This window comes from Frigidibacter sp. MR17.24, assembly GCF_037095655.1.
In the GTDB taxonomy this organism is placed as follows: Bacteria; Pseudomonadota; Alphaproteobacteria; order Rhodobacterales; family Rhodobacteraceae; genus Frigidibacter.
In genome coordinates this window covers 56,066-111,990 of the sequence record NZ_JBAWKE010000008.1, presented here as the reverse complement: position 1 = coordinate 111,990, position 55,925 = coordinate 56,066, and the positions used below count along the sequence as shown (strand labels likewise).

The 55,925-nt window shown below is 71.2% G+C and carries 53 protein-coding genes (2 of these 53 running past the window's edge); 18 read left to right on the top strand and 35 right to left on the bottom strand.

The features are described 5' to 3' along the window. The 3 genes in view from V8J39_RS19550 to V8J39_RS19540 are tightly spaced (at most 7 nt apart) and all read left to right on the top strand, a layout consistent with a single transcriptional unit that may run on beyond the window. Positions 1-601 carry the 3' portion of a TatD family hydrolase gene (locus V8J39_RS19550; protein WP_336462645.1) on the top strand. The gene continues 272 nt to the left of window position 1, outside the view, so only the last 601 of its 873 coding nucleotides appear in the window; its start codon lies beyond the left edge, outside the window; the stop codon is at positions 599-601. Beyond that, positions 601-1,398 (top strand): MBL fold metallo-hydrolase, encoded by a 798-nt coding sequence (locus tag V8J39_RS19545; RefSeq protein ID WP_336462644.1) that lies wholly within the window; start codon positions 601-603, stop codon positions 1,396-1,398. The genes V8J39_RS19550 and V8J39_RS19545 overlap by 1 nt, the downstream gene beginning before the upstream one ends. Positions 1,399-1,405: 7 nt before the next feature. Then, positions 1,406-2,341, top strand: coding sequence for an AEC family transporter (locus tag V8J39_RS19540; protein ID WP_336462643.1), 936 nt, complete (start codon positions 1,406-1,408; stop codon positions 2,339-2,341). A gap of 27 nt (positions 2,342-2,368) precedes the next feature. Here V8J39_RS19540 and V8J39_RS19535 read toward each other — a convergent pair whose 3' ends face one another. The 7 genes from V8J39_RS19535 to motA form a co-directional block, all read right to left on the bottom strand. Continuing rightward, a complete protein-coding gene (locus tag V8J39_RS19535; protein ID WP_336462642.1) occupies positions 2,369-3,289 on the bottom strand; it encodes an ABC transporter permease in 921 nt (306 codons plus the stop codon). Positions 3,290-3,375: 86 nt separating this feature from the next. Continuing rightward, a complete protein-coding gene (locus V8J39_RS19530) occupies positions 3,376-4,650 on the bottom strand; it encodes an ABC transporter permease (RefSeq protein ID WP_336462641.1) in 1,275 nt (424 codons plus the stop codon). 98 nt (positions 4,651-4,748) lie between these two features. Next, a complete protein-coding gene (locus V8J39_RS19525; RefSeq protein WP_336462640.1) occupies positions 4,749-5,816 on the bottom strand; it encodes an ABC transporter substrate-binding protein in 1,068 nt (355 codons plus the stop codon). 120 nt (positions 5,817-5,936) lie between these two features. Next, positions 5,937-7,043 carry an ABC transporter ATP-binding protein gene (locus tag V8J39_RS19520; RefSeq protein WP_336462639.1) on the bottom strand — a complete coding sequence of 369 codons (1,107 nt, stop codon included), beginning with the start codon at positions 7,041-7,043 and terminating at the stop codon, positions 5,937-5,939. Between the two features lie 388 nt (positions 7,044-7,431). Next, complete coding sequence (locus V8J39_RS19515) at positions 7,432-9,879, bottom strand: Hint domain-containing protein (RefSeq protein WP_336462638.1); 2,448 nt, start codon at positions 9,877-9,879, stop codon at positions 7,432-7,434. A gap of 119 nt (positions 9,880-9,998) precedes the next feature. Next, on the bottom strand, positions 9,999-10,418 hold the full coding sequence (locus V8J39_RS19510) for a hypothetical protein (RefSeq protein ID WP_336462637.1): 420 nt from the start codon (positions 10,416-10,418) through the stop codon (positions 9,999-10,001). A 4-nt stretch (positions 10,419-10,422) separates the two neighbouring features. After that, positions 10,423-11,292 carry a flagellar motor stator protein MotA gene (gene motA, locus V8J39_RS19505; RefSeq protein WP_336462636.1) on the bottom strand — a complete coding sequence of 290 codons (870 nt, stop codon included), beginning with the start codon at positions 11,290-11,292 and terminating at the stop codon, positions 10,423-10,425. 206 nt (positions 11,293-11,498) lie between these two features. On the opposite strand from motA, the gene V8J39_RS19500 reads away from it, so the two are divergent. After that, the gene (locus tag V8J39_RS19500) at positions 11,499-12,563 is read left to right on the top strand and encodes a hypothetical protein (RefSeq protein ID WP_336462635.1); all 1,065 of its coding nucleotides are present in this window, start codon (positions 11,499-11,501) and stop codon (positions 12,561-12,563) included. 45 nt (positions 12,564-12,608) lie between these two features. On the opposite strand, the gene V8J39_RS19495 is transcribed toward V8J39_RS19500, so the two are convergent. From V8J39_RS19495 to V8J39_RS19465, 7 genes are all read right to left on the bottom strand, one after another. Then, a complete protein-coding gene (locus V8J39_RS19495; protein ID WP_336462634.1) occupies positions 12,609-13,649 on the bottom strand; it encodes a flagellar motor protein MotB in 1,041 nt (346 codons plus the stop codon). A gap of 120 nt (positions 13,650-13,769) precedes the next feature. Continuing rightward, the gene (locus tag V8J39_RS19490) at positions 13,770-14,276 is read right to left on the bottom strand and encodes a MucR family transcriptional regulator (protein WP_336462633.1); all 507 of its coding nucleotides are present in this window, start codon (positions 14,274-14,276) and stop codon (positions 13,770-13,772) included. Then, positions 14,273-14,410, bottom strand: a complete 138-nt coding sequence (locus tag V8J39_RS19485; protein WP_336462632.1) for a hypothetical protein — start codon at positions 14,408-14,410, stop codon at positions 14,273-14,275. The genes V8J39_RS19490 and V8J39_RS19485 overlap by 4 nt, the downstream gene beginning before the upstream one ends. Beyond that, positions 14,407-14,703: a MucR family transcriptional regulator gene (locus tag V8J39_RS19480; RefSeq protein WP_336462631.1), complete on the bottom strand. Its 297-nt coding sequence runs from the start codon at positions 14,701-14,703 to the stop codon at positions 14,407-14,409. The genes V8J39_RS19485 and V8J39_RS19480 overlap by 4 nt, the downstream gene beginning before the upstream one ends. A 129-nt stretch (positions 14,704-14,832) precedes the next feature. Beyond that, a complete protein-coding gene (locus V8J39_RS19475) occupies positions 14,833-15,567 on the bottom strand; it encodes an SDR family NAD(P)-dependent oxidoreductase (RefSeq protein WP_336462630.1) in 735 nt (244 codons plus the stop codon). Then, positions 15,564-16,337, bottom strand: a complete 774-nt coding sequence (locus tag V8J39_RS19470) for a DUF1365 domain-containing protein (protein WP_336462629.1) — start codon at positions 16,335-16,337, stop codon at positions 15,564-15,566. The genes V8J39_RS19475 and V8J39_RS19470 overlap by 4 nt, the downstream gene beginning before the upstream one ends. Beyond that, complete coding sequence (locus tag V8J39_RS19465; protein WP_336462628.1) at positions 16,334-17,629, bottom strand: NAD(P)/FAD-dependent oxidoreductase; 1,296 nt, start codon at positions 17,627-17,629, stop codon at positions 16,334-16,336. Before V8J39_RS19465 ends, V8J39_RS19470 begins: the two co-directional genes overlap by 4 nt. Positions 17,630-17,886: 257 nt before the next feature. On the opposite strand from V8J39_RS19465, the gene V8J39_RS19460 reads away from it, so the two are divergent. Together V8J39_RS19460 and V8J39_RS19455 are read left to right on the top strand one after the other, a co-directional pair. After that, entirely contained in the window at positions 17,887-18,531 is a 645-nt protein-coding gene (locus V8J39_RS19460; protein WP_442902619.1) for a sigma-70 family RNA polymerase sigma factor, read from the top strand. Positions 18,532-18,553: 22 nt separating this feature from the next. Next, positions 18,554-19,201 carry a ChrR family anti-sigma-E factor gene (locus V8J39_RS19455; RefSeq protein WP_336462627.1) on the top strand — a complete coding sequence of 216 codons (648 nt, stop codon included), beginning with the start codon at positions 18,554-18,556 and terminating at the stop codon, positions 19,199-19,201. A 7-nt stretch (positions 19,202-19,208) separates the two neighbouring features. Here V8J39_RS19455 and mutL read toward each other — a convergent pair whose 3' ends face one another. From mutL to V8J39_RS19415, 8 genes are all read right to left on the bottom strand, one after another. After that, the gene (mutL, locus tag V8J39_RS19450; protein WP_336462626.1) at positions 19,209-21,164 is read right to left on the bottom strand and encodes a DNA mismatch repair endonuclease MutL; all 1,956 of its coding nucleotides are present in this window, start codon (positions 21,162-21,164) and stop codon (positions 19,209-19,211) included. A gap of 42 nt (positions 21,165-21,206) precedes the next feature. Further along, a complete protein-coding gene (locus V8J39_RS19445) occupies positions 21,207-22,532 on the bottom strand; it encodes a M16 family metallopeptidase (protein ID WP_336462625.1) in 1,326 nt (441 codons plus the stop codon). After that, a complete protein-coding gene (locus tag V8J39_RS19440; protein WP_336462624.1) occupies positions 22,529-23,932 on the bottom strand; it encodes a M16 family metallopeptidase in 1,404 nt (467 codons plus the stop codon). Before V8J39_RS19440 ends, V8J39_RS19445 begins: the two co-directional genes overlap by 4 nt. 144 nt (positions 23,933-24,076) lie before the next feature. Then, complete coding sequence (locus tag V8J39_RS19435; protein WP_336462623.1) at positions 24,077-24,640, bottom strand: DUF3035 domain-containing protein; 564 nt, start codon at positions 24,638-24,640, stop codon at positions 24,077-24,079. Positions 24,641-24,733: 93 nt separating this feature from the next. Continuing rightward, positions 24,734-25,258, bottom strand: coding sequence for a signal peptidase II (gene lspA, locus V8J39_RS19430; protein WP_442902618.1), 525 nt, complete (start codon positions 25,256-25,258; stop codon positions 24,734-24,736). A gap of 7 nt (positions 25,259-25,265) precedes the next feature. Continuing rightward, positions 25,266-26,852 carry a bifunctional phosphoribosylaminoimidazolecarboxamide formyltransferase/IMP cyclohydrolase gene (gene purH / locus V8J39_RS19425; protein WP_336462622.1) on the bottom strand — a complete coding sequence of 529 codons (1,587 nt, stop codon included), beginning with the start codon at positions 26,850-26,852 and terminating at the stop codon, positions 25,266-25,268. 15 nt (positions 26,853-26,867) lie between these two features. Further along, positions 26,868-28,619, bottom strand: coding sequence for a heparinase II/III family protein (locus V8J39_RS19420; RefSeq protein ID WP_336462621.1), 1,752 nt, complete (start codon positions 28,617-28,619; stop codon positions 26,868-26,870). 108 nt (positions 28,620-28,727) lie between these two features. Continuing rightward, positions 28,728-30,068 carry an RsmB/NOP family class I SAM-dependent RNA methyltransferase gene (locus V8J39_RS19415; RefSeq protein ID WP_336462620.1) on the bottom strand — a complete coding sequence of 447 codons (1,341 nt, stop codon included), beginning with the start codon at positions 30,066-30,068 and terminating at the stop codon, positions 28,728-28,730. A gap of 82 nt (positions 30,069-30,150) precedes the next feature. On the opposite strand from V8J39_RS19415, the gene V8J39_RS19410 reads away from it, so the two are divergent. Further along, entirely contained in the window at positions 30,151-30,318 is a 168-nt protein-coding gene (locus V8J39_RS19410; protein WP_336462619.1) for a DUF1674 domain-containing protein, read from the top strand. Between the two features lie 18 nt (positions 30,319-30,336). Here the strand turns inward: V8J39_RS19410 and dapB are convergent, their stop codons facing one another. Next, positions 30,337-31,146, bottom strand: coding sequence for a 4-hydroxy-tetrahydrodipicolinate reductase (gene dapB, locus V8J39_RS19405; protein WP_336462618.1), 810 nt, complete (start codon positions 31,144-31,146; stop codon positions 30,337-30,339). A 125-nt stretch (positions 31,147-31,271) separates the two neighbouring features. Between dapB and rbfA the strand changes: the two genes are divergently transcribed. The 7 genes from rbfA (at position 31,272) to pnp (ending at position 38,438) form a co-directional block, all read left to right on the top strand. Further along, positions 31,272-31,733, top strand: coding sequence for a 30S ribosome-binding factor RbfA (gene rbfA / locus V8J39_RS19400; RefSeq protein ID WP_336462617.1), 462 nt, complete (start codon positions 31,272-31,274; stop codon positions 31,731-31,733). Next, positions 31,733-32,476: a phosphodiester glycosidase family protein gene (locus tag V8J39_RS19395; RefSeq protein WP_442902622.1), complete on the top strand. Its 744-nt coding sequence runs from the start codon at positions 31,733-31,735 to the stop codon at positions 32,474-32,476. The genes rbfA and V8J39_RS19395 overlap by 1 nt, the downstream gene beginning before the upstream one ends. 104 nt (positions 32,477-32,580) lie before the next feature. Beyond that, a complete protein-coding gene (truB, locus tag V8J39_RS19390) occupies positions 32,581-33,480 on the top strand; it encodes a tRNA pseudouridine(55) synthase TruB (RefSeq protein WP_336462615.1) in 900 nt (299 codons plus the stop codon). Further along, on the top strand, positions 33,477-34,037 hold the full coding sequence (locus V8J39_RS19385; RefSeq protein WP_336462614.1) for a DUF1643 domain-containing protein: 561 nt from the start codon (positions 33,477-33,479) through the stop codon (positions 34,035-34,037). The genes truB and V8J39_RS19385 overlap by 4 nt, the downstream gene beginning before the upstream one ends. Positions 34,038-34,097: 60 nt before the next feature. Continuing rightward, positions 34,098-35,522 carry a calcium-binding protein gene (locus tag V8J39_RS19380; protein ID WP_336462613.1) on the top strand — a complete coding sequence of 475 codons (1,425 nt, stop codon included), beginning with the start codon at positions 34,098-34,100 and terminating at the stop codon, positions 35,520-35,522. A gap of 198 nt (positions 35,523-35,720) precedes the next feature. Continuing rightward, positions 35,721-35,990, top strand: coding sequence for a 30S ribosomal protein S15 (gene rpsO / locus V8J39_RS19375; RefSeq protein WP_336462612.1), 270 nt, complete (start codon positions 35,721-35,723; stop codon positions 35,988-35,990). A 306-nt stretch (positions 35,991-36,296) separates the two neighbouring features. Next, positions 36,297-38,438, top strand: coding sequence for a polyribonucleotide nucleotidyltransferase (gene pnp / locus V8J39_RS19370; RefSeq protein ID WP_336462611.1), 2,142 nt, complete (start codon positions 36,297-36,299; stop codon positions 38,436-38,438). 95 nt (positions 38,439-38,533) lie between these two features. Here the strand turns inward: pnp and V8J39_RS19365 are convergent, their stop codons facing one another. Then, positions 38,534-39,727, bottom strand: a complete 1,194-nt coding sequence (locus tag V8J39_RS19365) for an MFS transporter (protein ID WP_336462610.1) — start codon at positions 39,725-39,727, stop codon at positions 38,534-38,536. Between the two features lie 41 nt (positions 39,728-39,768). Next, a complete protein-coding gene (locus V8J39_RS19360; RefSeq protein ID WP_336462609.1) occupies positions 39,769-40,851 on the bottom strand; it encodes an aspartate-semialdehyde dehydrogenase in 1,083 nt (360 codons plus the stop codon). A gap of 319 nt (positions 40,852-41,170) precedes the next feature. Here V8J39_RS19360 and V8J39_RS19355 point away from each other — a divergent pair, with 319 nt between their 5' ends. After that, complete coding sequence (locus V8J39_RS19355) at positions 41,171-42,469, top strand: Nramp family divalent metal transporter (protein WP_336462608.1); 1,299 nt, start codon at positions 41,171-41,173, stop codon at positions 42,467-42,469. A gap of 6 nt (positions 42,470-42,475) precedes the next feature. On the opposite strand, the gene V8J39_RS19350 is transcribed toward V8J39_RS19355, so the two are convergent. The 9 genes from V8J39_RS19350 to V8J39_RS19310 all read right to left on the bottom strand — a co-directional run bounded on the left by V8J39_RS19350 (position 42,476) and on the right by V8J39_RS19310 (position 47,176). After that, entirely contained in the window at positions 42,476-43,009 is a 534-nt protein-coding gene (locus V8J39_RS19350) for a flagellar basal body-associated protein FliL (RefSeq protein ID WP_336462607.1), read from the bottom strand. A 6-nt stretch (positions 43,010-43,015) separates the two neighbouring features. Next, positions 43,016-43,759 carry a flagellar basal body L-ring protein FlgH gene (gene flgH / locus V8J39_RS19345; protein WP_336462606.1) on the bottom strand — a complete coding sequence of 248 codons (744 nt, stop codon included), beginning with the start codon at positions 43,757-43,759 and terminating at the stop codon, positions 43,016-43,018. Then, positions 43,756-44,196, bottom strand: coding sequence for a flagellar basal body P-ring formation chaperone FlgA (gene flgA / locus V8J39_RS19340; RefSeq protein WP_336462605.1), 441 nt, complete (start codon positions 44,194-44,196; stop codon positions 43,756-43,758). The genes flgH and flgA overlap by 4 nt, the downstream gene beginning before the upstream one ends. After that, positions 44,196-44,981 carry a flagellar basal-body rod protein FlgG gene (gene flgG / locus V8J39_RS19335; protein WP_336462604.1) on the bottom strand — a complete coding sequence of 262 codons (786 nt, stop codon included), beginning with the start codon at positions 44,979-44,981 and terminating at the stop codon, positions 44,196-44,198. Before flgG ends, flgA begins: the two co-directional genes overlap by 1 nt. A 112-nt stretch (positions 44,982-45,093) precedes the next feature. After that, positions 45,094-45,810, bottom strand: a complete 717-nt coding sequence (locus tag V8J39_RS19330) for a flagellar hook-basal body complex protein (RefSeq protein WP_336462603.1) — start codon at positions 45,808-45,810, stop codon at positions 45,094-45,096. Between the two features lie 24 nt (positions 45,811-45,834). Beyond that, positions 45,835-46,107, bottom strand: a complete 273-nt coding sequence (locus tag V8J39_RS19325) for a flagellar biosynthetic protein FliQ (RefSeq protein ID WP_442902617.1) — start codon at positions 46,105-46,107, stop codon at positions 45,835-45,837. Next, positions 46,107-46,397 carry a flagellar hook-basal body complex protein FliE gene (gene fliE, locus V8J39_RS19320; RefSeq protein WP_336462602.1) on the bottom strand — a complete coding sequence of 97 codons (291 nt, stop codon included), beginning with the start codon at positions 46,395-46,397 and terminating at the stop codon, positions 46,107-46,109. Before fliE ends, V8J39_RS19325 begins: the two co-directional genes overlap by 1 nt. 11 nt (positions 46,398-46,408) lie before the next feature. Then, on the bottom strand, positions 46,409-46,795 hold the full coding sequence (gene flgC, locus V8J39_RS19315) for a flagellar basal body rod protein FlgC (protein WP_336462601.1): 387 nt from the start codon (positions 46,793-46,795) through the stop codon (positions 46,409-46,411). Positions 46,796-46,798: 3 nt separating this feature from the next. Further along, positions 46,799-47,176, bottom strand: coding sequence for a FlgB family protein (locus V8J39_RS19310; RefSeq protein WP_336462600.1), 378 nt, complete (start codon positions 47,174-47,176; stop codon positions 46,799-46,801). Between the two features lie 174 nt (positions 47,177-47,350). Between V8J39_RS19310 and V8J39_RS19305 the strand changes: the two genes are divergently transcribed. The 3 genes from V8J39_RS19305 to V8J39_RS19295 all read left to right on the top strand — a co-directional run bounded on the left by V8J39_RS19305 (position 47,351) and on the right by V8J39_RS19295 (position 52,406). Further along, positions 47,351-48,673 (top strand): FliI/YscN family ATPase, encoded by a 1,323-nt coding sequence (locus tag V8J39_RS19305; RefSeq protein ID WP_336462599.1) that lies wholly within the window; start codon positions 47,351-47,353, stop codon positions 48,671-48,673. A gap of 154 nt (positions 48,674-48,827) precedes the next feature. Then, complete coding sequence (locus V8J39_RS19300; RefSeq protein ID WP_336462598.1) at positions 48,828-49,859, top strand: cysteine synthase A; 1,032 nt, start codon at positions 48,828-48,830, stop codon at positions 49,857-49,859. A gap of 39 nt (positions 49,860-49,898) precedes the next feature. Further along, the gene (locus V8J39_RS19295; protein WP_336462597.1) at positions 49,899-52,406 is read left to right on the top strand and encodes a DUF3772 domain-containing protein; all 2,508 of its coding nucleotides are present in this window, start codon (positions 49,899-49,901) and stop codon (positions 52,404-52,406) included. A gap of 107 nt (positions 52,407-52,513) precedes the next feature. Here V8J39_RS19295 and metH read toward each other — a convergent pair whose 3' ends face one another. Further along, positions 52,514-55,925, bottom strand: partial view of a methionine synthase gene (gene metH, locus V8J39_RS19290; RefSeq protein WP_336462596.1) — the 3' portion only. 332 nt of this gene lie beyond the right edge of the window; 3,412 of the gene's 3,744 nt are visible here — the last part of the coding sequence; its start codon lies beyond the right edge, outside the window; it ends in the stop codon at positions 52,514-52,516.

Below are 55,925 nucleotides of genomic sequence, written 5' to 3'. Positions count from 1 at the left end.
CGAGGTCGAGACGCTGGTCGCGCTGGCCGCGCATCCGAAATTCGTCGCGATCGGCGAGACCGGGCTCGACTATCACTACACCGCCGAGAGCAAGGACGTGCAGCAGGAAAGCCTGCGCCGCCACATCGAGGCCTGCCGCCGGACCGGCCTGCCGCTGATCATCCACTCGCGCGATGCCGACGACGACATGGCCCGGATCCTGACCGAGGAATTCCGCGCCGGCGCCTACAGCTGCGTCATGCACTGCTTCTCGTCCTCGGCCGCGCTCGCCGCCGCGGTGCTGGAGCTGGGCTTCTACCTGTCGATGTCGGGGATCGCGGCTTTCCCGCGCTCGACCGAGCTGCGCGAGATCTTCGCCGCCGCGCCGCGCGACCGGATCCTGGTCGAGACCGACAGCCCCTATCTCGCGCCGCCGCCGCATCGCGGCAAACGCAACGAGCCCGCCTTCACCGCCCTGACCGCGAAGGTCGGCGCCGAGGCCTTCGGCATGGACTATGCCGAGTTCGCGCGGGTCACCTCGGAGAATTTCGACCGGCTGTTCTCGCGCGCGCGGGTGCCGGGCCGGGTGCCGGGTCAAGTGCCGGGCCGGGTGCCGACCTGATGGCAGTGCTGCGCTTCACCGTGCTTGGCTGCGGCTCCTCGGGCGGGGTGCCGCGACTGGGCAATCTGTGGGGCGCCTGCGATCCGTCGAACCCGCGCAACGCGCGGCTGCGCTGCGCGCTGCTGGTCGAGCGCGTGACCGGGGCCGGCATCACGCGGGTCCTGATCGACACCGGGCCGGACATGCGCCAGCAGCTGCTGACCGCAGGCATCGGCACGCTGGACGCGGTGGTGATGACCCACGCGCATGCCGACCACCTGCACGGCATCGACGACCTGCGCCAGATCGTTTTCAACACCGGCAACCGCCTGCCGGTCTGGGCCGACGGGGCGACGCAGGACGCGCTGACCTCGCGCTTCGGCTATGCCTTCGTGCAGCCGAAGGGATCGAGCTATCCGCCGATCTGCGACCTGATGACGATCGAGGGGCCCTTCACCATCGACGGCGCCGGCGGCCCGATCGGGTTCACCCCGATCCGGGTCAATCACGGCTCGATCGACGCGCTGGGCTTCCGCATCGGCGGCCTCGCCTACCTGCCGGACGTGAAGGAGATCTACGATGCCGCCTGGCCCCTGCTGCAGGGGCTGAAGGTCTTCGTGATAGACGCGCTGCGCTACAGCCCGCATCCGACCCACGCCCATCTCTCGCTCGCGCTCGACTGGATCGGGAGGGTCCAGCCCGAGCGCGCCATCCTCACAAACATGCACATCGACATCGACCATGACCGGGTGATGGCGGAAACGCCGGATCACGTGATCCCCGCCTTCGACGGCATGGTCATCGACCTCCAGGACTGATCCCACCATGCAGGCACTTACCGACGCGATCCTCCCGGTCTTCGTTCTGATCGGGTTCGGCTGGATCGCGGCCTGGCGCGGCCTGTTCGGCGAGACCGCCGTCGACGGCTGCATGAAATTCGCCCAAAGCTTCGGCATCCCGGCGCTGCTGTTCATCCAGCTGTCGCGCCTGGACCTCGGGCAGACCTTCAGTCTGGGGCTGCTGGTCAGCTTCTACGCCGGCGCCTTCGCGGGCTTCGCCCTGGGCTTCGGCGCCGCCCGCGCCGTCGGCCGGCCGCCGGTCGACTCGGTCGCGGTCGGCTTCTGCTGCCTGTTCTCGAACTCGATGCTGCTGGGGGTGCCGATCACCGAGCGCGCCTTCGGCGCCGATGCCGTGCCGGGCGCGCTGTCGATCGTCGCGGTGCATTCGCCGATCCTGTACAGCTTCGGCATCCTCGCGATGGAACTGGCCAAGAGCCGCGGCCAGAACGTGCCGGGGCCGCGGCTGGCGATGCAGGTGGTGGGCGGCATCCTGCGCACCCCGATCGTGCTGGGGGTGGCGCTGGGGATGGCGGTGAACGTGACCGGCCTGCCGATGCCCGACCCGCTGGTGCAGGGGATCGAGCTTCTGGCCCGCGCCGCGATCCCGGTCGCGCTGTTCGGCCTGGGCGGCGTGCTGTGGCGCTATCGCCCCGAGGGCGACATGCGGCTGATCGGGGTCGTGGTCTTCGCCAGCCTCGTGGTGCACCCGGTGATCGCCTATGGGCTGGGCCACTTCGTGTTCGGGCTGGCGCCGAACCACCTGCGCCCGGGGGTGCTGCTGGCCTCGATGGCGCCGGGGGCGAACGCCTATCTCTACGCCAACATGTACGGGGTGGGCCGGCGCATCGCGGCCTCGTCGGTGCTGGTGGCGACGGCGCTCTCGATCCTGACGAGCTGGGCGTGGATCGGGCTGCTGCCCTGATCCACGCAGGCCGCCGCGCCTTGCGCGTCACTGCGGGCTGAGACCGCGCAGCTTCTCGCCGCGCCGGCGCAGCAACTCGACCGTCGCCAGAAGCAGGATCGACACCACCACGAGGATCGTCGCGACGGCGAGGATCGCCGGGCTGATCTGTTCGCGGATGCCGTTCCACATCTGGCGCGGGATCGTCTGCTCGTCGGGGGCGGCGATGAACATCACCACCACCACCTCGTCGAACGAGGTGACGAAGGCGAAGAGCGCGCCGGAAATCATGCCCGGCAGGATCAGCGGCATCGTCACCTTGCGGAAGATGGTCGAGGGCGAGGCCCCGAGCGAGGCGGCGGCGCGGGTCAGCGAATGGTCGAAGCCGACGAGAGTCGCGGTGACGGTGATGATCACGAAGGGGATGCCCAGCGTGGCATGGGCAAGGACCACGCCGAGGTAGGGAATGCCCCAGTTGCGGATCTGCACCGAGGAATAGAAGAAGAAGAGCCCGGTCGCGGTGATGATGATCGGCACGATCATCGGCGAGATCAGCACCGCCATCACCGTGCGGCGGAACGGCATCTCGGGGCGCGACAGGCCGAGGGCGGCGAGCGTCCCCAGCACCGTGGCGAGCACCGTCGCGAAGAAGCCGACGATGACCGAGTTCTTGGCGACCTGCACCCAGGTCGCGTGCTGCCAGACATCCATCCACCAGCTGGCGCCGCGCTCGGCATCCGGGGCCTGCATGCCGAAGGTCAGAAGCAGGTCGTACCAGCGCATCGAATAGCCGGTCGGGTCGAACGACAGCATCTTCTCGGTGAAGGTGAAATAGGGCTCGGCGTTGAAGCTGAGCGGGATCACGATCAGGATCGGCGCGATCAGGAACAGGAAGATCGCCGCGCAGAGGATCTTGTAGGTCCAGTGCCAGGCGCGTTCGAGCGGCGAGGCGTAGATCGGAAGGGCCATGGGTCTGTCCTTGGGGGCAGGGCCGAGGCCGGGGGCGCTGCCCCCGGACCCCCGGGATATTTGGGCCAATGCGAAAGCGGGGGCGGTCAGCCCAGCTTCATGTTGTCGATGCCGATCAGGCGGTCGTAGAGCCAGTAGAGGAGCAGCACCGCGGCCAACAGGATCGCGGCGAGCGCGGCGGCCATCGACCAGTTCAGGCTGTCCTGCATGTGGTAGGCGATCAGGTTCGAGATCAGCTGGCCCGAGGCGCCGCCGACGAGGGCGGGGGTGATGTAGTAGCCGACCGCGAGGATGAAGACGAGCAGCGCGCCCGCGCCGATCCCCGGCAGGGTCTGGGGCAGGTAGACGCGGCGGAAGGCCGTCCAGCTGGTCGCGCCGAGCGAGCGCGCGGCGCGGACATAGGCCGGCTTGATCGTGCGCATGACCGAGTAGAGCGGCAGGATCATGAACGGCAGCAGGATGTGGACCATGGCGATGATCGTGCCGGCCTGATTGTACATCATCCGCAGCCGGTTGCCGTCGTCGAGCACGCCGGTCGCGACCAGCATGTTGTTCACCACGCCCTGCTCTTGCAGCAGGACCATCCAGCTGGTCGTCCGCACGAGCAGCGAGGTCCAGAACGGCAGCAGCACGAGGATCATCAGCAGGTTCGATTTCGCCAGCGGCAGCGTCGCCAGCAGGTGCGCGACCGGATAGGCCAGCAGCAGGCAGATCGCGGTGATCAGGGCCGACATCACGAAGGTCTTGATGAACAGCTGGACGTAGACGCGCCGGCCCTCCTCGACGCGCACGATGTTGCCGCCGGGATCGCGCGTGAGGTCGAGCGCCGCAAGGTAGAAGCTGGCCGTGAAGGCCGAGGAGGCGCCACGCATCACCTGCCACAGCTGCGGATCGCGCCAGTCCTCGTCCAGCGCCGGGACGCTGTCGGCATAGGGCGGCGCGAGGTCGTCGGCCTTGCGCGCCGAAGAGGTGAAGAGCGAGCGGGTGCCGCCGAGTTCGTAGTTCACCCGGGTCCCGACCTCGCCGGCGCTGCGGTTCTCGCGCGCGAGCTTGAGGTCGGCGGCGAGCGCCGCCCAGGCGGCCTCGTCGGGCGCGGTTCCCGCCGGGTGGTCGGCGAACCACAGGCCGATGTTGGGCATGTTGCGGGCGAAGGCGTCATTGTGGACGGAGCGGTAGAGCATCTGCCCGATCGGGAAGACGAAGGTCACCACGATGAACAGCAGCAGCGGCGCCACCAGGATCGCGGCGCGCCGCTTGGCGCGCGACTGCGCGCGGGCCAGCGCCTGCTTGAGCGGCACGCCCTCGGCCGTGGTCAGCCGTCCGGGGGACTGCGCCCCGATATCCGCAGAAAGTTCCGCCATCTTTTGTCCCGCCGTGGTCAAGGAGGGCCCGCACGGGCCCGGATGGGCGCCGGCGGCGGGCCGGGAAGGGCGCGCGCCCGAAGGCGCGCGCCTGCGGCTCAGCTGGCGAGCCAGGCGTTGAAGCGCTCGTTCAGCTCGGTGTCGTGGTCGACCCAGAACTCGTAGGACGAGGCCAGCGCATTGCCGAGGTTGGCTTCAGCGGTCGGCAGGTGCGGCGCCATCTCGGTCTTGCCGTCGTTGTAGAGCGGGTACATCGTGCCCGACGACTTGCGCGCCGCGCCATAGCTGATCCAGGCGGCCTGGTCGGCGAGCGCCTTCGAGCTGGTCGAGAACTTGATGTACTCGATCGCCTCTTCGAGGTTCGGCGCGCCCTTCGGGATCACGAACATGTCGTATTCGTAGACCTGACCGTCCCAGATCACTTCGAAGGGTTTGCCCTCGGACACGGCGGCGGCGAAGATGCGGCCGTTGTAGGCAGTGGTCATCGCCACCTCGCCGTCGGCCAGCAGCTGCGGCGGCTGCGCGCCGGCTTCCCACCAGACGACGTCCGACTTGATCTTGTCGAGCATCGCGAAGGCACGGTCCACGCCCTCGGGCGTCTCGAGCACCTCGTAGACCTCGGCGGCGGGCACGCCATCGGCCATCAGCGCCATTTCGAGGTTCGCCTTGGCGCCCTTGCGCATGCCGCGCTTGCCCGGGAACTTCTCGAGATCGAAGAAGTCGGCGATCGAGGTCGGGGCCGTCGACATCTTCGAGCTGTCGTAGGCATAGACCGTCGAGAACACGATGTTGGCCACGCCGCAGTCGGTCAGCGCGCCCGGCAGGAAGTCGTCGGTGGCGGCGGTGCCATCGGCGCCGGCCGGCAGGACCGAGTCGTCGAACTCTTCCAGCAGACCCTCGTCGCACAGGCGCACGGCGTCGGCATATTCGACGTCGGCGACGTCGACGGTGACGTTGTTGGCCTCGACCTGCGCCTTGATCGGCGTCGCCGGGTTGTCGGCGGCCGTCATGTTCACGGCAATGCCGCTCTCGGCGGTGAAGGGCTTGTTGTAAGCCTCAACCTGGCTCTTTTCATACGCACCGCCCCAGGACAGCACGGTGACATCCGCCTGCGCGGCGAAGGCCACTGCCGTCAGGGCGGTGGAGAGGATGAGAACTTTCTTCATTCGGTGGTCTCCCGTTGGATCAGTCTGTGTCGGTCCGCCCGGCCCGTTCCGGGCTTCTTCGGCGGAGTTTGGCTGCGGCCCCGTTGCGGAGCCGTCATTCCTCGTGCGGCGGACGCGCGATCACGCCGGATCGAGCGCGCGGGCGTCGGCCGGGTGCCAGCCGATGCGCACGCTCTGGCCGGGCTCGAGCCGGGTCTGGCCGAGCGTGTTGCGCATCTTCATGACGAAATCGTCGCTGCCGGCGACCTTGAGCCGCGCCCGCAGGATGTCGCCCATGTAGATGACCTCGAGCACTTCGGCCCCGATCATGTGGGCGCCGGGCGGCATCATCTCGGGCTTGAACTCGACGCGCTCGGGGCGGATCGAGACCAGCGTCTGCTGGCCCTTGGTGCGGATGTTGACCGGGGTCGCGTCGATGATCTCGCCGGTCGCGAGCCGCACGACGGCCTTGTCGTCATCAAAGCTCTCGATCGTGCCGGGCAGCTTGTTGTTCTCGCCGATGAACTGCGCGACGAAGCTGTTCTTCGGGCGCTCGTAAAGCTCGGCGGGCGGGGCCAGCTGCTGGATGCGGCCGTCGTTGAACACCGCGACGCGGTCCGACATCGTCAGCGCCTCGCCCTGGTCGTGGGTGACGTAGACCACGGTGATGCCAAGCTGATCGTGCAGGCGCTTGATCTCGAACTGCATGTGCTCGCGCAGCTGCTTGTCGAGCGCGCCCAGCGGTTCGTCCATCAGCACCAGCTCGGGGTCGAAGACCAGCGCGCGGGCCAGCGCGATCCGCTGCTGCTGGCCGCCCGAAAGCTGCGCCGGGCGGCGGTTCACGAACTTCTCCATCTGCACCATGCCCAGCGCGCGCATGATCTTGGTCTCGCGCTCGGCCTTGCCCATGCCGCGCACCTCGAGCGGGAAGGCGAGGTTCTCGCCGACGGTCATGTGCGGGAACAGCGCGTAGTTCTGGAACACCATGCCGATGCCGCGCTTGTGCGGCGGGACCGAGTTGATCGGCCGGCCGGCCAGCTTGATCTCGCCGTTGGTCGCGGTCTCGAAGCCCGCCAGCATCATCAGGCACGTCGTCTTGCCCGATCCCGAGGGGCCCAGCATCGTCAGGAACTCGCCCTTCGCGATCTGGAGGTTGAGATCCTTCACGACGAGGCTCTCACCGTCGTAGCTCTTCTGGACCCTGTCGAATTCGACGAAGGCCGCGTCGGCGGCGCTGGCTGCGGTCAAGTGATGCTCCCCATGTCGGACGCTTTGGTCGCGATTATTCTTCTGCCCGGAACTGAAGCAAAACGCCGTCGTCATTTCAACAGCACGTTGCGGCGTCCCGATGCCCGCCGATTGGGCCGGATGGGGGGATTACAGCCCGTACGAAAGCGACATTCAGCGGCCAGCCTGCGACCTGCCCCGGTGCGCTGGCACGGCGGGGGCGCAGCGGGGGGCGTGGCGGTGGGCGCGGCGCGCAACCGGCGGGGAGGCCGACCGCGGGCAGGCCCGGGGCGACAGTTTTCCGGGCGCCCAAGCCTTGGTCGCGAAGAGCCGCGTCGCGCCGCCAGAACCGGCGCGCGCAGGATGGATGTGATGACAGCGAATCGGCCGGGAGCCGATTCGCGATTCGTCAGGCGGCGATCGCGGCACGGCACAGCGCGTCCACCTCGCGCCGTCCCATCGCCGGTGCGGCCCGGCCGCCATAGAGCCGCTCGGGCGGCTCGAGCCCCAGCACGATCGGCGCGAGGGTCGGACAGGCGAGCAGCAGGCCGCGCCGCATCTCGGCCCCCAGCCCGGCAAGCGCGTTCGGCCCGGGCCAGAAGCTTTCCACTGCCAGCCCGCCGGCCCGCAGCAGGGTATGGCCCGGCATCAGCAGGTGGTAATAGACGACGGGCGCGTGATCCTCGATCACCTGCACGCCGGGCCAGCCAAGCTCTGCCAGCAGGCCCGCGCGCACCAGCCGCCAGCCGGCATCGCTGTTCACCGCCACCGAATGCAGCCGCGACATCCGGATCGGCATCGCGTTGTCCAGCGCCCCTGCCCCGATCTCGACCGGGCGCATGCGCGGATCGGCGGCCACCTCCGCGGCCCCGACCGGGCGCTGCCCGACCCACAGCAGCGGCTGCGGCCCGGCCTCGACCGTCTCGACCATGTCGCCGGGGCGCAGATCTTCGACCCGGCGCGGCCCGTCGGGCGTGTCGATCGGCGTGCCGGCGACCAGGCAGGGGATGCCCATCGCCTGCAGCTGTCCCGGCATCCGCACCGTCGCGGCCGACACGCCGGTCAGCGTGACCGACCCGCCGTCCGGGAAGATGATCAGCGCATTGCCAAAGCCGTCGTCGATCACGGTCACGTCGCGCGCCTTCACCGGGCCGCCGCTGCCGTTCGTCAGCCCCGAGACATCGAGCTGGTCGGTGGTCTTGGCCCCGTTCGCGGTCATGTCGAAATCGGTGATCCGGTCCTGGCCGCCCGAGGGCGAGAAGACGTAATGGTCGATGCCGGTGCCACCCGTCATCACGTCGTCGCCGGTGCCGCCGGTCAGCGTGTCGTTGCCGGTGCCGCCCGAAAGCGTGTCGTTGCCGGTGCCGCCAAGGATGACGTCATCCCCCGCCCCGCCCGACAGCATCATGTTCGCCATGCCGCCCGAGCCGTCGATCGTGTCGTTGCCAGCGCCACCCTGGACCGATTCGATCTCCCAGAACTGGCCGGTGGCCGTGCCGCCGTTGACAGTGTAGGTGCCCATCTCGAACCCGGTCATGTTCAGGTTCAGGCTGTCCGAGCTGCCCATGTAGGAGAAGTCGAGCCGGTCGATCGCGCTGTCGTTGTCGCCGGCATAGATCGTGTCGTTGCCGTCGCCCGAGATGACGTAGAACGTGTCCGCGCCGGTGTCGCCCCAGAGCGTGTCATTGCCGGTGCCGCCGGCGATGCTGTCGTCGCCCGCACCGCCGAAGATCGCGTCGTTGCCGGCCTCGCCCAGAAGGATGTCGTTGCCGGTGCCGCCGAAGATCGTGTCGTCGCCCGATCCGGCCTGCACCCAGTCGTTGCCGTCGCCGCCGTCGATCAGGTCGTTGCCGCCCTCGGCATAGATGTAGTCGTTGCCCGCATCGCCGAACACCGTGTCGTTGCCGTTGCCCGAATAGATCGTGTCGTGGCCGTCGCCGCCGTGGAACTCGTTCGGGCCGGGATCGCCGACCACGCCCTTGATGTCGTCGATCCGGTCGTTGCCGGCGCCACCGTAGACGGTGTTCGCCCCGGCGCCGGCCTGGATGTCGTCATCGCCGGCGCCGCCGTCGATATAGTCGTTGCCGCCTTCGCCCAGGATGCTGTCGTTGCCGTCGCCGCCATAGATCGTGTCGTTGCCGTCGCCCGAGATCAGCGTGTCGGCGCCGCCGCCACCGTCGATGTAGTTCGGCCCGACCAGCCGCGGCCCGACGGCGTCGTCGACATAGTCGTTGCCCTCGCCGCCATAGACGGTGTTCTGGCCCGACCCCATCAGGATCGAATCGTCGCCGTCCCCGCCGAGGATCGAGTCGTTGCCCGCCCCGCCCGAGATGGTGTCGCTGCCGGCACCGCCCGACAGCGTCTCGTTGCCGGAGCCGCCGCTGATCGAGTTCGCCGCGGCCTGGTTGTAGGACAGGCTGTCGAGCGCCGAGTAGAGCGGCGCGTTCGACGAGGTGACGTCGTTCACCGCGGTGATCGTGTACTGAACGCCGGGGGTGACGGCGCCGTCGATGACGATGCCCTTGTAAACCCCCGCGATCTCGATCCGGTAGAGGCGGATGGTGCTGCCGTCGGGCGCCGTCGCGATGATGACGTCCTCGACATAGCCCTTGCCGGACCCGAGGGTCGAGCCGCCGCTGTCCGTCACGACCAGCGTCTGGTCCGCGTCCGACCCGACCTCGTCCGCGCCCGAGTCGCCGTCGAGGTTGGCATCGCCGTCGGTGAAGCTGAAGGTCAGGCCGTTCGTGGCCGCCGTCCATTCGGGATTGAGGTAGATCAGCGTCCCGGCCTGGACCGGCGCGCCGCCGACCGTCTGGAATTGCCCGGGCGCAACGCCCAGAATGTTGTAGGTCGTCATGGCCGTTCCCCGCGCTTCACCGGCGCAGAGCATCGCCTGCAGGCCTTAACGGGAGGTTGCCGAGAGCCCGGCGGAAGCCCCCCCGCGCGCCCAGGGCCGGATCGCCTGCCGGCGTCAGGTCAGCCGCGGCGCCAGCGGTTCAGTGCCGCCTCGGCCAGCGCGGCGGTTTCGGCCCGGGCGCGCTCGTCGTCCTGGCGCGCGGCCTCGGTCTCGGCCAGCTTGCCGTAGGTCTGCACCTCGCGGAACCGTTCGAGCACGCGGTCCTGCTGCTCGGCCGCCAGCCGCTCGAGCCGCTGCGCCTCGGCGGCCAGCCGCGCCTCCTCGGCCCGCATCGCCCGCACGAAGGCGCCGACATAAGGCGCCGTGTCCAGCCCGCCGACATGGGCCTCGTCGGCCAGCCGCTGCAGCGTCCGGGTGCGGTCGGCCTCGAGCCGGGCGATGCGCGCGCGCAGCGTGCCAAGGCCCTGGGCCTCCTGCTGCAGCCGCTCGTCCGCGAGCCGCCGCATCACCCCCAGCGCGTGGTCGCGGCGCGAGGCCATCGCCTCAGGCCGCCAGGGCGAGTTCGCGCTGCGCGGTCTCGACCTCGGCGAAGCCCGGCTGCATCGAGGTGGGGATCGAGCCGCGGCCGATCTCGACGCAGATGTTGGGCGAGTGGCCCGCGACCATGGCGACGATGATGTCGCGGATCACGTTGTAGAAGGCGGCGTCCTCGTCCTCGATCTGCTTCAGGCGGGCCGAGACCGGCGAGACCATGCAATAGGCCAGGAACACGCCGAGGAAGGTGCCGACCAGCGCGCCGCCGATCATCAGGCCCAGCACGGCGGGCGGCTGGTCGATCGAGGCCATGGTCTTGATCACGCCCAGAACGGCCGCGACGATCCCGATCGCCGGCAGGCCGTCCGACACCGTCTGGAGCGCGCCCGCGGGGGCCAGCACCTCGTGGTGGTGCTTCTTGAGCTTGCGGTTGATGACCTCCTCCATCTGGAAGGCGTCATCGAACTGCATCGCGATCATGCGGAAGCTGTCGACGATCAGGTCGGTGGCGAAGTGCTCTTTCTGGATCTTCGGATACTTGCTGAAGATCGGGCTCGCCTCGGGGTTCTCGATATGCTCGTCCAGCGCGAGGATGCCCTTGGTCTTGTACAGCCGGCTCAGCTCGAACATCAGGTTCAGCAGGTCGGTGTAGTCCTTGGCCTTCCACTTGTTGCCCTTGACCGACTTCAGGATGCCGCCCGCCGACTTCTTCGCCATGCCGAACGAGTTCGCCATGATGAACGATCCCAGCGAGGCGCCGCCGATCATCATCCCTTCGAACGGCAGCGCGTGCAGCACGATCTCCATGTTCCCGCCCGAGAGCATGAAGCCCCCGAAGACTAGGCCGAAGACGGTGACCAGACCGATGATGATCGTCATGAAAGGGCTCCGACTGACCCGGCGGCGGGAGGGGTTTCAGGATCGTGGACAGTATTTCGGGAAAGCATGCCCCGTTGGCAATCTAATTCCTGTGTTCGACTACCAAGTGTTGTGGAGTGTGGCCAGAATGTTTGACATCTGTAGTGGTCCATCCTACGGTAAAATCTTAACAACCCTGACGGGACCGGAGCTTCCCGGGACGAGCGATGACGACGAGCGATGCCTTTGCCTTCCTGCCGGGCGACGAGGATCTGGCCCGGATGTTCCGCGACTGGCCGCGGGGCATGCGCCTTGCGCTGTGCCTGGACGCGGGAGGCGCCTGCTCGGCCCTGCTCTACCGCGAGGAAGAGACCGAGGGCCTGCTGCCCCGCATCGCCGCGGCGCTTGGACAGGCGCCCGAGGACACGATCGTCGTGCCCGAGCTTGCCGGCGCCCGCACCCGGCCCCTGCGCTTCTCCGAGGAACAGCGGCTGCTGGCGCTGCTGGCGCTGACCGCCGAGGAACGCGGCCCCGCCCTGCTGGTCGAGGCGGCCGAGGATTACGCGCTGAACGTCCAGTTCGCGCTCGAGGAAGGGCTTGATCCCAGCCGGTTCATCGCGCCCGTCGGCGCGGCCGCGGCGCCTGCCGGCCGCGCGCCCTTCGCCCATCGCTTCACCGCCCAGTCCTTCGTGCAGTCGATCGCGACCGAGGCCGCGCCCGCCGGCTACCGCGCCCTCGCGCCCGAGGAGCGGCTGCGCGCCCGCGCGCTCGAGTGCCGCATTCGGCTCGAGCCGCGGGGCAGCGTCGTCATCGAGACCACGCCCGGCACGCCCGAGGACAGCCGCGACGCGCCGCGCGCCCGCACCGTCTATCTGCGCGACGATCTCGGCGCCTTCGCGCTGCGGCTGTCGGAAATCGCGGGCGCGACCGGCGAGATGGCCGCGCGCTTCACCGTCGAGGCGGCGGCGCTGACCGAGGCGCTGACCACCCCGCTTCAGGCGGGGCCGCTGCAGGCGCGGGTCACGGTGATCGGCGATCATGTCCATGTCCTTCCCGGTTCGCCCGAGGTCCGGGCCGAAACTGCCTCCGTGATGCGGGCCGTGCCCGCCGCGGCGCCGCTGGTCGCCCCGCCGCGCCAGCGCAGCCTTGGCCGGATCGTGCGCGGCGGCTTCGCGGCCGTCGGCCTTTCGGCGATGCTGGCGGTCGCGCTGCAGGCCGCCACCGCGCCGCGCAGCGAGCCGACCGATCTTCAGCGCCAGCTCAGCGACCTGCGCAGCCAGATCTTCCGCTGACCGCCCGGCCGGGCCCCCGGCCCGGAGAACCGGGCCGCACGTTCCTTACAGATTGTCCGACGTCGCCGTGTCGGGGCGCGCGCCCTCGGGCAGCGCCGCGGTCTCGGTGCCGACCTGGTCGCGATAGATCAGGTGCACGGTGATGCGGCGGTTGGTGGGGTCGCGCGGGTCGGCGGCGTTCAGCGGCTCGGTATCGGCAAGACCCGAGATCCGCACGATCCGGCGCGGATCGACACCCGCCGCCATGAACACCCGCCGGGTGGCGTTGGCGCGGTCCGACGACAGCTCCCAGTTCGAATAGTCGCGGCTGCCGGCATAGGGCACCGAGTCGGTGTGCCCGGCGATGATCATCTGGTTCGGCAGGCCGGCGACGGCGGTGCCCAGCTTCTCCATCAGCAGCTCGGTATCGCCCGAGGGGCGGGCGCTGCCCGAGGCGAACATCGACTTGCCGTTGCGGTCGACGATCTGCACCAGCAGGCCGTCGGTCGTCCGCTCGAAGCGGACGTTCTCGCTCAGGCCCTTCAGTTCGGGCGAGTTGGTGATCTGCTGCTGGATCTCGGCGGTGAGCGCTTCGAACTGCGCCTCGTCCTCGGCGCGGCGCTCGGCCGCGGCCTGGCCGCGCTGTTCCTCGGTCAGCTCGCCGGGATCGGCCTGGGTCTCGGCATTGGCGGCCATCTGCTGCGCCGCGCTCTGGGCAAGCCCTGCCCAGGTGTCCTGCGCGCTTTCGACCGCGGTCGGGTTCTCGCGCTCGGCATGGCCCTCGGCAAAGGCCTTGCCCTGGGCGCCGTCGCTGGTCGGCGGCGTGCGCTCGGCCGAGAGCGTGCCGACGCGCGCGTCGCTGGTGCCGGCCAGCAGCCCGAGGCCGCCGGGACCGTTCAGCTGCGAGCTTGAGGGAGAGAAGTAGTCGGCCAGGCCATGGCGGGTCTCCTCCTCGGTCGCGGACAGGATCCACATCAGCAGGAAGAAGGCCATCATCGCCGTCATGAAGTCGGCATAGGCGACCTTCCAGGCCCCGCCGTGGTGGCCCTCGTGTCCATCCTCGACCACGCGTTTCACGATGATCGGGGCCGTATTGGGAATCGCCATGTCTCAACCTCAAGCGTTCTGCTCTCGAGGGAGGACCATGGCCCGCAATCGCGCCGAAAAAGCGGCACAAATTGGTTAACTCGTGACCGAAACCACGGCGTGTTGCCGCGGTGCAGCAGGTCAGGCGCCGATGCGGGCGTATTTCCCGAGGCCGACCTCGCGCGCGTGGCGCGCCTTGCGCTCGCTGTAGCTGGGCGCGACCAGCGGCATGTCCTCGGGCAGGCCGAAGTGCCGGCGGTACTGATCCTCGGTCATGCCATGCTCGGTGCCGAGGTGGCGCTTGAGCATCTTGAAGCCCTTGCCGCAGCACAGGCAGTAGACCTTGTCGCGGGTCACGGCCTGCGACAGCGGCAGGGCCGGCGCGGCATCATCCGCCGCCGGCGGAACCGCGGCGCGGGGCGCGGACATGTGCGCAGGCGCGGGGGCGACGGGCTGGGCGGGGCGCGCCGCCGGCACGAAGCGGGGGGCCGGCGGATGGGCGGCCGGCGTATCGGCACCCGCGCCAAGCTCGTCGCGCAGCCGTGCGACAAGGCGCACGATGTCCTCGATCCCGGTATCGGGACGGGCCGCATAGGCCGCGGCGATGCTCGCGATCATCTCGGCCGTGGGGTCCGGTTTCTCTGTCACGCGCGCTCCGCTGCCGCCGATTCCCGTTCCGGGCCTTCTGCCCGGCTCACAAGGTGTAGCATGAATTCCATGAATTGCGAACCAAAGCGCACCGAACGAGCCCTGACGGCGACGGCGCTGGCGACGGCGCTCATGCCTGGTCTCCGGGCGGCCCGGCCCCCGCCACGCGGCGACGCTGCGCGGCATAGGCCGGCGCGACCATCGGATAGCTGTCGGCCAGCCCCCAGCGCCGCCGGTACTGCGCCGGGGTCATCCCGAAGCGGCGCGACAGGTGGCTGCCCAGCAGCACGACCCTTTCGCCGGTCTCGAGGCAGACGAGGTGATCTTGCATGATGCTGTCGGCCACGGACACCGGCGGCACGGGCACCGGGATCGGCGCGGGGCCCAGGCCAATCAGACGGCCGATGTTATGGATTAACTGCCTCATCATTGCTCCGGACCATATAGGTGCGAAGATTAAAGCGGCGTCTAAATTTTGCCTTATCTTGCTGCGATCATGAGAAATCCGGCCTAATCATTACGGTTTCTTTACCCGACCTTCATGATTTCGCAAGGATCAGCCGATGATCCGGTCCCACAGCCGGTCGGGCAGGATCCGACCCCAGGTGAACAGCCGCGAGAAGCCGGTGGGGAAATCCAGCCGGAACCGGGACGAGCGGATGTGGGCCACGATCCGCTGGGCGGCCTGTTCGGGTTCCATCAGGCCCGGCATCCGGAAGCTGTTCTGCGCCGTCAGCCGGGTGCGGATGAACCCCGGGTTGACCAGCTGCACCTGCACGCCGCTGCCGCGCAGGTCGATGCGCAGGCAGTCGGCGAGCGACATCACCCCCGCTTTCGACGCGGCATAGCCCACCGCCCCCGGCAGGCCGCGATAGCCGGCGAGCGAGCCCGTCAGCACGATGCGCCCATGTCCCTGCGCCAGCATCGCGGGCACCACGTGGCCCATCACCCGCAGGCAGCCGCCCAGGTTCACCTCGGCCATCGCCGCCGCCTTCTCGGGGTCGAACTGCTGCGCCCGCATCGGCCAGTAGATCCCGGCCAGCCAGACCACGCCGTCGACCGGCCCCAGCCCCTGCGCGGCAGCCGCAACCGAGGCGGGATCGGTCACATCCATCGGCAGCGCCGTCGCCGTCCCCGGCAGCCGCGCGGCAAGATCGCGCAGACGCGCCTCGCCGCGGGCCGAGACGACGACCTCGGCCCCCTCTTCGGCCATCTGCCAGGCCAGCGCCCGGCCGAGCCCCTCGCTCGCGCCGATCAGCCACCAGCGGCGGCCGGCAATCGCATCGCTCATCGCGTCACCTCGGCCGCGGGCGGCTGCGGGCGCGGGCGATAGCGCACCCCCTTCAGCCACAGCCGCAGCGCCTGCCAGTGGATCAGGCCCCAGACCCGCCGCGCGCCAAGCGGCCGGCGCAGCATCGCCGCGGCGATCCCGGCCCGCGTCAGGGCCCGGCGCGTGCCGGCGAAGCTGGCGTAAAGCCCGTCGGCGCCGGCCCGGTAGTCGATGAAGATCCCGACGCGCCCCCCCTCGAGATCGAAGCGGAAGGTATAGCCGCCGGCGATGTCCTGGAACGGCGAGACATGGAACACCTTGCGCGCCCCGATCCGGTCGTCGCGCGTGATCGGGGCAAGGTCCGGGCGCACGCAGAGGTAGGAATGGCGGTCGCCGAAGGTGTTGGACACTTCGGCCACCACGGCCCGCAGCCGGCCCGCGCCGTCGCGGGCCAGCCAGAACGCCACCGGGTTGAACACGTGGCCCAGCACCCGCGGCTGCGCGATCAGCCCGATGCGCAGGCCGGGGACGGCGATGCCCTCGGCCGCCAGCACCTCGCGCAGCCAGGCCGCGCCCCGCCCCTGCCCGGGCGCGCCGCCATGGTCGCGGTCGCGCAGCCCCAGCACCCCGCCGCGGCGCGAGAACGGCCAGGGCGCCGCGACCGGCGCCTCCATGTCGGGGATGTGGACATAGTCGAAGCCGTGGCGGAACGCATGCGCGACCGCGCCGCGCCGGACATGACAGGTCGCGCCGGCGATGTGCTCGACCCGGTTCGTCGCGGCACCGGTCATGCCGCGGCCATGGCCTTGGGACGGGCGATGGCGAGGGCGACATCCTCGGCGCTGGCGAAGCCGTCCTCGTGGAAGCCGTCATGCATCCAGGCGCCGCAGTACCAGGTCGCGCGCGTCCCGTTCAGCGCCCGGATCCGCTCGCGCCCCGCCAGCGCTGCAAGATCGTAGACCGGGTGGTGGAACACGGTCTCGTCATGCACCAGCTCGTCGCGGATCGCGCCGCCGTTGAGGGTCACGAACAGCGGGTCGTCGGCCGGGATCGGCTGCAGCGAGTTCATCCAGTAGGTCAGCTGGATCCGGTCCGAGCGCGCGCCCGGCGGCTCTGCATAGACCCAGCTGGCCCAGGCCGCGCGCCGGCGCGGCATCACCGAGGCATCGGCATGCAGCACCGCCCGGTTGGGCTGGTAGCGCACCGCGCCAAGGCCTGCGCGCTCGCCCTCGGACGGGTCCGCCAGCAGCGCCAGCGCCTGGTCCGCATGGCAGGCGAGGATCACCGCGTCGAACCGCTCCCACGCGCCGCCGTCCATCCGCAGCTCGGGCCCGGCCAGGTCGTCGGGTCGCCGCACCGCCGCCACGGGGCTGCCGCGCCGGATCTCGACCCCGCGCGCCAGCAGGCTCGCCTCGAGCCGCGAGACATATTCGCGCGACCCGCCCTTCACCGTCAGCCACTGGTGCTGGCCGCTCACCGACATCAGCGCGTGGTTGGCGAAGAAGCGCAGCATCGGCCGGGCCGGGAAATCGAGCATCCCCGCGACCGGCGTCGACCAGATCGCGCCCGAGATCGGGGTCAGGTAATAGTCTCGGAACCACCGCCCCGTGCCCAGCCGCCGCAGCAGCCCGCCGACGGTCAGGTCCGGGTCATCGGCCGCCGCCAGCCCGTTGCGGTTGAAGTGCACGATGTCGCGCAGCATCCGCCAGAACCGCGGATCGCCGGCGCGGCGCTTCTGCGCGAACAGCGCGGCAGCGTTGCGCAGCCCGTATTCGAACCGCCCGCCCCCGATCGAGGCGCCGAAGCTCATGTCGCTGTCGGCGACCGGCACGTCCAGCTCGTGGAACAGCTGCGTCAGCCGGGGATAGTTCACCCGGTTGAAGACGATGAAGCCGGTGTCGACGGGCTGGTCGCCGCGCCGCCCCGCCATCACCGTGCGGGCATGGCCGCCCAGCCGGGGCGCGGCCTCGATCAGCGTCACTCTCTCGGTGCCTGCCAGCAGGTGCGCGGCCGCCATCCCCGAGATGCCGCCGCCGATGATGGCGATCCGGCGCGGCGCGACGGTGGGGTATTCGAACGGCATGCGTCGCCTCGCTGGGGTCCCCGAAGGGGTCGTTGGGCCGGATGAACCGCCGGATGAACCCGGTGGTATCAGCGTATTACGCGCCCCGCAGCCCGTCGGATCACGCCCGGCGATCTTTCCGCCCGCGCCGCACCCGGCACCGGTGCAAAAAATTCGCGGCCCCGTCCGCCGCCGGTGATCCGGCACGCGAGGGCCAGCGTAGCCTTCACATGTTAACCGACAGCACCCTCCTTGGCGATTTTGCGGATGCATCTCCGATGCCGGCGCCCTATCCTCAGGCGGCGGAGCCGGTCGCTCCGCGCGGACGGAGGATCGCTGTGCGCGTGACCGCCACAGATGAAGAACCGCGCCGCCGTGGCGCGGCATCGGGACCCGCCGAGGACTGGGCCCCGGTGATGGCCGCGATCCGCGATGCCCGCGACACGGCCGCCTTCGCGCGTCTCTTCGACCACTTCGCGCCGCGGGTGAAGGGCTTCCTGATCAAGTCCGGGTCCGACGCCGCGGCGGCCGAGGACTGCGCGCAGGATGTCATGGCCGTGTGCTGGAACCGCGCGCATCTCTACGACCCGTCGCGGGCCTCGGTCGCGACCTGGATCTTCACCATCGCCCGCAACCGCCGGATCGACGGGCTGCGCAAGTCGCGCCGCCCCGAGCCCGAGGACCTGCCATGGGGCCCCGAGGCCGAGCCCGACCCCGAGGATGCGCTGGCCCTGCGCGAGGCCTCGCAAGAGCTTGCCGCCGCGGTGACCCGCCTGCCCGAGGCCCAGCGCGACCTGATCGTGCAGGCCTATTTCGCCGATCGCAGCCAGAGCGAGATCGCGGCCCAGACGGGCCTGCCGCTCGGCACCATCAAATCCCGGATTCGCCTGGCGCTGGCGCGCCTGCGCGCGGACATGACCTGACCACCCGATGATGCAGCCGCCCATGATGACGCAACCGAACCACCACCTGACCGACGCGCTGATCGCGGATTACGCCGCGGGCCGCCTGCCCGAGGCCTTCGCCGTGGTCGTGGCCGCCCATGTCTCGTACTGCGACGCCTGCCGCGCCGCCGTCGGCGCGCAGGAGGCCTTCGGGGCCGCGCTGATGGAGACGGCCGAGCCCGTCGCGATGTCCGCCGGCGCGATGCAGGCGGCGATGTCGCGCATCCTCGCCGCGCCCCCGCTGCGCGTGGCCGCCGCCCCCGGCGGCGCCGTGCTGCCCGCGCCGGTGCGCGACATCGTCGGCGGCGACCTTGGCGCCGTGCGCTGGCGCCCGGTCGGCATGGGGGTGAAACAGGCGGTGCTGCCGACCAGCGGCGCCGGGTCGGTGCGGCTGCTGTCGATCCCGCCGGGCATGGCGATGCCCGAGCACGGCCACCGCGGCCGCGAGATCACGCTGGTGCTGCAGGGTGCCTATGCCGATGCCGACGGCACCTATCGGGCCGGCGATGTCGAAGTCGCGGGCGACGAGGTCGAGCACACGCCGGTGGCCGAGCCCGGCGAGACCTGCATCTGTCTGGCCGCGACCGACGCGCCGCTGCGGTTCCGGGCGCTGATCCCGCGGCTGGTGCAGCCGTTCCTCGGGATCTGATCCCGGCTCAGCTGCGGCCGAACAGCCGCTCGATGTCCGACAGCTTCAGCTCGACATAGGTCGGGCGGCCGTGGTTGCACTGGCCCGACCCCGGCGTCGCCTCCATCTCGCGCAGCAGCGCGTTCATCTCCTCGACCCGCATCTGCCGGCCGGAGCGGACAGAGCCGTGGCAGGCCATCCGGCTCAGCACCGCGTCGATCCGGGCCCGCAGCCGCGTGCTCTCGCCAAGGTCCGACAGCTCGTCGAGGATGTCGCGCACCAGCCGCGCGGCATCGCAGCGCCCGAGCAGCGCCGGCGTCTCGCGCACCGCGACCGCGCCGCCGCCAAAGGCCTCGATCACCAGCCCCAGCGCCGCGAGATCCTCGGCATGGTCGAGAAGCAGGGCCGCTTCGCCGGGGCGCAGCTCGACGATCTCGGGAATCAGCAGCGCCTGCGCCGGGATCGCGCGCTCGGCCGCCTGCGCCTTCAGCCGCTCGTAGACCAGCCGCTCGTGCGCGGCATGCTGGTCGACGATGACGAAGCCCGCCTCGGTCTGCGCCACGATCCAGTTCTCGTGCAGCTGCGCCCGCGCCGCGCCCAGCGGACGGTGCAGCGCCGCCTCCTCGGCCTCGGGGACCGGCGCCTCGTAGCGGCCCGAGGCCTCGGCGAAGCCCTCGAACGCGGCCGCCGGGCCCGGGATCGGCCCCGCGGCCGCAGTCGGGGTCGCAGTCGGGGTCGGCGGCGCGCCATAGGCCGGCGCCGGCACCTCGGGCGCCTGGAAGGCGAAGCCCGAACGGATCGCCCCCTGCGAGGGACGGTCCATCTGGTAGACCCGGGGCGGCATCGCGGCGCCCTGTGGCAGGCCCCCCGTCACGCCGGAAAAGGCCGCCGCTTCCGGCCGCATCGCCCCCAGCGTCGCCCCGGCGACGGTCGACGAGGCGCGATGCCCCGCCCCCGCCAGCGCGTGGCGCAGCCCCGAGACGATCAGCCCGCGCGCCACGCCCGGGTCGCGGAAGCGCACCTCGGACTTGGCCGGGTGCACGTTGACGTCGACCAGCTGCGGATCGCAGGTCAGAAACAGCGCCGCCGCCGGGTGGCGGTCGCGCGACAGCACGTCCATGTAGGCCGCGCGCAGCGCCCCCACCATCAGCTTGTCCCGCACCGGGCGGTCGTTGACGAACAGGAACTGCTCGACCGCGGCGCCGCGCGAATAGGTCGGCAGCGCGGCGAAGCCGGTCAGCCGGATGCCCTCGCGCTCGGCGTCGATCGCCAGCGCGTTGTCGGCGAAGTCGCGGCCCAGCACCCGGCCCAGCCGCGCCGACAGCGCCTCGAACATCTCGCCCTGCTCGGCCTCGGCGCGGAACACCACCCGATCGGCGGTCTCGTCGCGCAGGCTGAAGGCGACGCCGGGCGCGGCCATGGCAAGGCGCCGGATCACGTCGGCGATCGCCTGCGCCTCGGCGCGGTCGGTGCGCAGGAATTTCAGCCGCGCGGGCGTGGCGAAGAACAGGTCGCGCAGCTCGACCACCGTGCCCTTCGACAAGGCCGCCGGGCGGACGCCCTCGTCCCGTCCCGCCGTCACCGCGATCCGCGCCGCCTCGTGGCCCTCGGCGCGCGAGGTGATCGTCAGCCGCGCGACGGCCCCGAGCGAGGGCAGCGCCTCGCCGCGGAAGCCGAAACTGCGGATGTCGAGAAGGTCGGTGCCGTCGATCTTCGAGGTCGCGTGCCGCGACAGCGCCAGCGGCAGGTCCGCGGGCGCCATGCCGCAGCCGTCGTCGGTGACCCGGATCAGCCGCTTGCCACCCTCGGCGATCACCACCTCGATGCGGCGCGCGCCGGCGTCGATCGCGTTCTCGACCAGCTCCTTGACCGCCGAGGCCGGCCGCTCGACCACCTCGCCCGCGGCGATGCGGTTGATCGCGGCCTCGTCCAGCTGACGGATCACCGGGCTTTGCGTTAACATCTTGGGGGCATGAAGGGTCATGCCCCCAGATCTAGCATCTGCGGCCGGATTCGCAAACCCGCCTCAGTTCGACGCGGCCAGTCCCGCCGGCTGCCCCGTCACCACGAAGCGCAGGGCGTCCGGGCGGATGTACTCGGCCGCGACCCGCTTGATGTCCTCGAGGCTGACCGCCTCGACCTTGGCGTCGCGGGTCTCGACATAGTCCGGCGTCAGGTGATCAAGCTGCATGCCGTCGAGGATGCTCGCGATGTTCGAGCTGCCGTCGAACCTCAGCGGGTACGAGCCGAGCAGATAGGTCTTCGCCGCCTCGAGCTCGGCCTCGGTGACGCCGTTCTGCGCGATGTCGGTCCAGACGTCGCGCACCACCTGCACCGCCTCGGCAACCTTGTCGTTGGACGAGGCGAAGCTGCCCTGCCAGGTCTCGGCGAAGTCGCGCGGCACGATGTAGCTGTAGGCGCCGTAGGTCAGGCCGCGCTTCTCGCGCACCTCCTGCATCAGCCGCGACGAGAAGCCGCCGCCGCCGATGATCTGGTTCAGCACATAGGCGGGGAAGAAGTCGGGATCGTCGCGCTTGATGCCCTTCTCGCCGAAGATCACCACCGATTGCGGCGTGTCGAAGGGCACGATGGTGACGCCGCCGGTCAGGTCCATCGGCGCCCGGCCCGGCATCTCGGCCCCGGTCGCGGGCAGCTCCGCCGTCAGCTCGTCGATCAGCTTGCCCAGTGCCTCGGGCGTGATGTCGCCCGCGGCCGAGATCACGATGCGGTCGCGCGCCAGCACCCGGTCCTTGGCGTCCCGCAGGTCGTCGGCGGTCAGGCCCTGCACGCTGTCGGCGGTGCCGCTGACCGAGGTCGCATAGGGATGATCGCCAAAGGCCTGCGCGCCGAAGGCCTTCGCCGCCAGCGCCTGCGGGTCGACCGCCTCGGCGGCGATGCCCGACAGCACCTGGCCGCGCACCCGCTCCAGCGCGTCGGGGGCGAAGCTGGGGCGGGTCAGCGCGCATTTCAGCAGCGCCACCGCCTGATCGCGGTTCTCGGTCAGCATCCGCGCGCCGATCGACACGGTGTCGTCGCCCGCGTCGAAGGAATAGCTTGCCGCCAGCGCCTCGCGCGCCTCGGCGAAGCCACGCGAATCCCGGTCGCCGCAGCCCTCTTCCAGCATTCCCGCCATCAGGTTGATCGCGCCGCGCTTGCCCGGCGCGTCCAGGCTCGCGCCGCCCCGGAACGAGATGTCGAGCGCGACGAAGGGCAGGGTGTGGTCCTCGACCAGCCAGGCCGTCAGCCCAGCGGGCGAGCTGACCTCCTGGATGTCGACCGCGGCGGCGGCGGGTTGGGTGGCGACCAGCAGGAAGCCGGCCGAGACCGTGGCGGAGATCAGGCTCCGGATCATTGCAGCACCTCGCCATTGCCTTGCATCGGGGCCGAGGCCGGGGTCACCGCCTCGGGCGCGCCCGGTTTCGTCTGCAGCCAGCCGGTCACGGCATGATCGCGGTTCAGCACGTCCTTCGCCGCGGCCATCACGTCCTCGGCCGTGACCGCCTGCAGCGCCGCCGGCCAGTCGGCCACGTCCTGCATCGTCAGACCCGAGGTCAGCGCCTCGCCATACTTGCGCGCCAGCCCCGCGACGCTGTCCTGGGCATAGATCTCGGCGGCGCGGACCTGGGTCTTCACCCGCTCCAGCTGCGCCGGGTCGACGCCCTCGGCCATGAACGCGTCCAGCGCGGTGTCGAGCGCGGCCTCGGCATCGGCCAGCGCGATCCCCGGCAGCGGCATGATCACCACCCCGAAGGTCGTGTCGTCGAGCGAGGTCGCGTCGTAGAAGGCCGAAGTGTAAAGCGCCGTCTTGCTGTCGAAGGTCAGCTTGCGCCCCAGCACCGAGGTCTGGCCGTCCCCGCCCAGAAGCTCGGCCAGCACGGTCAGCGCGGCGGCCTCCTTCTGGTCGCCGGCGTCGCGCTCGGGCGCGAGATAGGTGCGCATGACATAGGGCCGCGACACGCGCGGATCGGCATAGGTCACGCGCCGCTCGGCGATCTGCGGCGGCTCCTGCGGGCGGGCACGCTCGGCCAGTCCCTCGGTCGGCGCGATCGGGCCATAGTACTTCTCGGCCAGCCCGCGCACGGCATCGGGCGTCACGTCGCCGGCGACGACCAGCACCGCGTTGTTGGGCGCGTAATAGGTGCGGTACCACTCCAGCGCGTCCTCGCGCGTCAGCCCCTCCATCTCGTGGCGCCAGCCGATGATCGGGATCCGGTAATGGTGGTTGAGGTATTGCGCCGCCTGCCGCTGTTCGTTGAACAGCGCGCCGGGGTCGTTGTCGATCCGCTGCGAGCGCTCCTCGAGGATCACCTGCCGCTCGGTGTCGACATCGGATTGCGACAGCTTCAGGCCGCGCATCCGGTCGGCCTCCATCTCCATCACCCGGTCGAGGTTCGCGGCCGAGACGCGCTGGTAATAGCCGGTGTAATCCGAGGTGGTGAAGGCGTTGTCAGAACCGCCGAGGCTCTCGACGATGCGCGAGAACTCCTTGGGCCCGACCTTGTCGGTGCCCTTGAACATCAGGTGTTCCAGGAAGTGGGCGATGCCCGACTTGCCGGGCTGCTCGTCGGCGGCGCCGGCCTTGTAGTAGATCATCTGCGTGACCGCCGGGGCGCGGTGGTCCTCGATCACGACGACCTGCAGACCGTTCTCCAGGGTGAAATCGCTGATCTCTCCCGCCTGCGCGGCGGGCCCGATCCCGGCCGAGAGCGCGCAGGCCGAAAGCACGGCGGCGCCGAAATGCCTGAGGGCCATGAAGCGTCCTTTCCCCGATGGTCTTCGGGCGGGGACGTTATCCGGGCCGGCCCGAACCGTATAGACCGCTGACGGGGATGTGACGGCAGGACCCTGCGGCCGCGCCCGGCCGGCCGGGCGAGGGGCGCCGGCGCCGCGCGGTGCTCACTCGTCCGCGGTGGGCGGCGGCGGCGCGCCGACGGTGCGCACGCCGCGCGCGCGCCAGCGCTGCAGCTCGCCTTCCTGGTCCAGGCTCTGGCCGTCATAGGCCTTGTAGTAGCGGTTGAGCGAGAACACCCGTTCCAGGAACCGGCCCTGGTTCTCGCGCCGCCAGGCAAGGTCCTCGGCCGCCAGCGTCGGGCGGATCGCCTCCTGGCTGCCGAATCGACCCGTGGCGCTCAGCAGGCCCTGGTCGCGCGCGGTGCCGCGCAGCGCGTTCACATTGCCGCCGAGCGCGGCGATCGCGTCGGCCTCGGGCGTGGGATCGGTGATGTTGGTGCCGCCCGGCGTCGGCTCCGGCAGCGCGGCATAGTCCGCGGGCTGCTCCAGCGGCTTGGTCGGCAGGATCGAGAACTCGTCGGCGCCGTCGCTGCGCAGGTTCATCAGGTTCGGCACGCCGTCGCCGTCACGGTCGCCGCTGCCGCAGGCAGCCAGGCCCAGCATGGTCGCGACCGCCAGGACCGTCCGGCCCCGCAGCATCACTCCCGCCTTTTCGCGCCGCGCCAGCATCGGCGTACTCCCCTGCCCGTCGTCTTCCATCGCCCGGCCGCCGTCAGGGGCGGCCCAGCCTTTGCGCGTTCTTAACCGATGCCGCCCAGCGCGTCACGGCCCTTTCGCCCGACCGCCCCGGGCCGGGCGCGCCGCGCCCTTCCCGGTCTTGGCATCGCCGGTGAACAGCACCAGCGCGATCGCCCCGGCAAAGATCGCGATATCGGCGACATTGAAGGAATACGGGTTCGAAAACCCCGGGAATCCCATGTTCAGGAAGTCGGCGACCGCGCCGTAAAGCACCCGGTCCAACACGTTGCCGACCGCGCCGCCGATGAGCAGACCGGCGCCGATCCGCGCCAGCCGGCCCTGCCCGCCGCGCCGGATCCAGATCCAGACCCAGGCCGAGATCGCCAGCGCCAGCACCACGAGACCCCAGCGCGCGATCTCGGCCGAGTTCGACAGCAGCCCGAAGTTGACGCCCTGGTTCCAGGCCATGCGGAACTGCAGCCAGGGCGGCGCCACGTCGATCGCCAGCCGCTCGTCCAGGCGAAGCCCGTGCACCACGACGATCTTCGTCACCTGATCCAGCAGGAAGGTGACGGCGGCGGTCACGACGACGGGGCGCATGCCGGCCATCGGCGGCTCAGTGCCGGAAGTGGCGCATGCCGGTGAAGACCATGGCGATCCCGGCCTCGTCGGCGGCGGCGATCACCTCGGCGTCGCGCATCGAGCCGCCGGGCTGGATCACCGCCAGCGCACCGGCCTCGGCCGCGGTCAGCAGACCGTCCGGGAACGGGAAGAACGCGTCCGAGGCGACGACGCAGCCCTTGGTCAGCGGCGCGTCGAGGCCCAGCGCCTCGGCCATGTCCTCGGCCTTGCGCGCGGCGATCCGGGTGCTGTCCACGCGGCTCATCTGGCCGGCGCCGACGCCGACCGTCGCGCCGTCCCTGACGTAGATGATCGCGTTCGACTTCACGTGCTTGGCAACCTTCCAGGCGAACAGCAGGTCGTCCATCTGCGCGTCCGTCGGGGTCTTCTTCGTGACGACCTTCAGATCGCCCTTGGTCAGGCGGCCATTGTCCTTGCCCTGCACCAGCATGCCGCCGGCGACCTGGCGATAGGTCAGGATCTCGGCCGTCGGATCGGGCAGCGCGCCGGTCACCAGCAGCCGCAGGTTCTTCTTCGCGGCGAAGATCGCGATCGCCGCGTCGTCGGCCTCGGGCGCGATCACGACCTCGGTGAAGATCTTCACGATCTCTTCCGCCGTCGCCGCGTCCAAGCGGCCGTTCAGCGCCACGATCCCGCCGAAGGCCGAGGTGCGGTCGCAGTCATAGGCGCGCTTGTAGGCCTCGAGCAGGCTCGACCCGGTGGCGACGCCGCAGGGGTTGGCATGCTTGATGATCGCCACCGCCGGCTGCTCGGTGCCGAATTCGGCCACCAGCTCGAACGCCGCGTCGGTGTCGTTGATGTTGTTGTAGGACAGCTCCTTGCCCTGCAGCTGCTTCGCCGTCGCCACGCCCGGGCGGCCGGTGCCGTCCAGGTAGAAGGCCGCCGACTGGTGCGGGTTCTCGCCGTAGCGCAGCGTCTGGGCCAGGGTGCCGGCGAAGGCGCGGCGGCGCGGGGTCGCCTCGTCGATCGCCTTGGCCATCCAGGTCGACACCGCGGCGTCGTAGGCGGCGGTGCGGGCATAGGCCGCCTGCGCCAGCCGCTGGCGGAACGCCATCGAGGTGCGGTCGTCGTTGGCGTCCAGCTCGGCCAGGACGGCGGCGTAATCCTCGACATCGACGACGACGTTGACGAAGGCGTGGTTCTTCGCCGCGGCGCGGATCATCGCCGGGCCGCCGATGTCGATGTTCTCGATGCAGTCGTCATAGGCGGCGCCCTTCGCGACCGTCGCCTCGAACGGGTAGAGGTTCACCACCAGCAGGTCGATCGGCGCGATGCCGTGGGTCTCCATCGCGGTGCGGTGTTCCTGGTTGTCGCGCAGCGCCAGCAGCCCGCCGTGGACCTTGGGGTGCAGCGTCTTCACCCGGCCGTCCATCATCTCGGGGAAGCCGGTGACATCGGCCACGTCGGTCACCGACAGCCCGGCCTCGCGCAGCATCTTCGAGGTGCCCCCGGTCGACAGCAGCTCCACCCCCCGGGCGGCCAGCGCCTGTGCGAATTCGAGAAGCCCGGTCTTGTCGGACACCGAGAGAAGCGCGCGGGAGATCGGAAGCAGGTCGGTCATGCGGGGGGCCACCCTTCAGAAATGAGTCGTGTCGTCGCGGTCGAGGTCGCGGATGCCCGCGGGGGTATCCTGAGCCTTCGCCAAGGTCCACCCCAGTTGGCAGGCATAGTCCATGACCCGCGCCGACAGCACGATCTGCCGCGTCGGCCGCGGCTTCAGCCGCCCGCGCTCGAGATAGACCGAGGGTTCAAGCCGCAGCGTGCCGACGCCGTCGTGGCGGAACACCCAGATCTCGCCCGATTTCAGCGCCAGCGAGACCGCGGCCCCGCCCATGTCCAGCGCCGCGTCGACATCGGGATGCAGGTGGAAGCGGATGTCGAAGGCGATGCCCGCCCGCTCGGTGCGCGCCATCAGCACGTCGAAGCGCTTGGCGTCGGCCGGGCTCAGCGCGCCCAGCGTGTCCTCGCCCGACAGCCGGCGGCCGTGGCTGTCCAACACCAGCTCGCGCGCATGGGTCATGCCGTGGGTCGGCACATAGCCGTCGTGCCCGCCCAGGAACCGAAGCCCGGCCTCCTCGGTCGCCAGCTCCATCCGCACCTCGGTCGGCGCATCCTCGAAGCGCCGCGCGGGCTGCGCGCCGCGCCGCCCCATCCCGGGGTTGGCCAGCCGCGACGACGAGAAGCCGGTGATCCCCAGCGTCGAATGGCTGGGCGTCGCGCGCCCCGCCCGATGCCAGTCCGGCCCGAAGGCCAGGCCAGATCCGCAGTTGACCACCACCGGCCGCCGCCCCGAGGTCAGCTCCAGCGCCAGGGTCGAGGCATGGGCATTGTCGCCCGGCGGCGGCGGCGCCGCGTCGATCAGCACCGTGGTGCGCCCGCCCGCCATCCGCACGTAACCCATCGAGGCGCCGCCCCCGGCGGTGCCGCGCACCCCCGCCGCCGCCAGCGCCTGGTCCAGCCGCCCCTCGACGCCGCGCCCCCCGCCATGGAACCGGCCAAGCCCGCCATCGGCATGGCGCAGCGCCCGAAGCGTCGGCGCCATCCGCTCGATCGCGGCGACATGGCGCGGATCGACGCTGCGCCCCGCGCCCGTCAGCACCTCGGCCGCCCAGGTCAGCAGCACGAAGGTCTCGAGCGCCTCCTCGGGGTTGCGGCTCGCGATCCCGCCCGAGACGTCGATCGCCACCGCGCAGTCCTTGGCCAGCGCCCTGGCCGCCGGGCCCGCCAGCCGCTCCATCCCCTTCAGCGCGAGGCCGGCGTGGATCAGCCCGGTCAGCGCCTCGATCCGCGGCAGGCCCGAGGGCGCGGCGGCCCAGCGGCGCGACAGGAACCGGGTCTGCTGCCCGAGGCTGCGGAAATAGCGGTCCGAGGCCTCGCGCTCCTGCCCGGCCAGCAACAGGTTGGCGTTGTTGATCCAGCGGATCAGCCGCCGCCCGGTCAGCTCGGGCGTCCAGCCCGGGCCGCGGCCGGCGCCGAAGCGCGCGATCCAGTCGGCGGTCCAGGCCTGCGCCCGCGCCCGCGCCGCCCCGTCGGCCACCGCCGCCAGGTCGTCGAGCCAGGCGAAGCCCTGCGCCGCGCGCTCGAAGGCGGCCGAGGGCGCGGCGACATCCCAGGGCGTCAGGCTGCCGCCCTCGACCAGGTGGCCCGCGAACTGGAAGTTGCCGGCGATCAGCTGGCGGCCGCGGGCATAGGCGCCGACGGTGCGCGGCTCGGGCGTGGTGGTGAATCCCTCGCCGTGGTGGCGGCGCACCGCGACCCAGGCATGGAACCGGTCCATCAGGCGTGTCAGCCGCGACCCGAGGCCTTCGGCGGCGGTCGCATCAGGCATGGATCGGGTCATCTCGCGCGGGGATCAGGACGGGAAGGCGGTTCGCGGCGCACCATATCCAGCGCCCCCGCCGCTGTCATCGGCAAATGGCCGCGGGCCCGGGGTGGCTCACGCCGTCTTGCGCAGGCAGGCCATGTAGAAGCCGTCGATCCCGCCCTCGCCGGCCAGGAAATCCGGGCGGATCCGCAGCGCGGCGGCGCCGCTGCGCCATTGCGCCGCAACACCGGCCTGCCCCAGCCCCGCCCGATCCAGCGCCTCGGGATCCTCGGCCAGGTCGGTGCGCCGGTCCAGCAGCGCCGCCAGCTGCGCCTCGCCCTCCTCGGGCAGCAGCGAGCAGGTGCAGAACACCAGCCGCCCCCCGGGCGCGAGCAGCGTCGCGGCATGGTCGAGCATCTCGGCCTGCAGCGCGGCCAGCGGCCGGATCCCCTCGCCGCCCTTGGCATGGGGCAGGTCCGGGTGGCGCCGGATCGTGCCGGTGGCCGAACAGGGCGCATCGAGCAGCACCGCGTCGAGCGGCGCGCCGGGGCGCCAGTCCAGCGCATCGGCCTCGACCACCGTCGCGCTCAGCCCGGTGCGCGCGAGGTTCTCGCGCAGCCGCACGAGGCGGGCGGCGGACAGGTCGACCGCCGTCACCTCGGCCCCGGCGGCCGCCAGCTGCAGCGTCTTGCCGCCCGGCGCGGCGCACAGGTCCGCGACCCGCTCGCCCGGGCGCGCGCCCAGCAGCCGGGCGGGCAGCGCGGCGGCGGCATCCTGCACCCACCACGCGCCCGTGTCATACCCCGGCAGCGCGCTGACCTGGCCCGCCGCCGCCAGCCGCACCGAGCCGCCCGCGATCACCGTGCCCCCCAGCCGCGCCGCCAGCGCCTGCGCATCGCCGTCGCGCGGCGTCAGGTCGAGCGGCGCCCCCGCGAGATGCGCGGCCTCCATCGCCTGCACCGCCTTCTTGCCCCAGGCCGACATCAGCCGCCCGCGCAGCCAGCCCGGCAGCTCGGGCACCGGCTGGCCGTCGAATCCCCGGCCATCGGCTCCCTGGCTCTCGACTTTCTGGCCCTCCACGGCAGCGGCGGCCTTGCGCAGCACGGCGTTGGCGAGGCTGGCGAAGCCCTCGGTCTTCGGATCGTTGCGCAGGGTGGTGACCGCCTCGCCGACGACGCCGTGCCCGGCGGCGCCGAACACCGCCATCTCGACCACCGCGACGCGCAGCACCGCCGCGACCGGCGCCGGCGGCGCCTTGCGCAGGAAGGGCTTCAGCACCCGGTCGGCGCGCGGCATCTGCCGCAGGGTCTCGGTGGCAAGCCGCAGCGCGCGCGCCCGCGCGGCCGGCTCCAGCGCGGCAAGCAGCGCGCCCTCGACCTCGGCCAGCAGCCGTCCCGCGCCGGTCACCTCGGCCACCAGCGCCGCCGCCGCCGCGCGCGGCGCCATCTTCCTGCCGCCGTCCAGATCCTGCATCATCGCCTCGCCGCTTGGGTTCACCGCCGCCGGGGTCTATACTCGGCCCATGCCCGTCCCGGAACCCGCGAAGGACACCGCCATGACCGATCTGCCCCCCGCCGCCCAGCGCGCCCTTGCCGAGGCCGAGGAACGGCGCCGCAAGGCCGCGGCCGAGGCGCCGCTGCCGACCGAGCTTGGCGGCCGCGACGGCCCCGAGCCGGTGCGCTACGGCGACTGGGAGAAGAAGGGCCTCGCCATCGACTTCTGAGCGCGGCCGACCTCGGGGCTAGAGCCCCAGCACGTCGATCATGTCGTATTCGCCGGGCTTCGCGCCCTGCCCCCACAGCGCGGCCTTCAGCGCGCCGCGGGCGAAGATCGCCCGGTCGGTGGCCAGGTGGCGCAGCACCACCCGCTCGCCGGCGGCGGCGAAGATCACGTCGTGCTCGCCGACCACGTCGCCGCCGCGGATCGCGGCAAAGCCGATGTGGCCACGCTCGCGCGCGCCGGTGATGCCGTCACGGCCCCGGTCCGCCACGTCGTCAAGCGCGACGCCCCGCCCCTCGGCCGCAGCCTCGCCCAGCATCAGCGCCGTGCCCGAGGGCGCGTCGACCTTGCGGTTGTGATGGGCCTCGACGATCTCGATGTCCCAGTCGGGGTCCAGCGCCTGCGCCACCTTCTTCGTCAGCTGCACCAGCAGGTTGACGCCCAGGCTCATGTTGCCCGCGCGCACGATCACCGCGTGGCGCGCCGCCGCGGCGATCCTGTCGAGATGCTCGCGCTCCATCCCGGTGGTGCCGATCACGTGCACCGCCCGCGCCTGCGCCGCCAGCGCCGCGAACTCGACCGAGGCGGCCGGCGCGGTGAAATCGATCACCGCCTGCGCCCGCGCGAAGGCCTCGAGCGGATCGTCGGTCACGGGCACGCCGATCTCGGCCCCGCCCATGGCCAGGCCCACGTCCTGCCCGACCCAGGCATGCCCCGGCCGCTCCAGCGCGCCCACCAGCCGCGCCCTGTCCGACCCGGCCACCAGGCGCACCAGCATCTGGCCCATCCGGCCCGAACATCCGGTGACGACGATCCCGGGAAGATGTGACATGGGCTGGCCTCCTGTGCTGTCTCGCCCCGCCTTATCGCGAAGCCCCGCGCAGGCATAGCCCCCGACACCCTCCCCGCCCCACCACCGTTGCACCGGGGCGCGGCTTGCCCTACATGCCGGGGATCATGGCAGCCAATCGCTTCTCCTCGGGCTCGGGCCCCTCGCAGCGCCAGCTTCGCGTCGGCGAACTGATCCGGCGCACGCTTTCCGACGTGCTGAACCGGGGCGACGTGCACGACCCCGATCTCAACCGCATGTCGATCACGGTGGGCGAGGTGCGCACCTCGCCCGACCTCAAGATCGCCACCGCCTTCGTGCTGCCGCTCGGCGGCCAGGACGCCGAGCTGGCGCTGAAGGCACTGCGCCGCAACAAGGGCGAGCTGCGCCACCACGTCGCCAAGGCGATGACGCTGAAATTCGCGCCCGAGCTGCGGTTCCAGATCGACGAGACCTTCGACCGTCTCGACGACACCCGCCGCATGTTCGCCGACGAACGCGTGCAGCGCGACATCGCCGCCGGCCGCGATGACGCGGAAGACGACGGAGAAGACGGTCCGGAAGACGACGGGCAGACCCCCGGGGCATGATCCTGCGCCGCCTCCTCGCCCTGCTGCTGGGTCTCGGCCTCGGCGGGCCGGCGCTGGCGCAGGGCTCTGACACCTGCCGCAGCGAGACGGTCGAGGGCATGGGCTACGCGCTGTGCGAGGTGCCGTTCGGCGCCGACCTGCGCCTGTGGCTGACCGCGCCCGACGGCCGCCCCGTCGCCACCTTCGAGCGGCTGCGCGAGATGCTCGCCTCCGAGGGGCGCTCGCTGGTCTTCGCGATGAACGCGGGCATGTACCATGCCGACCGCCGCCCCGTCGGCCTCTACATCGAGAACGGCACCGAGGCCGCCCCGATCGTGACGCAGGAGGGCTTCGGCAATTTCGGCCTCGTGCCGAACGCGGTGTTCTGCATCGGCCCCGAGCGGTTTTCCGTGATCGAGAGCCGCGCCTTCGCCGCTGCCCCGCCCCCCTGCCGCTTCGCGACCCAGTCCGGCCCGGCGCTGGTGCTGAAGGGCGCGCTGCACCCGAAATTCCTGGCCGACGGCAGCTCGCGCTACGTGCGCAACGGCGTCGGCGTCTCGGCCGACGGAAGCCGCGCGGTCTTCGCCCTCTCCGCGGGCCCGGTCAATTTCCACCAGTTCGCGCGGCTGTTCCGCGACCACCTCGGCCTGCCGGACGCGCTGTATTTCGACGGCAACATCTCGCGCATCTACGCGCCGGCGCTGGGGCTGAACCAGGGCGGACGGCCGATGGGGCCGATCGTCGGGCTGGTCGCGCCCCGCTAGCGCCGCCAAGTCGACCGCGGGCGGTTGACCGGAATCGCCCCGGGCGTTAGCAGGCGGACCTCGCGCGGGGGCCGCTTCCCGCGACCACCCACGAAGGATGCGACATGGGACGCAGGAAGGGCCGCGCCGTCTCGGGCTGGCTGATCGTCGACAAGCCGGCCGGGGTCACCTCGACCACGGTGGTCTCGAAGGTGCGCCGCGCCTTCGACGCCGCCAAGGCCGGCCATGCCGGCACGCTCGACCCGGCCGCGACCGGGGTGCTGGCCGTCGCGCTCGGCGAGGCGACGAAGACCGTGCCCTACATCACCGATGCGCTGAAATGCTACCGTTTCCGCGTCACGCTCGGCGCCGCCACCACCACCGACGATGCCGAGGGCGAGGTGGTCGCCACCTCGGACAGCCGCCCCTCGGACCCCGAGATCGAAACCGCGCTCGCCGCCTTCCGCGGCCAGATCGAACAGGTGCCGCCGCAGTTCTCGGCCGTGAAGGTCGAGGGCGAGCGCGCCTACGACCTCGCGCGCGAGGGCGAGCGGCTCGAGCTTGCCGCGCGCCCGCTCTGGGTCGAGCGGCTCGAGATCCTCGGCCGTCCCGACGCCGACCACGTCGATCTCGAGATGGTCTGCGGCAAGGGCGGCTATGTCCGTGCCATCGCCCGCGACCTCGGACAGGCGCTCGGCTGCCTCGGCCATGTCGACTGGCTGCGCCGCGAATGGTCCGGCCCCTTCGCGGCCGAGGCCGGCCTCGGCCTCGCCGAGCTCGAGGACCTGTCGGGCGACCCCGCGCTCGACGCGCGGCTCCTGCCGCTCGAGGTCGCGCTCGAGGACCTGCCCGAACTGCGCTGCACCCCCGAGGGCGCCGCGCGACTGCGCCACGGCAACCCCGGCCAGGTGCTGGGCACCGCCGACTATGGCGCCGAGGCCTGGGCCAGCTTCGAGGGCCGCGCCGTCGCCGTCGGCCGCTACCGCGGCGGCGAGCTGCACCCCGCCCGCGTCTTCGCGCCGTGACCGCCGGCCGCCGCAGCCCCGACTGGGTGCTGCGGCGCCACCGCGACGCGCGCGCGCGGTCCTTCGCGCTCTGGTCGCGCTCGGGGCGCTACCGCTACCTGCTGGTGCGCCGCTGGGCGCCGGGGCCGCGGCTCGGCTTCCTGATGCTGAACCCTTCGCGCGCGACCGAGATCCGCAACGATCCCACCATCGCCCGCTGCGAGGCCCGCGCCCGCGCCATGGGCTTCGGCGGCCTCGTGATCGCGAACCTCTTCGCGCTCTGCGCGACCGACCCCGCGCGGCTCAGGCGCGCCCGCGCCCCCGTCGGCCCCTGCAACGACGCCGCGATCGCGCTGGCCTGCGCGGGGGCGGCCCGGATGATCGCCGCTTGGGGGCTGCATGGCCGCCACCGCGGCCGCGATGCCGCCGTGCTGGCCGCACTCGCCGCGCGGGGCCAGGCGCTGCACGCGCTCGGCCTGACCCGCGACGGGCATCCCCGCCACCCGCTCTACCTGCCGGCCACGGCGCCGACCCGGCCCTTCCCGGCCCCCGTTTCCATTATCGAAAGCGATTCGTGATCACCTGCGCTCCGGGTGGGACTGCGCACCGGCTGGCCGGGCGCACAACGGGGATCTGCGATGCTGATGCTGGCCGCGCTGGCGGGCCTGATGGCCGCCGGCGGAATTCTCGAGTTCAATCTGCTGAACCGGGACCGCGACGAGGATGACACCGACGACGATGCCGTCGACGACGGCGATGCCGCGGCGGCCGACGGCCCGACGCAGAACCTCTGGGACATTCCCGACGACGACATCGAGGACGACGGCGCCGATCCGGCCGCCGAAATGGCCTCCGACACGGCGTCCGACACGGCCTCCGACACGGCCCCGCAAGAGGCCGCCGAGACCACCATGGCCGAACCCGTCCTGGATGACCCTGTCCCGGGGCAGGCGCTGATCGGCACCGCAGCCGCCGACACGCTCGCGGGCGGCGCGGGCGACGACACGATCCTCGGCGGCGCGGCCGGCGACCAGCTGTCGGGCGGCGGCGGCGCCGACCAGATCTCGGGCGAGGCCGGCTGGGACCGGATCTGGGCGGGCGCGGGCAACGACACGGTCGACGGCGGCGACGGCGACGACGTGATCGGCGCGGGCAGCGGCGACGACCTCGTGCATGGCGGCGCGGGCGACGACACCGTGCAGGGCTACGACGGCAACGACCGGCTCGGCGGCGGCGACGGCGACGACCGCCTGCTGGGCGGCGCGGGCGACGACACGCTCTCGGGCGATGCCGGCGACGACACCCTCTCGGGCGACGCGGGCAACGACAGCCTCTCGGGCGGCGAGGGCAACGACCAGATCGGCGGCGGCGAGGGCGATGATTCGCTCGACGGCGGCGACGGCGACGACCACCTCTTCGGCCATGCCGGCGACGACAGCCTCGAGGGCGGCGCGGGCGACGACATTCTGGTCGGCGAGACCGGCAACGACCACCTCTCCGGCGGCGAGGGCCGCGACACGCTCGCCGGCTGCGACGGCGACGACAGCCTCGACGGCGGCGCCGGCGACGACCTGCTGCGCGGCGGCGACGGCGCCGACACGCTCGACGGCGGCAGCGGCAACGACGCGCTCGAGGGCGGGCTGGGCAACGACCTGCTGCAGGGCGGCGCCGGGCAGGACACGCTCTATGGCGAGGCCGGCGACGACACGCTGTCGGGCACGGCCGGCGAGACCACGCCCGAAGCCGATTTCCTCAACGGCGGCGATGGCGACGACCTGCTGGACCTTGGCGCCGGCGACACCGGCTCGGGCGGCGCCGGCGCCGACACCTTCCTGATCCACGACTGGATCGGCGCGGCCGAGGGTCCCTCGACCATCGCCGACTATGACCCGCACGAGGACATGATCGTTCTGGCCTACGACGCCGGCGCCCATCCCGCCCCGGACATCGGCGTGACCGAAGCCGACGGCAATTCCCACATCTCCATCGACGGCTTCCACGTCGCGACGGTGCTGGGCGCCACCGGGCTGACGGCGGCCGACATCCACCTCGTCGCCGCCTGACCCCGGCCCGCCGCCCGCCGCCGGTTCAAGCCGCTACCTGTTCAAGGCCGTGCCGGGACCGGTCGGTGCGAAACATCTTCCCTTCGCGCCGGTTTTCCCCTAAGGGCACGCATCCGCCGCCCGACGGCGGACCCTCCAAGGGCCTTGCTGGACGACATCCCGGCCTGCGCCATGACCCTTTTGCCACAGGAGACCCCGATGTCGATCACCGTTGAAGAAAAAAACCGCCTGATGACGGAATTCGCGACGAAGCCGGGTGACACCGGTTCGCCGGAAGTCCAGGTCGCGATCCTGTCCTCGCGCATCGCGACGCTCACCGAGCACTTCAAGTCGCACAAGAAAGACAACCACTCGCGTCGTGGCCTTCTGATGATGGTCGCCCAGCGCCGCAAGCTGCTGGACTACCTCAAGAAGAAGGACGAAGCCCGCTACGCCTCGCTCATCGAGCGTCTTGGCCTGCGTCGCTGACCCACCCCGCGACCGACGATCGAAGCGGCGGCCCCCCGGGGTCGCCGTTTTGCGTTTCGCCCCCTTTCGACTTGGTCGAAATATCCCGGGGGGCCCGAAGGGCGGGGGCAGCGCCCCCTCCGCCGCCATTGACCCTGCGCGGCCTTAGCACTTTATCCCCAGCCCCGATTCCTGTATGGACCGCCCATTCTACGGACGTGCGCCCGGATCCCAGCGCCCGCCCAAAGGACCCGGGATCGGCGGCAATGGGGCCGCCACGCATCGGGAGATCCGGATGGGCCGGAGCGCTCCCCTACAGGATGATGAATGTTCAAAGTCACCAAGAAATCCATCCAGTGGGGTCAGGAGACCCTGACGCTGGAAACCGGCAAGGTCGCGCGTCAGGCCGACGGCTCGGTCATCGCCACGCTGGGCGAGACCTCGGTCATGGCCAACGTGACCTTCGCGAAGGCCCCGAAGCCGGGCCAGGACTTCTTCCCGCTCACCGTGCACTACCAGGAAAAGTACTATGCCGCGGGCAAGATCCCCGGCGGGTTCTTCAAGCGTGAAGCGCGTCCTTCGGAAAAGGAAACGCTGACCGCCCGCCTGATCGACCGCCCCTGCCGGCCGCTGTTCGCGCCGGGCTTCAAGCACGAAGTCCTGGTGATGTGCACGGTGCTGTCGCATGACCTCGTGAACGATCCCGACATCGTCGCGATGATCGCCGCCTCGGCCGCGCTGACCATCTCGGGCGTGCCGTTCATGGGCCCGATCGGCGCCGCCCGCGTCGGCTTCGCCAACGGCGAATACGTGCTGAACCCCGAAGTGGCCGACATGGACCACCTGCGCAACAACCCCGAGCAGCGTCTCGACCTCGTCGTCGCCGGCACCCAGGACGCCGTGATGATGGTGGAATCGGAAGCCTACGAGCTGACCGAGGAAGAGATGCTGGGCGCGGTCGAGTTCGGCCACAAGGCGATGCAGCCGGTGATCGACCTGATCATCGACCTGGCCGAGGATGCCGCGAAAGAGCCGTTCGACTTCAAGTCGCCCGACTACTCGGCGCTCTATGCCAAGGTCGCCAAGGCCGGCGAAAAGCAGATGCGCGCCGCCTTCGCCATCAAGGACAAGCAGGAGCGCACCACCGCGATCGCCGCGGCCGTCGACCTGATCAAGTCCAAGATGACCGAAGAAGACCTCGCCGACGCCAACTTCGGCTCGGCGGTCAAGAAGCTCGAATCGGGCATCCTGCGCGGTGACATCATCAACGGTGGCGCCCGCATCGACGGCCGCGACAACGCCACGGTCCGCCCGATCGTGTCCGAAGTCGGCATCCTGCCGCGCACCCACGGCTCGGCGCTGTTCACCCGCGGCGAGACGCAGGGCCTCGTGGTCACCACGCTCGGCACCGGCGACGACGAGCAGATCATCGACGCGCTGCACGGCAACTCGCGCTCGAACTTCCTGCTGCACTACAACTTCCCGCCCTACTCGGTCGGCGAAGTGGGTCGCGTGGGCTCGCCCGGCCGCCGCGAGATCGGCCACGGCAAGCTCGCCTGGCGCGCGCTGCAGGCGGTCCTGCCCGCCGCCACCGACTTCCCCTACACGATCCGCGTCGTCTCCGAGATCACCGAATCGAACGGCTCGTCCTCGATGGCCTCGGTCTGCGGCGGCTCGCTGTCGATGATGGACGCGGGCGTGCCGCTGAAGGCGCCGGTCGCGGGCGTGGCCATGGGCCTCATCCTCGAGGGTGACAAGTGGGCGGTCCTGACCGACATCCTGGGCGACGAGGATCACCTCGGCGACATGGACTTCAAGGTCGCGGGCACCGCGGACGGCATCACCTCGCTGCAGATGGACATCAAGGTCGCCGGCATCACGCCCGCGATCATGAAGCAGGCCCTCGCCCAGGCGAAGGACGGCCGTCTGCACATCCTGAGCGAGATGAACAAGGCCCTCTCGGCCGGTCGTCAGGAATTCTCGGCCCACGCGCCGCGGATCGAGACGATGCAGATCCCGACCGACAAGATCCGCGAAGTGATCGGTTCGGGCGGCAAGGTCATCCGCGAGATCGTCGAGGTCTCGGGCGCCAAGGTCGACATCAACGACGACGGCGTGATCAAGATCGCCTCCGCCAACGGCGATGCGATCAAGAAGGCCTACGACATGATCTATTCGATCGTGGCCGAGCCGGAAGAGGGCAAGATCTACACCGGCAAGGTCGTGAAGCTGGTCGATTTCGGCGCCTTCGTGAACTTCTTCGGCAAGCGTGACGGCCTCGTGCACGTCTCGCAGATCTCGAAGAACCGCCTGAAGCACCCGAACGAGATCCTGACCGAAGGCCAGGAAGTGAAGGTCAAGCTCTTGGGCTTCGACGATCGCGGCAAGGTCCGTCTCGGCATGAAGATGGTCGACCAAGCCACCGGCGAAGAGATCGTCGAGGGCAAGGAAGAGCAGACCGAAGCCTGAGGCTTCGCCTGCACTCAACGGTACCGGACGGCCCCCCTCGCGGGGGCCGTTTGCGTTTCACGGGCGCAGCGGCTCGCGCATCCGGCCGGCGCGCCTCAGGGATCGCCCAGCGCCACCAGCACCGCGACCATGGCCGCCAGCAGCAGCCCGCCGGCCGCCAGCAGCCCGAAGACCGCCGCCGCGCCGCCGGCCTGCAGCAGCAGCGCCCCCAGCATCGGCGCCGCCGCCTGCGCCAGCAGTGCCGGCCGCGCCAGCTGCCCCATCAGCGCCGGGTAGCGCCCCGCGCCGAACCAGGCCAGCGGCAGGGCCCCCCGCGCGATCGACACCAGCCCGTTGCCGCCGCCGTACAGCACCAGCGCCACCCCGGGCAGCACCCAGCCGGTGCCCAGCGCCACCAGCCCCGCCCCCGCCGCCACCCCGGCGGCGGCCAGCGTCCAGCGCGGGTGATGCCGGCCGCGCCCGGCCATCTCGACCAGCCGCGCCGCGACCTGCGCCGGACCGATCAGCGCGCCCAGCGCCACCGCCTCGGCCGCGCCGAAGCCGCGCGCCGCCAGCAGCACCACCAGATGCACCGAGACGATCGTCATCAGCAGCGCGACCAGCGTGAACACCGCCGCCATCAGCGCGAAGCGCCGCCGCTCGCGCGTCGTCAGCCGCGGCGCCGCCGCCGCGGGGCCGGGCGCGGGATCGCGCCGCGCCTCGCGCGGCAGCACCCGCCGGATCAGCGGCAGGCTCACCGCCAGCTGCAGCCCGGCATAGGCCGCGACCGCGCCGCGCCAGCCGATCGCCTCCAGCATCAGCGCCGACAGCGGCCAGCAGACCGTGCTGGCGAACCCACCCCACAGCGTGAGCTGCGTGATCGCGCCGCGCGCCTCGCGGCCCCAGATCCGGCCCAGCGCGGCAAAGCAGGGATCGTAAAGCCCCGCCGCCATCCCCAGCCCGATCACGACCCAGCCCAGCGCGAAGACCGCCACCGAGGGCGCCAGCGCCAGCACCAGCTGGCCCGCGGCGATGCACAGGATGCCCCCGGTCAGCACCGGCCGCCCGCCATGGCGCGCGATCAGCCGCCCCACCGCGGGCGAGGCCAGCCCGGCCACCGCCAGCCCCAGCGACAGCGCGCCGACGACCTGCGCCAGCGGCCAGCCGGTCCCGGCCACGATCGCCGCGGCCAGCGGCGCCATCAGGTAATAGCTCGACCCCCAGGCCAGGATCTCGACGATCCCCAGCGCCGAGACGACCGGCCAGCGACGCGGGGGGGATGGATCGGCCAGGGCACACCTCGGTTGCAACGGGCCCGCCGATAGGGGGCGGGCCCGCCCGGAAGGTCAAGTCAGCGCGGCAGCAGCGCCTCGGCGATCTGCACCGCGTTCAGCGCCGCGCCCTTCAGCAGCTGGTCGCCCACCACGAACACCGCCAGCGAATGACCCGAGGGATCGCCAAGGTCGGTGCGGATCCGCCCCACCAGCACGTCGTCCTGCCCCGAGGCATCCGCCGGCATCGGGAAGCGGTTCGCGTCGCGGTCGTCGATCACCCGCACGCCCGGCGCCGCGGCCAGCGCCGCGCGCGCCGCCTCGACGGCCACCGGCTCGTCGAACTCGATCGTCACCGCCATCGCATGGGCGCGCAGCACCGGCACCCGGATGCAGGTGATCGACACCGGCAGCTCGGGCCGGCCGAGGATCCGCCGGGTCTCGGCCACCACCTTCGTCTCCTCGCCGTTATAGCCGGTCTCGGCGTCCATCTCGGCATTGTGGCTGAACAGGTTGAAGGCATAGGGCACCGACAGCACCCGCGGCGCATAGCCCTCGCCCCGCAGCGCCGCCGCCGTCGACAGCTCCAGCTCCTCCATCATCGCGGCCCCCCCGCCCGAGGCCGCCTGATAGGTCGCCACGTTCAGCCGGCTGATCGTCGCCAGCCCCGCCAGCGGCGCCAGCGCCACCGTCATGATCGCGGCCACGCAGTTCGGGTTGGCGATGATCCCGCCATGCGCCGCCATCGCGGGCGCGTTCACCTCGGGCACCACCAGCGGCACCTCCTCCAGCATCCGGAAGGCCGAGGAATTGTCGACCACGATCGCCCCCGCCGCCACCGCGGCCGGCGCGAACCGCTTCGAGATCCCCGATCCGGCCGAGAACAGCGCGAGGTCGACGCCCTCGAAGCTTGCCTCGGTCAGCTCCTCGACCACGACCTCGCCGCCGGCAAAGCCGAACCGGCGCCCGGCCGAACGGGCCGAGGCCAGCAGCCGCAGCCGGCTCAGCGGGAAGCCGCGCGCCTCGAGGCAGCGGATCAGTTCGACCCCGACGGCACCGGTCGCGCCGACGACGGCGACGACGGGATGGGCGGGAAGGACGCGGGCGGCGGGGCGGTCACTCGTGGGGCGGTCAACTTCGGGGCGGTCGAGTTCGGTCAGCATCGTCATCTCTCCTGTGAGGCAGGGGGACGGTGACCTTTCTCTCCGGGCCCCGTCCGTCTCCGGCGGGGCTTTCGGGGGTCAGTCCGGTCGTCCGACCGCGCACACCGCCGAGTCCCCCGCCGGAGCGGTGGTCTTGGTGGTGGTGGTCTTGGGGGCGAACGACAGCGTCATGATGGCCGCGAGCTAGCAGCTTCGCGCCGGTCGGGCAACGGTTTTCCGACCAGCCCGGCCCGCTTGGATGTGCACAAATGAACGGAACCCATCGGCAGCCCGGCGCATTTCCCAATGCTGGCAGATCCGGCACCACAGGAGGACCCCGATGACTGACCAGACCCGGATGCCCGGACCGCGTGACAGTGCCGCCCCGCCGCAAGAGCCGGTGCCGCCGAAGACCGGGCACTGGAAGCTGATCGGGCCCGGGATCGTCGCCGCCGCGACCGGGGTCGGCGCGGGCGACCTGGTCGCGACGCTGATCGCGGGGTCGCGGTTCGGCTATGCGCTGCTCTGGGCCGCGGTGATCGGCTGCATCGTCAAGATCGCGCTGGCCGAGGGCTCGGCCCGCTATCACCTCGCGACCGGGTCCACCATGCTCGACGGCTGGCGTAGCCTCGGGCGATGGACCTCGTGGTATTTCGGCGCCTACATCCTGATCTGGGGCTTCGTCTACGGCGCCACGGCGATGAGTTCGACGGCGCTGCCGCTCTCGGCGCTGTTCCCGGGCCTGCTGCCGAACTGGGTCTGGGCCGCGGCGACGGGCATCCTGTGCGCGGGCTTCGTGGCGATGAACCGCTACGAGATCTTCGAGACCGCGATGAAATGGCTGATCGGGCTGATGTTCGTGATCGTGGTCGGGGTCGCGATCCTGGTGGTGCCCGACATCGGCGCGGCGCTTGGCGGGCTGGTGCCAAGCGTGCCCGAGGGATCGACCATCTACACGCTGGGCCTGATCGGCGGCGTCGGCGGCACGATCACCATGTCGGCCTACGGCTACTGGGTGAATGCCAAGGGCTGGCGCTCGCCGGCCTGGATGGGGATCATGCGGCTCGACAACCGGGTGTCCTACCTCGTCACCGGCATCTTCGTGATCGCGATGCTGATCATCGGGGCCGAGCTGCTGCATTCGGCGCAGATCGCGCTGGCCTCGGGCGACCGCGGCCTGCTGGACCTGCGCGGCGTGCTGGCAGAGCGGTTCGGCCCGGTGATCGCGACGCTGTTCCTGATCGGCTTCTTCGCCACCTCGCTTTCCTCGGTGCTGGGGGTGTGGCACGGCGTCTCGCTGCTGTTCGCCGACTTCTGGCGCGACCACGTGCAGGGCCGGCACGACCAATCGCGCGAGGACCTGCACCTGACGCCGGCATTCCGCTTCTACCTTCTGTGGCTGACCTTCCCGCCGATGGTGCTGTTCGCGCTGGGGCGGCCGTTCTTCCTGGTGATCCTCTACGGGGCGCTCGGGGCCTTCTTCATGCCGTTCCTGGCCCTGACGCTGATCTGGCTGCTGAATTCGTCGCGGGTCCCGCGCGAATGGCGCAACGGCTGGGTGTCGAACGGCCTGCTCGGCGCCTCGGCCCTGCTGTTCATCGTCCTGTGCGTGAACGAGATCCTCAAGCTCGGCAGCTGATCCGTCTCAGCGGTCCTGGCGCATGTAGTCCGAGATCAGGACGTCGATCACGTCGGGCCCGGCGATGCCCCGCGCCGTCTCCAGCAGCGAATTGTGCAGCAGCTTCATGTTGTTGGAGCCGGTGAAGGCACCCTCGAACCCGCCGAGATTGGCGTGGTCGAACATCACGCGCAGAAAGCCGTCGCGGAACTTCGGCTCCAGCCGATAGATTTCCTCGGCGGCGGTCGCCGGCACCTCGAGCGTCAGCGACAGCACCACCAGCGCCGAGACCTTGTCGGCCGTCACCACCGGCACGACGAACTGGTTGGCGAATTTCACGAATTCGCGCGGCTCGGCCTCGTCCTGCTGAAGCTCGTTGCCCGCCGCGGGGCCCGGCTCGGTGCCATGCGCCGCGTCGGCCGGACCGCAGGGCGGCAGGCCCGTGCCCATGCCCGCGGCCTCGGGCAGCGGCTCTGGCGGCGGGCGCAGCATCAGCCCGGCGCCGATGCCGCCGCCAAGGCCGACCAGGATCAGCACCAGGGGGATCAGGATCGACATCATCGCCGGTCACATCGGCAGCAGGATGTCGGCCGCCTGCTGTCCATATCGGGGTTGCTGCACATCGGTGATCTGGCCGCGCCCGCCATAGGAGATCCGCGCCCCGGCGATCTTGTCATAGGTCACCTCGTTCTGGCGCGAGATGTCCTCGGGCCGCACGAAGCCCGAAACCAGCAGTTCGCGCATCTCGAAATTCACCCGCACCTCCTGGCTGCCCGACACCCGCAGCACGCCGTTGGGCATCTTCTCGGTCACCGTCGCGGCCACGCGCAGCGTCAGCCGCTCGCGCCGGTCGACCGACCCGTCGCCCTGGTAGTCGGAATTGCTGTTGCCCGCGACTGCGCTGCCCATGGTGGCGCCGGTCGACAGCACGTGTTCGTCAAGGTTCTGCGGCAGGCCGAAGAACTGTCCCAGCCCCATGGTCTCGCTGCTCGAGCGGCTGCGCCCGGTCGAGTTCGAGATCTGGGCGCGGTCGTCGATCTCGATCACCACGGTCAGGATGTCGCCCCGGCTGAGCGCGCGGCGATCGCCCAGCAGCGAGCGCCGGCCATGCGACCAGAGCGAGGCGCCCTCGCTCGGGCCGCGGCGCATGGTCTCATCGGGCAGGCCGGGCGTGGTCATCGCGAAGAACTCGCTGCCCTGCTCGACCGCGGTGAAGGCCGGCGGCCGGCCGATCGCCTTCATCCGGTCGCAACCGGCGACCGCCAGCAGGGCAACCACCAGGATCGCGCGGGTGCACAGCGGCATTCTCATCCCCCCGATCCGACAAGCACGGTGCCGTCGGGCAGCACCCGCCCGGTCACGGTCGCGCGTGACGAGATGTTCATCACCCGCAGGTCCTCGCCGATGCCGGCGCGGTCGAGCGCCCGCCCCTCGGTCCGGATCGTCAGCCCGCCGCGGCGGTAGATCAGCCCGACGCGCTGGTTGCGGTCGACCACGGCGCGCGCGCCGATATCCTCGGGGCGCAGCGGGCGGCCGGCATAGACCGCGACGCGCGTCTCGCGCCCGACGACCTCGTCGGGGTGGCTCAGCCCGCCTGCGACCGCGCTGTCGACCACGGCGACATCGGTCGGCGACAGCACCGTGCCCGCGGGCAGCGTGCGGGCGGCGATCAGCGTCTCGACCGCCTGCGCGGCCGCGGGCGGCAGCGCCATCATCATCGTCAGAAGGGCCGCCGGGATCCGCGTCATCACCGCACCTGCACCGTGGCGCCAAGGATCTGGTCCGCGGCGGCGATCACCTTGGCATTCAGCTCATAGCCGCGCTGCGCCTCGATCAGCTCGGTGATCTCGAACACCGGGTCGACCGTGCTCTCCTCGAGATAGCCCTGGCGCAGGGTGCCAAGGCCCTCCTCGCCCGGGGCGGCGACGAAGGGCGGGCCCGAGGCCGGCGATTCGATGAACAGGTTCGAGCCGATCGCCTCGAGCCCGTTGGGATTGATGAACCCCGCAAGCGTGATCTGCCCCAGCTGCTGCGGCTGCGTCTGGCCGGCGGTATAGGCATAGACCTCGCCCGCGGCATTGATGCTGATCGCGCGGGTGTCAGCCGGGATCGTCATGCCGGGCACGATCTCGAACCCCTCCGAAGTGACGATCACCCCTTCGGGCGAGCGTTTCATGCCGCCGTCGCGGGTATAGCCCGGGATGCCCGACGGCAGCACCACCTCGATGTAGCCGCTGCCTTCGATCGCGACGTCGAGCTCGTTGTTGGTCTGGCTGATCGATCCCTGGCCGGTGATCAGCATGACCGCCGAGGGCCGCACCCCCAGGCCCAGCTGCACGCCGGTCGGCAGCATGGTGCCGTCGGTGGCGTTGATCGAGCCCGGCCGCGCCGCCTGCTGGTAGTGCAGGTCGGCGAATTCGGCCCGGCGCATCTTGTAGCCCGTCGTCGACATGTTCGCGAGGTTGTTCGACACGACCTCGACCCGCATCTGCTGCGCACTCATGCCGGTCGCGGCAATCTGCATCGCTCTCATCACCGTCTCCTCAGCTCCGGCCCGCGCGCGTCCCGCGGCGTGGCCTGACCCATCCGTTCCGGCCGGCCGGCGGCCCTTCGGCCCCGCCCCGCCCTCTCCCGCCCCGCGCCGCTCAGCTGCCGAGCGTGCTGACCACCGCGCGGATCCGCTCGTCCTCGCGGCCGAGCAGGGTCTGGCCCAGCTCGTAGCCGCGCTGCACCTCGATCATCCGCGCCACCTCGGTCACCGCGTCGACATTCGATCCCTCGACGAAGCCCTGCAGCATCCGGCCGTTCTCGGCCGGGACCGTGCCCCCCTCGACCGCGAAGCGGGTGCCCGCGGTGTGGCGCAGCCCGATCGGATCGGCCGGCATCACCAGCCCCAGCTGGGCGATCGGCCCGGCCGAGCCCGACAGCGTGCCGTCCGGCGCCAGGGTCAGCTGCCCCGCGCCCAGTGGCACCGAGACCGGCGCCCCGCCTGCGTCCAGCAGCCGGCTGCCGTCGGCGAGCACCACATCGCCCGCGTCGTTCAGCACGAAGGCGCCCGCCCGCGTCAGCTGGATCCCCTCGGGCGTGCCGACCTGGAAGAAGCCCTCGCCCTCGATCGCGAAGTCCATGGTGCCGCCGGTCCGCTTCAGCGGCGCCTGCACGAGGTCGATCACCCGCCCCGCCGCATCGGCCAGAGCCAGGTCCGGCTCGACCTTTTCCAGCGCGCGCACATGTTCGGCGAAGATCACCCCCTCGCGCCGGAAGCCGGTGGTCGAGGCATTGGCGATGTTGTTGGCGACCACCTCGAATTCGTGCAGAAGCCCGGCCTGCCGGTTCAGCAGTGCATAGACCGCATTGTCCATCCCGTTCTCCGTTGCCGTGCCGCGCTATCCGCCCGGCGCCACCAGCGGCATCAGGCCGCGGGTGAAGAAATCCACCAGCGCCGAGGTCATCGAGGACATCGACACCCAGAACACCGCCAGCATCAGCGCGACCTTCGGCACGAAGGTCAGCGTCATCTCCTGGATCCCGGTCAGCGCCTGCAGCAGGCCGATGGTGACGCCCGCCAGCAGCGACACCGCCAGCAGCGGCGCCGACAGCCGGACCGAGACCCAGAGCCCCTGCCGCAGCACGTCGAAGATCTGCGCCTCGGTCAGCATCAGATCGGCATCCTCAGGATCTCCTGATAGGCCTCGACCACCCGGTCGCGCACCGCGACCGCGGTCTCGACCGCCAGCCCGGTCTCGGCCAGCGCCTGCACCAGCGCATGCGGGTCCGCATCGCCGCCGCCCAGCGATCGCGTGCCCAGTTCCTCGGCCCGGCGCAGCGTCTCGGTGAAGCTTTCCACCGCGCGCAGCGGTGCCGACAGCGGCGGTTCGGTCCGATCGGCCTCGGTCGCCGGGCGGGCGCGCTGGTAGCCAAGGCTGGCAAGCGTCGTCGACAGGTCCATGTGTCCTCCGTTCAGCGGCGCAGAAGCTCGAGCAGGCGCGCCGACATCTGCCGGGCCTGGTCGAACATCCGCAGGTTTGCCTCGTAGCTGCGCTGGGCCTCGCGCGCGTCGGCCATCTCGATCACCGCCTCGACGTTCGAGCTGAGCCGGTAGCCCTGCGCGTCGGCCAGCGGATGCCCGGGATCGAGGATCCGCTCGGGCTCGCTCGGGTCGAGCGTGACGCGGCCGATCTCGACCGCGCCGGGCTGGTCGCGATCCTCGGGCCGGAAGGTCACCAGCTTGCGGTGATAGCCGGGCGTGTCCGCGTTCGCGACATTCTCGGACACGATCCGCATCCGCATCGCCTGCGCCCGCATCCCGCTGGCCGAAATCCCCATCGAGTCGCCGAAATCCGCCATGGATCACCCCCGTCCCAGTGCGCTGCGCATCATCGACAGCGCGTTGCCGTAGATCGCCAGCGCCACCTCGTGCTGGCGCCGGGCCGAGACCGCCGCGATCATCTCGTCCTCGAGCGAGACGGCGTTGCCGTTCGGCGACAGGCTGTCGGGTTGCGCCCGCGTCTCGGCCTCGCGCGGCTCGATCGAGCTGGCGCCGAAATGTTCCGCCCGCGTCCGCCGCAGCGGCATCTGCCCGGCATCGGGGTCGAATTCGGGCAGGTCGCGGCCGCGATAGCCGGGCGTGTCGGCATTGGCGATGTTGCCGGCGATCGTCGTCTGGCGATCGGCGGCATAGCGCGCGAAGGCCGCGGCGCGCTGCATGATCTCGGGTGTCTCGAACATCGGGCTTCTCCCTTTCAACCAAGGCTTAAGCGCGAGTCGTTTAGAAAGGCTTTCACGATGAACGATGTCTTCCGGCCCGGCCCGGGCCCGCCGCCGGCAGCGGCGCGCAGGGCGGGGCGCCGCGGGGATCATCTTTCCATATCAACGCCCTGCGCGGCCTGGACGGAGCCCCCGATGCCGACGATCGAACTGCTGACCGCCGAGATATCCGAGCTTCAGGCGATCCGTGCCGTCGGCCGGGTCGAGGCGATCGCCCGCGGCATCATCGCCGTGACCGGGCTGGGCCGGCAGGCGACGCTGGGCGACGGCGTGCGCATCCACAGCCAGTCCCGCGGCGCCCTTGCCGGAGAGATCGTCGGCCTCGCCCCCGACCGGGTCGAGGTGCTGCCGATGGGCGACGCGGGCGGCATCGCGCTGGGCGACCGGGTGCTGCTGTCGGGCCAGGGCGGCATCGCCCCGGGCGAGGGCTGGATCGGCCGCATCGTCGATCCGATGGGCCAGCCGCTCGACGGCCGGCCGCTGCCGCGCGGCCCGGTCGAGCGGCCGCTGCTCGCGCCGCCGCCGCCCGCGGCGCTGCGCCGGCTGCTGGGAGAGCGGCTGCCGACGGGGCTTGCGGTGATGAACACGCTGCTGCCGCTGGTCCGGGGCCAGCGGATCGGGCTGTTCGCCGGGTCGGGCGTCGGCAAGTCGTCGCTGCTGGGGCGGCTCGCGCGGGACGTGCGCGCCGATGTCGTCGTCATCGGGCTGGTGGGCGAGCGCGGGCGCGAGGTGCGCGACTTCGTCGAGCGGGTGCTGGGCCCCGAGGGCATGGCGCGCTCGGTCCTCGTCACCGCGACCTCGGACCAGTCGCCGCTGATGCGGCGGCGCTGCGCCTGGGCGGCGATGACCGTGGCCGAGCATTTCCGCGACGAGGGCCGGCAGGTGCTGCTGCTCGTCGATTCGATCACCCGCTTCGCCGAGGCGCATCGCGAGGTGGCGCTGGCGGGCGGCGAGCCCGCCTCGCTGCGCGGCTTCCCCCCCTCGACCGCGCACCAGATCATGGCGCTGGCCGAACGCGCGGGCCCCGGCCTCGGCGAGGCCGGCGACATCACCGCGATCTTCTCGGTGCTGGTCGCGGGATCGGACATGGAAGAGCCGGTCGCCGACATCCTGCGCGGGGTGCTCGACGGCCATGTCGTGCTCGACCGCGAGATCGCCGAGCGCGGGCGCTTCCCCGCGATCGACGTGCTGCGCTCGGTCAGCCGGGCGCTGCCCGACTGCGCGAGCGAGGAGCAGAACCGCGCGATCCTGCAGGCCCGGCGGCTGCTGGGCGCCTACGAGCGGGTCGAGATGATGCTGCGCGCGGGGCTGTACAGCCCCGGCTCGGACCCGCTGATCGACGCCGCCGTGGCGACCTGGCCCGCGCTCGACGCCTTCTTCGCCGAAAGCGCGCCGGGGATCGAACCCGGCTTCGCGCGCCTCGCGCAGGTGCTCGAGCCGGCGCCGGCCGCGGGCTGAGCCAAACGCCGGTCCACGCCCGCGCCCGCCCGGGGAACCCCGTTCCACCGCGTCCGTCCCGCCCCGAATACCCTCCCCTTTCGTGCGCCCGCCCTTGAGGCCCCGCCCGCCGCGCCATAGGAATGGTGCCAGACACTTGCCCGGGGGACCCGACATGCGCATCTGCTCCGACCTTGCCGCGACCGTGGGCAACACGCCGCTGATCCGCCTGAACAAGGCCTCGGAGCTGACCGGCTGCGAGATCCTCGGCAAGGCCGAGTTCATGAACCCCGGCCAGTCGATCAAGGACCGCGCCGCGCTCTACATCATCAACGACGCGGTGAAGAAGGGCCTGCTGCAGCCCGGCGGCACCATCGTCGAGGGTACCGCCGGCAACACCGGCATCGGGCTGGCGCTTGTCGGCGCCTCGATGGGCTTCAAGACCGTGATCGTGATCCCCGAGACCCAGAGCCAGGAAAAGAAGGACATGCTGCGCCTCGCCGGTGCCGAGCTGGTCCAGGTCCCGGCCGCGCCCTACCGCAACCCCAACAACTACGTGCGCTATTCGGACCGCCTCGCCCAGGCGCTGGCCAGGACCGAGGCGCGCGGCGCGATCTGGGCCAACCAGTTCGACAACATCGCCAACCGCCAGGCCCATGTCGAGACCACCGGCCCCGAGATCTGGGAACAGACCGGCGGCCGCGTCGACGGCTTCGTCTGCGCCGTGGGCTCGGGCGGCACCCTCGCCGGCACCGCGATGGCGCTGCAGCCCAAGGGCGTCAAGATCGCGCTGGCCGATCCCGACGGCGCGGCGCTGCACAGCTTCTACACCACGGGCGAGCTGAAATCCGAAGGCTCCTCGATCACGGAAGGCATCGGCCAGGGCCGGATCACCGCCAACCTCGAGGGCTTCACCCCCGACTTCAGCTACAACATCCCCGACAGCGAGGCGCTGCCGATCGTCTTCGACCTGCTGGCCGAAGAGGGGCTGTGCCTTGGCGGCTCGTCGGGGATCAACGTCGCCGGCGCGATCCGCATGGCGCGCGAGATGGGGCCGGGCCACACCATCGTCACGGTGCTGTGCGACTACGGCAACCGCTACCAGTCCAAGCTGTTCAATCCCGACTTCCTGCGCGAGAAATCGCTGCCGGTGCCCGGCTGGCTGGACCGTGAACCGGCGGAACTTCCCGAGGTCTACGAAGACTGATACGCCGGGGGCCGATCGTATCAGCCGCGAAAAGCCCCCATGCCCCTCCTGCGCCGCCTTCTCCTCGTCCTTCTCGTCGGGTTGGGGGCGCCGGCCCCCGCGGTCGTCGCCGTCCTGGCGCTTGCCGCGCCGGGCCCCGCCCTCGCCCAGGCCGAGGGCGTCGAGACCGCCCTCGACTACGACGCCTGGGCGGCCGTCGCCAAGCGCGCCGAGGATGCCGTCGCCAATGCCCGCGCCTCGGACGCCGCCTTCAATGCCCTGCGCTCCGAGGTCCAGGCCTGGCGCGACCGCTTCGCCGCCGCCCGCACCGCCGGGGAAAGCCGGATCCAGACCGTCCGCGGCCAGATCGACGCGCTGGGCCCGCAGCCGGCCGAGGGCGCGACCGAGGCGCCCGACATCGCCGCCCGCCGCAGCCAGCTGACCGACCAGCTTGCCCAGCTCGAGGCGCCGCGCACCGCCGCGACCGAGGCCTTCACCCGCGCCGACGGCATCATCCGCGAGATCGACACCCTGCTGCGCGACCGCTCGACGACCGAGCTGCTGAAGACCCAGCCCGCGCCGTTCAACCCCGCGAACTGGCCTGCGGCCTTCACCGACATCCGCCGCGGCTTCGCCCAGATCGGCACCGAGATCGCGACCGGCCTCGACCGCGCCCGCAACCTCGGCGGGCTGACCGACCGGCTGCCGGCGGTGCTGGGGCTGATCGCCGTCGCCGTCGGCCTGCTGTGGAAGGGCCCGGCGCTCGTGCATGGCTGGACGATGCGGCTGCGCACCTCGCAGGAACACCGCGCCCAGCGCCTTGCCGGGATGCTGCTGTCGATCGGCGAGGTCATCGTGCCGACGATCGGCCTCGTGCTGCTGGCGACGGCGCTGAACATCTCGGGCCTGCTGCCGCCGCGCACGCCGGGCAGCGGGCCGGGGCTGGGGCTGGCCTCGGTGCCGCTGCTGGCGATCCCGCTCTTCATCGCGGCCTGGCTCGCGCGCGCGACCTTCCCCGGCTCGGCCGAGGCGACGGTGCCGCTGGCGCCCGACCGCCAGACCGAGGCGCGGGCGCACATGGGCGTCCTGGGCGTGATGTCCGCGCTCGAGGCGTTCCGGGCGCTGTTCCTGACCACCGCGGGCGATGCCGGCCAGGCGGTGCTGATCTTCGCGATCCAGACCGGCGCCGCGCTGTCGCTGTGGCGGCTCGGGCGGCTGTTCCGCCGCTGGGCCGGGCGCCACACCACCGAAATCGCCGAGACCCACAGCAGCTTCTTCCGCCAGATCGTCGGGCTGGTCGGCCTCGCGCTCGTCGTCGTCGCGCTGGCGGGTCCGCTGCTGGCGGGCACCGGCTGGGCGCGGCTCGGCTCGGCGCTGACCTGGTCGACGGTGGCGACGCTGGCGCTGTTTGCGCTGCTGGCGCTGCTGCAGCGGCTGGCGACGGATGTCTGGCTGCTCGCCACCCGCCGCGACAGCGCCGAGAACGCGCTGATGCCGGTGCTGTTCACCGTGGCGCTGATCGTGCTGGCGCTGCCGGCGCTGGCGCTGATCTGGGGCGCGCGCGTTACCGACCTGTCCGACCTCGGCGACCGGGTCGCGGCCGGCATCAGCCTGGGCGGCGTCACGCTGAACCCGGGCGTGATCTTCACGCTCTGCCTCGTCTTCGGCTTCGGCATCCTGATCACCCGCATCGCCCAGGGCGCGCTGCGCTCGACGATCCTGCCGCGCACCCGGCTCGACAAGGGCGGGCAGAACGCCGTGGTCTCGGGGCTGGGCTATGTCGGCATCTCGCTCGCCGCGCTGGCCGCGATCGCCGCCGCCGGGATCTCGCTCTCCTCGCTCGCCTTCGTCGCGGGCGCGCTGTCGCTGGGCATCGGCTTCGGCTTGCAGAACATCGTGCAGAACTTCGTCTCGGGGATCATCCTGCTGATCGAGCGTCCCGTCGGCGAGGGCGACTGGATCGAGGCCGGCGGCCAGATGGGCATCGTCAAGTCGATCTCGGTCCGCTCGACCCGGATCGAGACCTTCGACAAGACCGAGGTCATCGTGCCGAATGCCGACCTGATCTCGGGTCAGGTGGTGAACTGGACCCGCGGCAACCTGATGGGCCGGGTGATCGTGCCGGTGGGCGTGGCCTATGGCAGCGACACCCGCCAGGTCGAGAAGGTGCTGGCCGAGATCGCGCAGAACCATCCGCTGATCACGGTGAACCCGCCGCCGCGGGTGTTCTTCATCGGCTTCGGCGCCGATTCGATGGATTTCGAGATCCGGGCCATGGTGTCGGACGTGAACTTCGGCTTTGCCACCAAGTCCGACATCAACCACGAGATCGCGCGCCGCTTCGCCGAGGAAGGCATCTCGATCCCCTTCGCCCAGCGCGAGGTGCGCATCGTCAACGCGGGCGACCTTGCCGGTCACCCGGCGCCAGCCGGCGCAGCCGCGCCCGCTTCGCCCGCCCCGGCGCGCTCCACGTCGCCGCGCCCGCCGACCCTCGCCGCGGACGAACCGCCGCCCGAGGCGCTCGGCACCCACGATGCCGGCGGCGACGCCGCGCCCGACCAGCGCTGATCCCGCCGCTTAACGCGCCGTCAATCGCCCGGTCGTTGGGGGTGTACAGGGGGTGCACTCCCGGCACCCCCCAACAGGGGCCGCCGATGCCGCCGCGGCGGCGCCGGTCACTCGGCCGCGATCGCCCCCGAAGGCGTGTAGTTCAGCACCGGCGCCAGCCAGCGCTCGACCTCGGCCAGGGTCATGCCCTTGCGGCGGGCATAGTCCTCGGCCTGGTCGCGCTCGACCTTGGCCACGCCGAAATAATAGCTCTCGGGATGGCCGATATAGAGGCCCGACACCGACGAGCCCGGCCACATCGCCATGCTTTCGGTCAGCGTCACGCCGGTGCTGGCCTCGGCCTCCAGCAGCCGCCACAGCACGTCCTTCTCGGTATGGTCGGGCTGGGCCGGATAGCCGGGCGCCGGGCGGATGCCGGCATAGGGCTCGCCGACAAGCTCTTGCGGGGTAAAGCTTTCGCCCTTGGCATAGCCCCAGTAGTCGCGCCGGACGCGGGCGTGCAGCGCCTCGGCCAGCGCCTCGGCAAAGCGGTCGGCCAGCGCCTGCACGAGGATCGCCGAGTAATCGTCGTTCGCCTTCTTGAAGCGGTCGGCGATCTCGATCTCCTCGGCCCCCGCCGTCACCACGAAGCCGCCGACCCAGTCCCGGTGCCCCTCGGGCGCCACGAAATCGGCCAGCGCGACGTTCGGGCGCCCGTCGCGCTTGGCGACCTGCTGGCGCAGAGTGTGCAGCGTTTCCAACGGCTTGGTGCGCGCGTCATCGGCAAACAGCCGGATGTCGTCGCCCACCGCATTCGCCGGCCAGAAGCCCACCACCGCCCGCGGCCGGAACCAGCCCTCGCCGATGATCTGCCCCAGCATCCGCTGCGCATCCTCGTACAGCTGCCGCGCCGCCGCGCCCTGCTTCTCGTCCTCGAGGATCTTCGGGAACACCCCCTTCATCTCCCAGGTCTGGAAGAACGGCGTCCAGTCGATGTAGGTCGCAAGATCGGCCAGATCCCAGTCGTCGATGACCCGCGTCCCGGTGAAGCCCGGCGCGACCTGGGCAAAGCCCGTCCAGTCGATCTTCAGCGCATTCGCCCGCGCATCGGCCAGCGGCAGCCGCTTCTTCGCGGCCTCGCTGCGGGCATGGCGCTCGGCCACCTCGGCATAGTCCTCGCGCACGCCCTCGACATAGGCGCGGGTCTGCTCGGGCGACAGAAGCTGCGACACCACGCCGACGGCGCGGCTGGCATCCGTGACATAGACCGCCTGCCCCTTGTGATAGGCGGGGTGGATCTTGACCGCGGTATGCACCTTCGAGGTGGTCGCGCCCCCGATCAGCAGCGGGATCGCCATGCCCTCGCGCTCCATCTCGGCGGCGACATGCACCATCTCGTCAAGCGACGGCGTGATCAGCCCCGACAGGCCGATGATGTCGACGCCCTCGGCCTTCGCCGTCTCGAGGATCTTGGACGAGGGCACCATCACGCCCAGGTCGATGATCTCGTAGTTGTTGCAGGCCAGCACGACGCCGACGATGTTCTTGCCGATGTCGTGCACATCGCCCTTCACCGTCGCCATCAGCACCTTGCCGGCGGACTGGCGCCCCGCGCCACCGGTCAGGCGCTTCTCCTCTTCCATGTAGGGCAGCAGCACCGCGACGGCGGCCTTCATCACCCGCGCGGACTTCACCACCTGCGGCAGGAACATCTTGCCGCTGCCGAAGAGGTCGCCCACCACGTTCATCCCCGCCATCAGCGGGCCCTCGATCACGTGCAGCGGACGCTCGGCCGCCTGCCGCGCCTCCTCGGTATCGGCCTCGATGAACTCGGTGATGCCGTTGACCAGCGCATGTTCCAGCCGCTTCTCGACCGTCCATTCGCGCCAGCCAAGGTCACGCTCCTTGGCCTCGCGCGCGCCGGTGCCGCGCCATTTCTCGGCCACCTCGAGCATCCGCTCGGTCGCGTCGTCGCGGCGGTTCAGCACCACGTCCTCGCAGGCCTCGCGCAGCTCGGGCTCGATCTCGGAATAGACGGCGAGCTGGCCCGCGTTGACGATGCCCATGTCCATCCCCGCCTGGATGGCGTGGTAGAGGAACACCGCGTGCATCGCCTCGCGCACCGGCTCGTTGCCGCGGAAGCTGAACGACAGGTTCGAGATCCCGCCCGAGACGTGGACGCCCGGCATCTCGGTGGTGATGCGGCGGGTGGCCTCGATGAAGGCCACGCCATAGTCGTTGTGCTCCTCGATGCCCGTGGCCACCGCGAAGACGTTCGGGTCGAAGATGATGTCCTCGGGCGCGAAATGCGCCTGCTCGGTCAGCAGCTTGTAGGCGCGCTTGCAGATCGCGACCTTGCGCTCCTCGGTGTCGGCCTGACCCTCCTCGTCGAAGGCCATCACCACGACCGCGGCCCCGTAGGCGCGGGCCAGACGGGCGTGATGCAGGAAGGCCTCCTCGCCCTCCTTCATCGAGATCGAGTTGACGATGGCCTTGCCCTGCACGCATTTCAGGCCGGCCTCGATCACCTCCCACTTGGAGCTGTCGATCATCACCGGCACGCGGGCGATGTCGGGCTCGGCCGCGATCAGGTTGAGGTAGTCGATCATCGCCTGCTTCGAGTCGATGAGCCCCTCGTCCATGTTCACGTCGATGATCTGCGCGCCGTTCTCGACCTGGTCGCGCGCGACATCCAGCGCCGCCGCATAATCGCCGTTGGTGATCAGCTTGCGGAACCGGGCCGAGCCGGTGACGTTCGTGCGCTCGCCCACGTTCACGAAGGGGATGTCGTCGGTCAGCGTGAAGGGCTCGAGCCCCGAGAGCCGCATCTTCGGCGCGATCTCGGGGATCGCGCGGGGCGGGAACTTCGCCACGGCCTCGGCGATCGCCCGGATGTGTTCGGGGGTGGACCCGCAGCAGCCGCCGACGATGTTCACCAGCCCCTCGGCCGCGAATTCGGCGACCTGCCTGGCCATGAACTCGGGGCTTTCGTCATAGGCCCCCATCTCGTTCGGCAGGCCGGCGTTCGGATAGGCGCAGATGAAGGTGTCGGCGACGGACGACAGCTCGGCCAGATGCGCGCGCATCGCCCGCGCGCCCAGCGCGCAGTTCAGCCCGATGGTGAACGGATCGGCATGGCGGACCGAGTTCCAGAAGGCGGTCGGCGTCTGGCCCGAGAGCGTGCGCCCCGACAGGTCGGTGATCGTGCCCGAGATCATCACCGGCAGGCGGGTGCCCTTCTCGATGAACACCTCCTCGCAGGCGAAGATGGCGGCCTTGGCGTTCAGCGTGTCGAAGATCGTCTCGATCAGGATGATGTCGGCGCCGCCGTCGATCAGGCCGCGCAGCTGCTCGGCATAGGCGATGCGCAGGTCGTCGAAGCTGACGGCGCGATAGCCGGGGTTGTTCACGTCCGGGCTGATCGAGGCGGTGCGGTTGGTCGGGCCCAGGGCGCCGGCGACGAAGCGCTCGCGCCCGTCCTCGGCCGTGGCGCGGTCCAGCGCCCGGCGCACGATCCGCGCGCCCTCGCGGTTCAGGTCA

Bases quoted from the DNA above. Each gene is read 5' to 3' on its own strand.
- rbfA (WP_336462617.1), top strand. From the start codon at position 31,272: ATGGCAGCCAATCGCTTCTCCTCGGGCTCGGGCCCCTCGCAGCGCCAG.
- V8J39_RS19360 (WP_336462609.1), bottom strand. From the start codon at position 40,851: ATGCTGACCGAACTCGACCGCCCCGAAGTTGACCGCCCCACGAGTGAC.
- V8J39_RS19440 (WP_336462624.1), bottom strand. From the start codon at position 23,932: ATGGCCCTCAGGCATTTCGGCGCCGCCGTGCTTTCGGCCTGCGCGCTC.
- V8J39_RS19500 (WP_336462635.1), top strand. From the start codon at position 11,499: ATGACGACGAGCGATGCCTTTGCCTTCCTGCCGGGCGACGAGGATCTG.
- V8J39_RS19535 (WP_336462642.1), bottom strand. From the start codon at position 3,289: ATGGCCCTTCCGATCTACGCCTCGCCGCTCGAACGCGCCTGGCACTGG.
- V8J39_RS19470 (WP_336462629.1), bottom strand. From the start codon at position 16,337: ATGACCGGTGCCGCGACGAACCGGGTCGAGCACATCGCCGGCGCGACC.
- V8J39_RS19300 (WP_336462598.1), top strand. From the start codon at position 48,828: ATGCGCATCTGCTCCGACCTTGCCGCGACCGTGGGCAACACGCCGCTG.
- V8J39_RS19445 (WP_336462625.1), bottom strand. From the start codon at position 22,532: ATGATCCGGAGCCTGATCTCCGCCACGGTCTCGGCCGGCTTCCTGCTG.
- V8J39_RS19330 (WP_336462603.1), bottom strand. From the start codon at position 45,810: ATGGACAATGCGGTCTATGCACTGCTGAACCGGCAGGCCGGGCTTCTG.
- V8J39_RS19525 (WP_336462640.1), bottom strand. From the start codon at position 5,816: ATGAAGAAAGTTCTCATCCTCTCCACCGCCCTGACGGCAGTGGCCTTC.
- flgA (WP_336462605.1), bottom strand. From the start codon at position 44,196: ATGACGCGGATCCCGGCGGCCCTTCTGACGATGATGATGGCGCTGCCG.
- V8J39_RS19545 (WP_336462644.1), top strand. From the start codon at position 601: ATGGCAGTGCTGCGCTTCACCGTGCTTGGCTGCGGCTCCTCGGGCGGG.
- V8J39_RS19515 (WP_336462638.1), bottom strand. From the start codon at position 9,879: ATGACGACCTACAACATTCTGGGCGTTGCGCCCGGGCAATTCCAGACG.
- flgH (WP_336462606.1), bottom strand. From the start codon at position 43,759: ATGAGAATGCCGCTGTGCACCCGCGCGATCCTGGTGGTTGCCCTGCTG.
- V8J39_RS19455 (WP_336462627.1), top strand. From the start codon at position 18,554: ATGATGACGCAACCGAACCACCACCTGACCGACGCGCTGATCGCGGAT.
- V8J39_RS19460 (WP_442902619.1), top strand. From the start codon at position 17,887: ATGCCGGCGCCCTATCCTCAGGCGGCGGAGCCGGTCGCTCCGCGCGGA.
- lspA (WP_442902618.1), bottom strand. From the start codon at position 25,258: ATGGCCGGCATGCGCCCCGTCGTCGTGACCGCCGCCGTCACCTTCCTG.
- V8J39_RS19435 (WP_336462623.1), bottom strand. From the start codon at position 24,640: ATGCTGGCGCGGCGCGAAAAGGCGGGAGTGATGCTGCGGGGCCGGACG.
- V8J39_RS19495 (WP_336462634.1), bottom strand. From the start codon at position 13,649: ATGGCGATTCCCAATACGGCCCCGATCATCGTGAAACGCGTGGTCGAG.
- V8J39_RS19540 (WP_336462643.1), top strand. From the start codon at position 1,406: ATGCAGGCACTTACCGACGCGATCCTCCCGGTCTTCGTTCTGATCGGG.
- flgC (WP_336462601.1), bottom strand. From the start codon at position 46,795: ATGGCGGATTTCGGCGACTCGATGGGGATTTCGGCCAGCGGGATGCGG.
- rpsO (WP_336462612.1), top strand. From the start codon at position 35,721: ATGTCGATCACCGTTGAAGAAAAAAACCGCCTGATGACGGAATTCGCG.
- V8J39_RS19410 (WP_336462619.1), top strand. From the start codon at position 30,151: ATGACCGATCTGCCCCCCGCCGCCCAGCGCGCCCTTGCCGAGGCCGAG.
- V8J39_RS19480 (WP_336462631.1), bottom strand. From the start codon at position 14,703: ATGAGGCAGTTAATCCATAACATCGGCCGTCTGATTGGCCTGGGCCCC.
- fliE (WP_336462602.1), bottom strand. From the start codon at position 46,397: ATGGACCTGTCGACGACGCTTGCCAGCCTTGGCTACCAGCGCGCCCGC.
- V8J39_RS19350 (WP_336462607.1), bottom strand. From the start codon at position 43,009: ATGATGTCGATCCTGATCCCCCTGGTGCTGATCCTGGTCGGCCTTGGC.
- V8J39_RS19510 (WP_336462637.1), bottom strand. From the start codon at position 10,418: ATGGCCTCGCGCCGCGACCACGCGCTGGGGGTGATGCGGCGGCTCGCG.
- V8J39_RS19415 (WP_336462620.1), bottom strand. From the start codon at position 30,068: ATGCAGGATCTGGACGGCGGCAGGAAGATGGCGCCGCGCGCGGCGGCG.
- V8J39_RS19380 (WP_336462613.1), top strand. From the start codon at position 34,098: ATGCTGATGCTGGCCGCGCTGGCGGGCCTGATGGCCGCCGGCGGAATT.
- V8J39_RS19355 (WP_336462608.1), top strand. From the start codon at position 41,171: ATGACTGACCAGACCCGGATGCCCGGACCGCGTGACAGTGCCGCCCCG.
- truB (WP_336462615.1), top strand. From the start codon at position 32,581: ATGGGACGCAGGAAGGGCCGCGCCGTCTCGGGCTGGCTGATCGTCGAC.
- V8J39_RS19420 (WP_336462621.1), bottom strand. From the start codon at position 28,619: ATGCCTGATGCGACCGCCGCCGAAGGCCTCGGGTCGCGGCTGACACGC.
- V8J39_RS19310 (WP_336462600.1), bottom strand. From the start codon at position 47,176: ATGTTCGAGACACCCGAGATCATGCAGCGCGCCGCGGCCTTCGCGCGC.
- V8J39_RS19465 (WP_336462628.1), bottom strand. From the start codon at position 17,629: ATGCCGTTCGAATACCCCACCGTCGCGCCGCGCCGGATCGCCATCATC.
- V8J39_RS19530 (WP_336462641.1), bottom strand. From the start codon at position 4,650: ATGGCGGAACTTTCTGCGGATATCGGGGCGCAGTCCCCCGGACGGCTG.
- purH (WP_336462622.1), bottom strand. From the start codon at position 26,852: ATGACCGACCTGCTTCCGATCTCCCGCGCGCTTCTCTCGGTGTCCGAC.
- dapB (WP_336462618.1), bottom strand. From the start codon at position 31,146: ATGTCACATCTTCCCGGGATCGTCGTCACCGGATGTTCGGGCCGGATG.
- V8J39_RS19325 (WP_442902617.1), bottom strand. From the start codon at position 46,107: ATGCTGACCGAGGCGCAGATCTTCGACGTGCTGCGGCAGGGGCTCTGG.
- V8J39_RS19295 (WP_336462597.1), top strand. From the start codon at position 49,899: ATGCCCCTCCTGCGCCGCCTTCTCCTCGTCCTTCTCGTCGGGTTGGGG.
- pnp (WP_336462611.1), top strand. From the start codon at position 36,297: ATGTTCAAAGTCACCAAGAAATCCATCCAGTGGGGTCAGGAGACCCTG.
- motA (WP_336462636.1), bottom strand. From the start codon at position 11,292: ATGACGATCATCATCGGTCTGGTCACCGTCTTCGGCCTAGTCTTCGGG.
- V8J39_RS19305 (WP_336462599.1), top strand. From the start codon at position 47,351: ATGCCGACGATCGAACTGCTGACCGCCGAGATATCCGAGCTTCAGGCG.
- V8J39_RS19485 (WP_336462632.1), bottom strand. From the start codon at position 14,410: ATGAGCGCCGTCGCCAGCGCCGTCGCCGTCAGGGCTCGTTCGGTGCGC.
- flgG (WP_336462604.1), bottom strand. From the start codon at position 44,981: ATGAGAGCGATGCAGATTGCCGCGACCGGCATGAGTGCGCAGCAGATG.
- mutL (WP_336462626.1), bottom strand. From the start codon at position 21,164: ATGACCCTTCATGCCCCCAAGATGTTAACGCAAAGCCCGGTGATCCGT.
- V8J39_RS19475 (WP_336462630.1), bottom strand. From the start codon at position 15,567: ATGAGCGATGCGATTGCCGGCCGCCGCTGGTGGCTGATCGGCGCGAGC.